This is a genomic window from Paenibacillus dakarensis (assembly GCF_001373415.1).
In the GTDB taxonomy this organism is placed as follows: Bacteria; Bacillota; Bacilli; order Paenibacillales; family Paenibacillaceae; genus Paenibacillus_AQ; species Paenibacillus_AQ dakarensis.
In genome coordinates, this window is the sequence record NZ_CDSE01000098.1 from 1 (window position 1) to 57,671 (window position 57,671).

General features: G+C 46.8%; 52 protein-coding genes and 1 riboswitch (1 of these 53 running past the window's edge). Of the genes, 15 read left to right on the forward strand and 37 right to left on the reverse strand.

Features of this window, described 5'->3' with window-relative positions; translation table 11 throughout:
• Positions 1-267 precede the first annotated feature (267 nt).
• The 11 genes from BN1234_RS20995 to bcp form a co-directional block, all read right to left on the reverse strand.
• Positions 268-1,635 (reverse strand): NCS2 family permease, encoded by a 1,368-nt coding sequence (locus tag BN1234_RS20995; protein WP_054958589.1) that lies wholly within the window; start codon positions 1,633-1,635, stop codon positions 268-270.
• Positions 1,636-1,820: 185 nt separating this feature from the next.
• Positions 1,821-1,920: riboswitch (purine riboswitch) on the reverse strand.
• 260 nt (positions 1,921-2,180) lie between these two features.
• Positions 2,181-2,393 (reverse strand): DUF3006 domain-containing protein, encoded by a 213-nt coding sequence (locus BN1234_RS21000; protein WP_054958590.1) that lies wholly within the window; start codon positions 2,391-2,393, stop codon positions 2,181-2,183.
• A 17-nt stretch (positions 2,394-2,410) separates the two neighbouring features.
• Complete coding sequence (locus tag BN1234_RS21005; RefSeq protein ID WP_054958591.1) at positions 2,411-3,883, reverse strand: MBL fold metallo-hydrolase; 1,473 nt, start codon at positions 3,881-3,883, stop codon at positions 2,411-2,413.
• Between the two features lie 400 nt (positions 3,884-4,283).
• Positions 4,284-5,822 (reverse strand): glutamine-hydrolyzing GMP synthase, encoded by a 1,539-nt coding sequence (gene guaA / locus BN1234_RS21010; RefSeq protein ID WP_054958592.1) that lies wholly within the window; start codon positions 5,820-5,822, stop codon positions 4,284-4,286.
• Positions 5,823-5,899: 77 nt separating this feature from the next.
• The gene (locus BN1234_RS21015; protein ID WP_054958593.1) at positions 5,900-8,197 is read right to left on the reverse strand and encodes a transglutaminase TgpA family protein; all 2,298 of its coding nucleotides are present in this window, start codon (positions 8,195-8,197) and stop codon (positions 5,900-5,902) included.
• Entirely contained in the window at positions 8,169-9,473 is a 1,305-nt protein-coding gene (locus BN1234_RS21020; protein WP_054958594.1) for a DUF58 domain-containing protein, read from the reverse strand. Before BN1234_RS21020 ends, BN1234_RS21015 begins: the two co-directional genes overlap by 29 nt.
• Positions 9,470-10,471, reverse strand: a complete 1,002-nt coding sequence (locus BN1234_RS21025) for an AAA family ATPase (RefSeq protein ID WP_054958595.1) — start codon at positions 10,469-10,471, stop codon at positions 9,470-9,472. The genes BN1234_RS21020 and BN1234_RS21025 overlap by 4 nt, the downstream gene beginning before the upstream one ends.
• Before the next feature lie 190 nt (positions 10,472-10,661).
• Complete coding sequence (locus BN1234_RS21030) at positions 10,662-11,843, reverse strand: NAD(P)/FAD-dependent oxidoreductase (protein WP_054958596.1); 1,182 nt, start codon at positions 11,841-11,843, stop codon at positions 10,662-10,664.
• Between the two features lie 34 nt (positions 11,844-11,877).
• Positions 11,878-12,345, reverse strand: coding sequence for a DUF1641 domain-containing protein (locus BN1234_RS21035; protein ID WP_054958597.1), 468 nt, complete (start codon positions 12,343-12,345; stop codon positions 11,878-11,880).
• Between the two features lie 274 nt (positions 12,346-12,619).
• Entirely contained in the window at positions 12,620-13,915 is a 1,296-nt protein-coding gene (locus BN1234_RS21040; protein ID WP_054958598.1) for a polysaccharide deacetylase family protein, read from the reverse strand.
• A gap of 161 nt (positions 13,916-14,076) precedes the next feature.
• Positions 14,077-14,547 carry a thioredoxin-dependent thiol peroxidase gene (gene bcp / locus BN1234_RS21045; protein WP_156337293.1) on the reverse strand — a complete coding sequence of 157 codons (471 nt, stop codon included), beginning with the start codon at positions 14,545-14,547 and terminating at the stop codon, positions 14,077-14,079.
• 141 nt (positions 14,548-14,688) lie between these two features.
• Here bcp and BN1234_RS21050 point away from each other — a divergent pair, with 141 nt between their 5' ends.
• Both BN1234_RS21050 and BN1234_RS21055 read left to right on the forward strand, forming a co-directional pair.
• On the forward strand, positions 14,689-15,771 hold the full coding sequence (locus BN1234_RS21050) for an LCP family protein (RefSeq protein ID WP_054958600.1): 1,083 nt from the start codon (positions 14,689-14,691) through the stop codon (positions 15,769-15,771).
• A gap of 75 nt (positions 15,772-15,846) precedes the next feature.
• Positions 15,847-17,163: a glutamate-1-semialdehyde 2,1-aminomutase gene (locus BN1234_RS21055; RefSeq protein ID WP_054958601.1), complete on the forward strand. Its 1,317-nt coding sequence runs from the start codon at positions 15,847-15,849 to the stop codon at positions 17,161-17,163.
• A gap of 93 nt (positions 17,164-17,256) precedes the next feature.
• Here BN1234_RS21055 and BN1234_RS21060 read toward each other — a convergent pair whose 3' ends face one another.
• The 7 genes from BN1234_RS21060 to BN1234_RS21090 all read right to left on the reverse strand — a co-directional run bounded on the left by BN1234_RS21060 (position 17,257) and on the right by BN1234_RS21090 (position 23,562).
• Entirely contained in the window at positions 17,257-18,519 is a 1,263-nt protein-coding gene (locus tag BN1234_RS21060; RefSeq protein WP_054958602.1) for a stalk domain-containing protein, read from the reverse strand.
• Between the two features lie 151 nt (positions 18,520-18,670).
• Complete coding sequence (locus BN1234_RS21065) at positions 18,671-18,937, reverse strand: hypothetical protein (RefSeq protein WP_054958603.1); 267 nt, start codon at positions 18,935-18,937, stop codon at positions 18,671-18,673.
• Between the two features lie 59 nt (positions 18,938-18,996).
• The gene (locus tag BN1234_RS21070) at positions 18,997-19,857 is read right to left on the reverse strand and encodes an inositol monophosphatase family protein (protein ID WP_054958604.1); all 861 of its coding nucleotides are present in this window, start codon (positions 19,855-19,857) and stop codon (positions 18,997-18,999) included.
• A gap of 119 nt (positions 19,858-19,976) precedes the next feature.
• Positions 19,977-20,978: a UV DNA damage repair endonuclease UvsE gene (gene uvsE / locus BN1234_RS21075; RefSeq protein ID WP_054958605.1), complete on the reverse strand. Its 1,002-nt coding sequence runs from the start codon at positions 20,976-20,978 to the stop codon at positions 19,977-19,979.
• Complete coding sequence (locus tag BN1234_RS21080; protein ID WP_054958606.1) at positions 20,975-21,292, reverse strand: hypothetical protein; 318 nt, start codon at positions 21,290-21,292, stop codon at positions 20,975-20,977. Before BN1234_RS21080 ends, uvsE begins: the two co-directional genes overlap by 4 nt.
• Before the next feature lie 104 nt (positions 21,293-21,396).
• Positions 21,397-22,491, reverse strand: a complete 1,095-nt coding sequence (locus BN1234_RS21085) for a D-alanine--D-alanine ligase (protein WP_054958649.1) — start codon at positions 22,489-22,491, stop codon at positions 21,397-21,399.
• Between the two features lie 48 nt (positions 22,492-22,539).
• Positions 22,540-23,562 carry an amidase domain-containing protein gene (locus tag BN1234_RS21090; protein WP_054958607.1) on the reverse strand — a complete coding sequence of 341 codons (1,023 nt, stop codon included), beginning with the start codon at positions 23,560-23,562 and terminating at the stop codon, positions 22,540-22,542.
• 284 nt (positions 23,563-23,846) lie between these two features.
• On the opposite strand from BN1234_RS21090, the gene acnA reads away from it, so the two are divergent.
• The 4 genes from acnA (at position 23,847) to BN1234_RS21105 (ending at position 28,567) form a co-directional block, all read left to right on the forward strand.
• Positions 23,847-26,573: an aconitate hydratase AcnA gene (gene acnA / locus BN1234_RS21095; RefSeq protein ID WP_054958608.1), complete on the forward strand. Its 2,727-nt coding sequence runs from the start codon at positions 23,847-23,849 to the stop codon at positions 26,571-26,573.
• 178 nt (positions 26,574-26,751) lie between these two features.
• Positions 26,752-26,913 carry a hypothetical protein gene (locus tag BN1234_RS22570; protein WP_170308099.1) on the forward strand — a complete coding sequence of 54 codons (162 nt, stop codon included), beginning with the start codon at positions 26,752-26,754 and terminating at the stop codon, positions 26,911-26,913.
• Between the two features lie 155 nt (positions 26,914-27,068).
• Positions 27,069-27,464, forward strand: a complete 396-nt coding sequence (locus tag BN1234_RS21100) for a GntR family transcriptional regulator (RefSeq protein WP_054958609.1) — start codon at positions 27,069-27,071, stop codon at positions 27,462-27,464.
• 2 nt (positions 27,465-27,466) lie between these two features.
• Positions 27,467-28,567 (forward strand): DUF1648 domain-containing protein, encoded by a 1,101-nt coding sequence (locus BN1234_RS21105; RefSeq protein ID WP_054958610.1) that lies wholly within the window; start codon positions 27,467-27,469, stop codon positions 28,565-28,567.
• 376 nt (positions 28,568-28,943) lie between these two features.
• On the opposite strand, the gene BN1234_RS21110 is transcribed toward BN1234_RS21105, so the two are convergent.
• The gene (locus tag BN1234_RS21110) at positions 28,944-29,687 is read right to left on the reverse strand and encodes an IclR family transcriptional regulator (RefSeq protein WP_054958611.1); all 744 of its coding nucleotides are present in this window, start codon (positions 29,685-29,687) and stop codon (positions 28,944-28,946) included.
• Positions 29,688-29,895: 208 nt separating this feature from the next.
• On the opposite strand from BN1234_RS21110, the gene BN1234_RS21115 reads away from it, so the two are divergent.
• On the forward strand, positions 29,896-30,897 hold the full coding sequence (locus BN1234_RS21115; RefSeq protein ID WP_054958612.1) for an alpha/beta hydrolase: 1,002 nt from the start codon (positions 29,896-29,898) through the stop codon (positions 30,895-30,897).
• Positions 30,898-31,457: 560 nt separating this feature from the next.
• Positions 31,458-32,645, forward strand: a complete 1,188-nt coding sequence (locus BN1234_RS21125) for a Fe-Mn family superoxide dismutase (RefSeq protein WP_054958614.1) — start codon at positions 31,458-31,460, stop codon at positions 32,643-32,645.
• Between the two features lie 84 nt (positions 32,646-32,729).
• Here BN1234_RS21125 and folE read toward each other — a convergent pair whose 3' ends face one another.
• The 5 genes from folE to BN1234_RS21150 all read right to left on the reverse strand — a co-directional run bounded on the left by folE (position 32,730) and on the right by BN1234_RS21150 (position 36,827).
• On the reverse strand, positions 32,730-33,323 hold the full coding sequence (gene folE / locus BN1234_RS21130; RefSeq protein ID WP_054958615.1) for a GTP cyclohydrolase I FolE: 594 nt from the start codon (positions 33,321-33,323) through the stop codon (positions 32,730-32,732).
• Between the two features lie 50 nt (positions 33,324-33,373).
• The gene (locus BN1234_RS21135) at positions 33,374-33,607 is read right to left on the reverse strand and encodes a YneF family protein (RefSeq protein ID WP_054958616.1); all 234 of its coding nucleotides are present in this window, start codon (positions 33,605-33,607) and stop codon (positions 33,374-33,376) included.
• 130 nt (positions 33,608-33,737) lie between these two features.
• Positions 33,738-35,567 (reverse strand): tRNA epoxyqueuosine(34) reductase QueG, encoded by a 1,830-nt coding sequence (queG, locus tag BN1234_RS22970; protein WP_054958617.1) that lies wholly within the window; start codon positions 35,565-35,567, stop codon positions 33,738-33,740.
• A 38-nt stretch (positions 35,568-35,605) separates the two neighbouring features.
• Positions 35,606-36,208, reverse strand: coding sequence for a signal peptidase I (lepB, locus tag BN1234_RS21145; protein WP_054958618.1), 603 nt, complete (start codon positions 36,206-36,208; stop codon positions 35,606-35,608).
• Positions 36,209-36,401: 193 nt separating this feature from the next.
• The gene (locus BN1234_RS21150; protein WP_054958650.1) at positions 36,402-36,827 is read right to left on the reverse strand and encodes a GNAT family N-acetyltransferase; all 426 of its coding nucleotides are present in this window, start codon (positions 36,825-36,827) and stop codon (positions 36,402-36,404) included.
• A gap of 479 nt (positions 36,828-37,306) precedes the next feature.
• Between BN1234_RS21150 and BN1234_RS21155 the strand changes: the two genes are divergently transcribed.
• The gene (locus BN1234_RS21155) at positions 37,307-37,915 is read left to right on the forward strand and encodes a superoxide dismutase (protein ID WP_054958619.1); all 609 of its coding nucleotides are present in this window, start codon (positions 37,307-37,309) and stop codon (positions 37,913-37,915) included.
• Between the two features lie 63 nt (positions 37,916-37,978).
• Here the strand turns inward: BN1234_RS21155 and mutY are convergent, their stop codons facing one another.
• The 5 genes from mutY to BN1234_RS21180 all read right to left on the reverse strand — a co-directional run bounded on the left by mutY (position 37,979) and on the right by BN1234_RS21180 (position 43,119).
• A complete protein-coding gene (gene mutY / locus BN1234_RS21160) occupies positions 37,979-39,187 on the reverse strand; it encodes an A/G-specific adenine glycosylase (protein ID WP_054958620.1) in 1,209 nt (402 codons plus the stop codon).
• Between the two features lie 45 nt (positions 39,188-39,232).
• A complete protein-coding gene (gene acpS, locus BN1234_RS21165; RefSeq protein ID WP_054958621.1) occupies positions 39,233-39,625 on the reverse strand; it encodes a holo-ACP synthase in 393 nt (130 codons plus the stop codon).
• A gap of 169 nt (positions 39,626-39,794) precedes the next feature.
• Positions 39,795-40,604 carry an NAD(+) synthase gene (gene nadE / locus BN1234_RS21170; protein WP_054958622.1) on the reverse strand — a complete coding sequence of 270 codons (810 nt, stop codon included), beginning with the start codon at positions 40,602-40,604 and terminating at the stop codon, positions 39,795-39,797.
• A 100-nt stretch (positions 40,605-40,704) separates the two neighbouring features.
• On the reverse strand, positions 40,705-41,139 hold the full coding sequence (locus BN1234_RS21175; protein WP_054958623.1) for a BrxA/BrxB family bacilliredoxin: 435 nt from the start codon (positions 41,137-41,139) through the stop codon (positions 40,705-40,707).
• Between the two features lie 297 nt (positions 41,140-41,436).
• Entirely contained in the window at positions 41,437-43,119 is a 1,683-nt protein-coding gene (locus BN1234_RS21180; protein ID WP_054958624.1) for a two-component system sensor histidine kinase NtrB, read from the reverse strand.
• A 201-nt stretch (positions 43,120-43,320) separates the two neighbouring features.
• Here BN1234_RS21180 and BN1234_RS21185 point away from each other — a divergent pair, with 201 nt between their 5' ends.
• Positions 43,321-44,598, forward strand: coding sequence for a BaiN/RdsA family NAD(P)/FAD-dependent oxidoreductase (locus BN1234_RS21185; RefSeq protein WP_054958625.1), 1,278 nt, complete (start codon positions 43,321-43,323; stop codon positions 44,596-44,598).
• Positions 44,599-44,680: 82 nt separating this feature from the next.
• On the opposite strand, the gene BN1234_RS21190 is transcribed toward BN1234_RS21185, so the two are convergent.
• Entirely contained in the window at positions 44,681-45,925 is a 1,245-nt protein-coding gene (locus tag BN1234_RS21190) for an ABC transporter permease (protein ID WP_054958626.1), read from the reverse strand.
• A complete protein-coding gene (locus BN1234_RS21195) occupies positions 45,922-46,644 on the reverse strand; it encodes an ABC transporter ATP-binding protein (RefSeq protein ID WP_054958627.1) in 723 nt (240 codons plus the stop codon). The genes BN1234_RS21190 and BN1234_RS21195 overlap by 4 nt, the downstream gene beginning before the upstream one ends.
• A 244-nt stretch (positions 46,645-46,888) precedes the next feature.
• Here BN1234_RS21195 and BN1234_RS21200 point away from each other — a divergent pair, with 244 nt between their 5' ends.
• Positions 46,889-47,356 (forward strand): MarR family winged helix-turn-helix transcriptional regulator, encoded by a 468-nt coding sequence (locus BN1234_RS21200; RefSeq protein ID WP_054958628.1) that lies wholly within the window; start codon positions 46,889-46,891, stop codon positions 47,354-47,356.
• A 149-nt stretch (positions 47,357-47,505) separates the two neighbouring features.
• On the opposite strand, the gene BN1234_RS21205 is transcribed toward BN1234_RS21200, so the two are convergent.
• Positions 47,506-49,029 (reverse strand): MDR family MFS transporter, encoded by a 1,524-nt coding sequence (locus BN1234_RS21205; protein ID WP_054958629.1) that lies wholly within the window; start codon positions 49,027-49,029, stop codon positions 47,506-47,508.
• A 237-nt stretch (positions 49,030-49,266) separates the two neighbouring features.
• Between BN1234_RS21205 and BN1234_RS21210 the strand changes: the two genes are divergently transcribed.
• Positions 49,267-50,250 carry an alpha/beta hydrolase gene (locus BN1234_RS21210; protein WP_054958630.1) on the forward strand — a complete coding sequence of 328 codons (984 nt, stop codon included), beginning with the start codon at positions 49,267-49,269 and terminating at the stop codon, positions 50,248-50,250.
• A 92-nt stretch (positions 50,251-50,342) separates the two neighbouring features.
• Here BN1234_RS21210 and BN1234_RS21215 read toward each other — a convergent pair whose 3' ends face one another.
• On the reverse strand, positions 50,343-50,648 hold the full coding sequence (locus BN1234_RS21215) for a hypothetical protein (protein WP_054958631.1): 306 nt from the start codon (positions 50,646-50,648) through the stop codon (positions 50,343-50,345).
• A 188-nt stretch (positions 50,649-50,836) separates the two neighbouring features.
• On the opposite strand from BN1234_RS21215, the gene msrC reads away from it, so the two are divergent.
• Positions 50,837-51,316: a free L-methionine (R)-S-oxide reductase MsrC gene (msrC, locus tag BN1234_RS21220; protein WP_054958632.1), complete on the forward strand. Its 480-nt coding sequence runs from the start codon at positions 50,837-50,839 to the stop codon at positions 51,314-51,316.
• Between the two features lie 13 nt (positions 51,317-51,329).
• On the opposite strand, the gene BN1234_RS21225 is transcribed toward msrC, so the two are convergent.
• The 3 genes from BN1234_RS21225 to BN1234_RS21235 all read right to left on the reverse strand — a co-directional run bounded on the left by BN1234_RS21225 (position 51,330) and on the right by BN1234_RS21235 (position 53,549).
• Complete coding sequence (locus BN1234_RS21225) at positions 51,330-52,055, reverse strand: MerR family transcriptional regulator (protein ID WP_054958633.1); 726 nt, start codon at positions 52,053-52,055, stop codon at positions 51,330-51,332.
• 339 nt (positions 52,056-52,394) lie between these two features.
• A complete protein-coding gene (locus tag BN1234_RS21230) occupies positions 52,395-52,592 on the reverse strand; it encodes a YwbE family protein (RefSeq protein ID WP_054958634.1) in 198 nt (65 codons plus the stop codon).
• Between the two features lie 147 nt (positions 52,593-52,739).
• A complete protein-coding gene (locus tag BN1234_RS21235; RefSeq protein ID WP_054958635.1) occupies positions 52,740-53,549 on the reverse strand; it encodes a C40 family peptidase in 810 nt (269 codons plus the stop codon).
• 381 nt (positions 53,550-53,930) lie between these two features.
• Here BN1234_RS21235 and BN1234_RS21240 point away from each other — a divergent pair, with 381 nt between their 5' ends.
• Both BN1234_RS21240 and BN1234_RS21245 read left to right on the forward strand, forming a co-directional pair.
• On the forward strand, positions 53,931-54,614 hold the full coding sequence (locus tag BN1234_RS21240) for a response regulator transcription factor (RefSeq protein WP_054958636.1): 684 nt from the start codon (positions 53,931-53,933) through the stop codon (positions 54,612-54,614).
• Positions 54,614-56,116: a HAMP domain-containing sensor histidine kinase gene (locus tag BN1234_RS21245; RefSeq protein WP_054958637.1), complete on the forward strand. Its 1,503-nt coding sequence runs from the start codon at positions 54,614-54,616 to the stop codon at positions 56,114-56,116. Before BN1234_RS21240 ends, BN1234_RS21245 begins: the two co-directional genes overlap by 1 nt.
• A 132-nt stretch (positions 56,117-56,248) precedes the next feature.
• On the opposite strand, the gene BN1234_RS21250 is transcribed toward BN1234_RS21245, so the two are convergent.
• On the reverse strand, positions 56,249-57,671 hold the 3' portion of the coding sequence (locus tag BN1234_RS21250) for an ABC transporter permease (RefSeq protein WP_054958638.1). The gene runs 1,385 nt beyond the window's last position; the window shows 1,423 of its 2,808 coding nt (coding positions 1,386-2,808); its start codon lies off the right edge, out of view; its stop codon occupies positions 56,249-56,251.

Genomic DNA, 57,671 nt, shown 5'->3' on the forward strand with positions numbered 1-57,671 from the left:
CTCTATCGAAGTTAGCAAGCACTTTTTTCGAATATTTTTTCGAATTCATTTCGCTTGTTCTCTCTCAAGTCGTGTGCCGTCCGTATCTCTCGGGCGGATTTATAATATAGCATGCCTTCGACATATTTTGCAACACTTTTTTTAAAAAAATTCATATAGAAGAATGTGGTTTCGAACTTCACATACATTTGCAACGAAAAAGGAGCCCTCCCTCAAGACCTAAGATCTTCAGGGAAAGCTCCTTTGTTTACAACTAATTACTCGTAATTACTCGATACCCAAAAATGCATATCGAAGGACAATGATAACGAACAGTATCCACATCAGACCATGGATCTTAATATCACGGCGTCCTGTCATTTTTGCAAATACAGCCAGAATCACGTAAGAAATAATACCTGCGGAGATACCATTAGCGATACCGCCTGTGAATGGCATCAAGATGATGGTCAAGAACGCCGGGAAAGCAACGAAGAAATCATCCCAATCAATCTTGCCGATCTGGCTCATCATCAGAACACCAACAATAATCAGAGCCGGGGCTGTAGCTGCTGAAGGAACAACCAGCGCAAGCGGAGCAAGGAACAACGATAGAACGAACAACACACCTGTCGTTACTGCTGTCAAGCCCGTACGTCCGCCTGCAGCAACACCTGAAGCACTCTCTACAAATGATGTTATAGTACTTGTTCCAAGGACAGCACCTGCGCTGACACCAGCCGCATCAACCAGCATCGCTTTACCGAGCTTCTTCTCGCCTTCTTTATCTTTCAGAAGTCCGGCACGACCTGCCGTACCCACGAGTGTACCGAAAGTGTCAAACAGCTCTACGAATGTAAAGATAAAGATAACTTCCACGAGGCCGATGCCTATAGCACCTTTAATGTCCAACTGTCCAACAGCAAGATTATCAAACGAAGGAAGCCAGCTTGCACCGCTAAGTCCTGATAAATCCGTAACTCCCATCGGAATACCGATCAGCGTTGTGCCTACGATCCCGATCAACAAAGCACCTTTAACCTTTAGAACCATCAATATAGCGATCAAGAACAGTCCAATCAAAGCGAGCAATGTATCTTTTTGCTCTACAAAGTTACCCAACGCCAAGTTAAAAGCTCCGCCAGCTACCGGATGACTAATATCCGTCCCTGGATTAACACTAACCATAACCAGGTTAGCCAGTTTCAATCCGACGATCGTAATAAATAAACCAATACCAATGGTGATTGCAATTTTCAAATTGTTAGGTACGGCAGTTAATAGCATCTGACGCACTTTCGTAACCGTAAGAATAATGAAAATAATACCGGAGAGGAAAACCGCTCCCAGGGCAGCCTGCCATGTAATAGCGCCATTTGAGCTCAATACGACAGTCATAAAATAAGCGTTCAGCCCCATACCCGGAGCAAGCGCGATCGGAATGTTGACGAACAATCCCATTACAATCGTTACGAGACCCGCACCTATGGCTGTGGCAAAAAACACACCTTCTTGTGGAATGCCCGCACCATCAGGACCAAGAAACAGGTTGTTGACAAAAAGAATGTATGCCATTGTCATAAAAGTCGTCAAACCTGCGATAATCTCGGTTCTGACATTTGTTCCATGTTCCTTTAGTTTAAAGAAACGCTCCATTATTGAGATATCCCCCTTAAAATTAGTGACTAACGACGAAAAAAAGCCCCGGGATCAAATTCTCCCAGGGCACCCGCTTTAAAAAAGAGATGCAAACAACCGTACACTGCTTGGCACACTTCCATCTGGAATCTGAACAAACCTGTTCATTCACACTCCGGATGCAGCATGTTACGTATCTGTACACTTGCCGCTCTTCTTTTCGTAGCCAGATCATTACGGTGACCTTGTAGAGACTCCCAGGCCCATTCCCGGGATTATACGAAAAAGCACTTATCGTTGTTGTCATTTCCTACACTTATTCTAGGACCAAGCACGAAAATTGTCAACAATAAAAACGAATATTAATCATTAATAATTATTATAATGTTCGTGATTCAGCTTTCATTTCAGATAATATATAGTTAACGAGTCCTATTCAAACTAAAAAAACCTCCAATTTGAGTTGCATCCTGCATCCTTTCTCCCCCTTTAAACTTCTGACTAAAGAAAGAAGGAGCATCCCGCAAGATCATCAATCTTCGAGAGCTCCTTCTATAATTCCACTAGTCTTCCCAAACTTTTTTCATCAGTTCTTCGATCTGTTTTTTACGCCGTTTTGTCTGGTCCTTGTCGGTTCTCCATACACCATCAACCAGAACAACAACGTCATTTGATTTAACCTCTCTGGATATTTCCTTTTTGTTGACGTCTATTGTTCTACCATCTACCTCAATAACCGCATAATCACCTTCAAAACGGTCAACAATCCCCTTCATCGTTCTTCACCCCTTCTCTACTCACAAGCGACTCCATCTCTATCTCTGTCCAGTTTCGTGCTGTAACCAGGGTCACCTTCATATAAGGGAGCCTTTCCTGCATTTCGTACTTCAGTGCAATTTTTGTAGGACACAGAACTGTTCTGGCTGTTGTCTTTTTTCGGTGATGTTTCAGTCTTTTCTGTGGATGTGGACGGCTGGATTTTCTTTGGCGGAGTAACAGATGTAGTCGTTTTATCCGCTGCCGCTGCTTTCCACTCATTCTGGGAGACGGTGATTTTCTCCCCATTCGATGTAAAAATAATATTGCCCTGTTTATCGTTCCTGTATATTTTAATCTTCTTATCCGAAAGGCGCTTAATAATACGGTCGGTCGGATGGCCGTAACTGTTGTTCCCCACTTGAATTACCGCATAGGTAGGGTTGACCGCATTTAAAAAGGACTGACTTGTCGATGAATTAGAACCGTGATGGCCAACGAGCAAGACATCCGCATTTAAATCAGTGCCACTGGAAAGCATGGCCTGCTCACTCTCTGCTTCGGCATCACCCGTAAATAAAAATGAGCTGCTTCCGTATGTGAGCTTGATGACAGCACTCATATTATTTTTGTCATCGGAAGTATGAACGGGAGCAATCACTTTTACGGTTAACTGTTCATCCAGCTTCAGGTTTATTCCTGCTTTAGCTGTCGAGACTTTCAAATTTTTATTTGCAATGGATGTAAGCAAAGATTCAAATGTTTTTGTGCTGGAGCTAACCTTGGGCATATATATACTTCCAATATCAAACGCATTCACAACAGCATCTAGTCCGCCAATGTGGTCTGCATCTGGATGTGTTCCAACCAAAATATCTACTTTCTTGACACCTTGCTTGTTCAGGTAATTGACCATGCGTTGTTCATCATCATTGTCACCACCGTCGATAAGCATGGTTTTGCCGCCGGGCGTTATAATCAACTGGCTTGCACCTTGCCCGACATCTATGTAATGCACTTGAAGCTTCCCGCCAGGTTTAGTGGAAGTCTTGTCTGAGGCTTTATTTGTTGTCTTATCGGTAGTTTTATCGGTAGTTTTATCGGTAGTTTTATCGGTAGTTTTATCAGTGGTTTTATCTGCGCTCTTATCTTCGGTTTTAGCTTCAGTTTTATCTTTTGTTGAGTCAGACGTTTTATCCTCACTCTTCGGCTCACTTGACGGTGTTTCACTCTCATCCGATGGCTTTGTGTCATCCGGAACTTCTTTTATATCCGGTTGAACAGTTGTGCCCTCCTGCTGTGTTGGATTGGTCTGAGTAACCCCACTCTCTTCAACAGGTGCTAACGCCCCTACAATAAGCAAAAAAACAAAAGATGCAATCAATAAATAGAAACTTTTTTTCCTTCCACTTATTCCTAGCGACTTAATATTACCCTTAATTAATCCAGCAATGGATAAAATAAATCCAATCGCCGCTAAAAAACACAAGACATTTGTCATAAATTCCATTATGCATAACCCCATTCATGTTCGTATTCTAGATGCACTTTAACTCTGATGATGAACATAGCAGAGCGTAAAAAATGATAACGGAAAACACCCCAATTTACCGCAATACACCGTAATACATCCTAATAGAGCCTCATTGCAGCCCCCCTTGGCACTTTATTCGGTTACGATATAAATATAGGCTGAACCCTATCATTCATAATATGAAGTATTTCATCCTCCTCGTGAATTGCCCTTGATTTGACCATAACAAAAAATCCCTTTTATTCGCCAGGATCGCAAATAAAAGGGATTGTTTATGAGCACGTATCGTGCAAATATTCATAAAAATTCGATGTCACCCAAGTCACATTCCTGTACGCTAAGGGACATGAGCATTGGATGATCGATAGTCTTTATCCTATTCCCACTCGATCGTTGCTGGCGGCTTCGACGTAACATCGTACACGATACGGTTTACGTTATCTACTTCATTGACGATACGAACGGAGATTTTCTCGAGCACATCCCAAGGAATACGTGCCCAGTCCGCAGTCATGCCGTCGATGGATGTAACCGCACGAATACCTACTGTGTAGGAGTAAGTACGGGCATCACCCATGACACCGACACTCTTCATATTCGGCAGCGCCGTGAAATACTGCCAGATCTCACGATCAAGGCCAGCCTTTGCAATTTCTTCACGCAAAATGTAATCAGAGTCACGAACGATGGTCAGCTTCTCTTCTGTCACTTCACCAAGTACGCGGATGGCAAGACCCGGACCCGGGAAAGGTTGACGCCATACAATGGCTTCTGGCAGACCAAGCTCTTCGCCCACTTTACGAACCTCATCCTTGAAGAGCGCCTTCAGCGGCTCAATCAGTGTGAATTTCATATCTTCAGGCAGACCGCCTACATTATGGTGAGATTTGATCGTATGCGCTGTATCTGTTCCACTTTCAACAATGTCCGTATACAGCGTGCCTTGAGCAAGGAATGCAAAGTCATCAAACTTGCTTGATTCCTCATCGAATACATAAATAAACTCGTTACCGATGATTTTACGTTTTTGCTCGGGATCGTCTACGCCTTTCAGCTTGGACATAAAACGCTCACGCGCATCGATTTTGACAACCTTCATATCAAACTTACCGACAAACGTATCCATTACACTCTCCGCTTCACCTTTACGAAGCAGGCCATGGTCAATAAACATACATGTCAACTGATCACCAATGGCTTTATGAATGAGCATAGCTACAACGGAAGAATCAACACCGCCGCTGAGTGCACACAGGACTTTTTTGTCGCCTACAACATCACGGATTTCACGAACCTGCTCCTCGATGAAGCTTTCCATCGACCAGTTGCCTTCGCATTTACATACTTCATAAAGGAAGTTGCGGATCATGTCGTTTCCGTGTACAGAGTGACGAACCTCTGGATGGAACTGTACAGCGTACAACTTCTTCTCTTCGTTGCTCATCGCAGCAATCGGAGCGGATTCTGTACCAGCATCCAATTTGAAGCCGGTTGGCAGTGAAACAACATGGTCACCGTGGCTCATCCATACCGATTGCTTCTGCTCGAGACCTTTAACCAGAGTAGAATCTGCATTAAACTCCAAATCGGCTTTACCATATTCACGCTTGGCCGCACGCTCAACTTTACCGTCAAGCTGCTGTGCCATCAGCTGCATACCATAACAAATTCCGAAAATCGGAAGTCCCAGATCATAAATAGCTGGATCTACATGTGGTGCATTTTCAGCATACACACTGGAAGGGCCACCAGAGAACACAATACCGCGTGGCGAGAGATCTTTAATTTTCTCAACTGGTGTATTGTAAGGCAACAACTCGCTGTAGACACCCAAATCGCGAATACGTCGTGCAATTAACTGATTATACTGTCCACCGAAGTCCAGGACGACGATGATTTCATTAGGCTTATTCATTAACGGGCCTCCCTTAATTACTGAGATCAATTATACGCAACCCCTATTCCTACCGTCAAGAAAAGGAAGATTAGTTTTCACACCCGTTTTTTAACAATTGTACGGCATTGGCGTAAAAAAAGATTTTTCTCCGTTCGTGAGAGGGGTTCTTTCCTGTAAGCAATCTGTTCCCACCGGCTCGCAAACCTTTCAATTTCTGCTCGAAAATCGTCATCGCTTATATATAAGGAATGTATGTACTTTTTGACGGTTATTCCAGGCTTCATTGCGCCATATCTCTTCTCGATCTGTTTCCACACACGCTCGGATGCCAAAGTCAATTGATCCCGCTCTGTAACAGTTTCGGACGTTTTGCGCCCACCAACAGGCCTTCTCCACCCTCGCAGCATGGCTCCAGCTCCAAGTAACAGCAAAGGCAGAAAAAACAGTGCAAAAGCGGTTAACCGCATAGGCTCTTGGTCTGCGAACCAGATCCCTATAGAGGCCCCCAGTGTCTTCAGCATCTCTATTAAACGATAGGAGCTGTTCTTCGAGGATTGGGCCGGTAACCCTTCCTGTTCAGAACGGCTGTCTGTCCCGATATTCAACCCTGGGGTAGGGTCGAAAGAAATCCATCCTTCACCGGGAAAATATACCTCAACCCACGCATGAGCTTCTTCCTGTGTAACACGATAAGTTTGCTCCGTTCCCTGGACCTTCTCTCCCGGTGCAAAGCCCATAACATAACGGGAAGGTATCCCCTGTGCACGTAATAATACGACCATCGATGTTGCAAAATGGGTGCAGTACCCTTCCCTGAAATCAAATAAAAAATGATCTGTAAAGTCTTCTCCAGCCGGGGGTATCTTGGTTTTAAGCGTATAGGTATACTCTCTCTGCAAATAGGATTTGACAGCCTCTGCTTTTTCATACCTTCCTGAGAACCCAGCTGTAATATTTTTTGCCATGTCACGAACTCTTTGCGGGAGTGAATCAGGCAGCTGCAGGTAGGTGTTCATAATGGCTTCAGGATCAGGACCCAAGGCATGCTGCTGCAGCTTTTCTGCAGACGCCTGAAGCTCAGTCTCAAGCCTATACTCCCCAATACCCGGTACTTCATCCTTAAAATACAGATTACCTGATCTCGGCTCAGTATAAATAACAGGCTTAAGCTTTCTACCGTCCAGACCGTTCACTTCAGTAATTTTGATAACACTACCTCCCGAAAAGAGAGGAATACCGGCAGTATAAGGGGCCTCCAGTATAATTTTTTGTTCTATTATAGGCTTTGCTTCGCGATCCGGAGCACGCATTATATCACTTAAGTCCTCACCTACTTCGGCAGACAGTCCTGCATGCCCGTTCGAAATCCAGCGTCTTCCGTCATAATACGCCAAAGATTCCCCTCGCCAATAAGTGGGGGCTGGTGTTTCTGCTGTGAAAAACAAATCCTTGCCAAGCGTCATCGGTCCTCCCATTTCAGCTCCGAGAGAATCATAACCTGACATGCTTGCACCCAGGTTCTTATTTATCCTGGACATTCCGGAAGTCCATTCTTGGAACTGATCAACTATAGCAAAAACTGAAATTTCAGAGCCTGTCTTGGCCGGAACATATTCTCCTGCTGTGCGCACGATACTTGTTAATGCGGCAGTAAGCATCAGAATGCTCGCAGCCCAGCCAAGTAAAACTCTCGGCCTAATATTATTGCTCCTGCCGTGAAGGTCCTGATCCTGATATTCTTCATTCTTCAGCTTGAGAAGCAGCATCAGTCCCTGTGATATAAGGATGCAGCAAATGCTCCTGAACATATGGATGGCAAGCGGGTCTTCGAGCACTACTTCCATTGCCGCCAAATAACTGATCGTTGTCCCTCCGAACAACCATATGGTTCTGCGGTGTAAAGCAAGCGTATGAACAGCAGACACCATCACACTCCAGCCAAACAGCAGAATAAGTGCCCTTGTCTCGTTACTCAGATCATTGAAGAGCCATCGCTCTGTGAGGGTGCCGGCATCGACCGGAAGAACCTCAGTGACATAGCTTAACAACCACATTAATGGATGCTCAGCATCGAACAGCCTTCCCCACAGCAATAAAATAGACAGAATATTTAAAGGGAGCCATACCCACCCCCGAATCGCAAAAAGTCCCTGAAGCAGCAAAATCACTGCCAGCACCAGCAAGGTATCCAGCATCATTGGACTTTGATCTCCACCTAATCCTTGCAGAGGAAGGAGCCACTCCATAAACAAGCCAAATATCGGCAGAGTAATCAGGAGCCTCGTAATTATCGAACCGAATGAAGATGGACTGAACTTACGAAATCGGCCCGGCACGCCGGCAGCAGGAGTATCAGAGCCAGCTTTATCTGATAAGCTGCTGAAATTCGCCATCCTCACCGCCTCCTCTGGACATGGTGATTTCATAAATATTTTCCTCAAATATGTACAGCAGTCTTCCCCCCGCTTCAAGAAAACGGTCACCCAATCCCCCTTCAACGTATCCAGGCTGTACAGGCTCTTCCGATCTTTCATTCAGCTGGGAGGATTGAAGTGCCATGACTGTCTGTGCAGGTGGACAAACACAATAAATGCTCACTCTTCTGCCTAAAGCTGTTATGCGGATCGCTGCCTCTATCAATGTGTAATGGATCTGACCGGTCACAAGGATCAGTTCGGTTTCCTTGCCCTCATCATCAGCCGCGCCCTGCAATATTCCGGCAGCCGTATCACCTCCGGGCTCATAAGGAACGTATGCTAACGGCAGCAAAATATCCTGTTCATCCTGCCTTTCCGTTCTCGCCGATCGAACGGAGGCTTTTCCTATTCCGCCAATCCAGAGTGATGTGGCCCCATAGGTTATAACAGAAGAATAGAGCAGTCCTGCTGCTGCAGAGACTGCCACTTCAAATGTTGGATCAAAAGCAGCAGATGATCCATTAAGCGGCGCATATCCGGCTTCTGATGTATCTAAAATAATGCACCGGTCTATACTCCGCCCCGGTTGAGGCAGAATCGTCTGGAGCCGCCCAATTTTAGCGGAATTTCGCCAATGAATCCGGTTTAACGGATCACCGGTAATATAATCACGAAGTCCTTGTCCCGGAAGCGCAGAATGTATCGCCTTCGGCACCTCCTCTGCTTCTCCCTCCGTACCTAAGGTTAAATCTCCCCATCCCCGCAGGCTTAATGGACGCGGCAAAACGACCAGTCCGGCAGGACTCAGTACCGTTCTGCTGGAACGGAACCAGCCGAACATGTCTCCCCATTCCACCTCGGAGTCCATAGAAGTCCAGTTTCCCCGTTTGGAGGGCTGAAACGTATATGAACAGCTTACCGAACGTCGAAATCCAGGAAACCACAGTTTGCGGATTGTATGCCCGCCTATCTTGTCAGTCAGCATAATCCAGGGCAGAGGCATCCACGATTTAAACTGAATCGTGACGGTCATCCCGGCATCCTCCCCTGTGTATAAACAAGATGGTGTAATCGTTCTCTTAATCTCTATACGAGAAGGACCAAACATGGAGATCAGCAAACCATTAACGATCATCACAGAGCAAACCCACCAGAGGAACTGCAGGGATTGACCGCCAAGCCAGATATACAGTCCTCCGCTCGCAAGCCAAATACCTATCGCTCTTCCCCATTCCAGAATACGATGCTTCATGCTCGTCCCCCTTTACGGCTGCGCTGCCGCGGGAGCTCAAACATTCTTAGAAGTGTCTCAATCACACCTTCTTGGCCCATTCCAGCGGCACGCGCATCGTAAGCTAACTGAATCCGGTGTGAAAGCACCGGCACCGCCACCCGTAAACAGTCATCCGGTATAACATACATTCGTCCTTCCATAAATGCTGCCGCCTGTGAAGCACGCATCCAGGCAAGCGTCCCCCGCGGGCTGATGCCAAGACGAACACCCTGATGCTTGCGTGAAGCATCGGCGACGGCAACTAAGTATTTTTTTATACTCTCGTCGACATAAACGCGTGCTGCCATTCGCTGCATAGATACAAGCTCTGACCCCAGCAAAAGGGGTTTTACATTTTCAATGGTATGTTGGCTGGATTCCCGCTCCAGCATCAGCATTTCATTATCGATTCCCGGATAGCCTAAAGACAACCGCATCAGAAACCGGTCCATCTGCGCTTCCGGAAGGCGGTTCGTCCCTTCGAACTCATACGGGTTCTGAGTGGCCAACAGGAAGAACGGAGACGGAAGCGGGTAGCTTGTACCGTCTACTGTAACTTTCCTTTCCTCCATAGCTTCGAGTAGAGCAGACTGGGCTCTGGGCGAAGCGCGGTTGATCTCATCCGCCAGGACGATGTTCGAGAGCACAGGTCCGGGTCTGAACTCAAATTCACCGATGTGTGGATAATAGACCGAGGTTCCTGTTATGTCCCCCGGCATTAAATCATAGGTAAACTGAATCCGTCCAAAATCGCAGCCAAGACAGGCTGCAACGGTACGAACCAGCATGGTTTTTCCTACGCCAGGCACATCTTCAAGCAGCACATGACCTCCTGCAAGCATTGCAATGAATGTCAGACGTACCTGTTCCTCGTGCCCGATGATCACACTGCCTACTTTCTTGATTACTCTCTCCAGCACTTCAGGTGCCCACTCTGGATTCGGGGTCTCCTCCTGATAAATAAATGAACCAAACAATGGCCTCTAACCTCCGTTTCTTGTTCATTCTGAATGAACCTAGAATGAATCTATTCTATGAATAGGTTTTCCAAGAAATCGGAAGGATAGACTCTCAGGAAGGAAGAATTCTACTAGCTGAATAATATTTTTAACGCAAAAAACCCGAGACTCGACTTCGAGGCTCGGGTTTTATTTACTGCTAACCGGCTTAGTAAGCCAGTGTGAACAGACCTTTGATGTGGGACAGATAACGAAGGTTACTTGCCTCTTTCATCATGGTTGCAGGCAGACCTTTAAGCTGGGTTTTATTCGCGCCGATTGTACCGATCGCGTCTTTACGGCCCAAGCTTCCCAGTGTACCGGAGAACACGGGAACGAATGGAGCGAGTGCTCCACCTTTGGCATACGCGAACATGTTGTAACCAACAAGTTCACCCATCTGCCAAGCAAGCTGTGCAGTCGGAGGATAAGGACGGCCTCCTTCAGAAGGAAAGACTACCGCACTGTCACCAGCCAGGAATACATCTGGATGGGAAGCAGATTGCAGGAACTCATTCACTACTGCACGGCCGCGATCTACTTGAATGCCGCAGTTAGCAACGACGGAATTGCCTTGAACGCCGCCAGTCCATACGAGTGTACTTGTTTCAAGCGTACTGCCGTCTTTCAATTCTACCGTTGTACCATCCATTTTCGTGATCGGAAGACCCGTCAGGAAAGTTACACCACGTTTTTGAAGGCTGGTTGTCGCACGGTCAACCAATTCAGCAGGGAAGCCTGGCAGAATCGAAGGAGCTGCTTCAACACAATACAGATTGATCTCATCAGGAGAGATACCGTATTTATGAGCAAGCTCGCTCTTCATATCAGCGTACTCACCGACAAGCTCAACACCAGTCAAGCCGCCGCCGCCAACCACGATGGTAGCATCTGCTTTGTTTTTGGTCTTGCTGTATTCTGCAATACGGCTCTCCACATGCGCACGCAGGCGGTTAGCATCATTAACAGATTTGAGGATAAAGCTGTTTTCCTGAAGTCCAGGAATGCCAAAAAATGCGGTCTCGCTGCCCAAGGCAACAACCAGCATATCATAAGTAAAATTGCTTCCGTCTTCCAGATGTACAGAATGCTCATCTGGTTTGATCTCTTTAACTGTACCGATGCGCAGATTTACGTCAGCATCACGGAGCAGTTTATCCAGCGGGAGAGCAACGGCCTTCTCCGAGATATTGCCTGCAGCCAGACGATGCAATTCAGTAATGATCTGATGAGTCGGGAAACGGTTAACAAGCGTAATCTTAGCATCATTCACGCCAAAGTGTTCCCGGGCAGAAAGAGCGCTCAGCAATCCGCCGTAGCCTCCGCCCAGGATTAATATGTGTTTAGACATGACCATCCTCCGTTCTTTGAATAATTTATATGTTTTATCGCTTGTTTTGTTGATCGCGTTCGTTCATAACGTCCAAGAATGCTTGGGCATAACGCAACCCTTTTTGAACTTGAGGATCTTTCAGCATCTTCAACAAACCAAATACACTGATTTGTCCTTGATCATTCTGATTGTGTACACGGTCCCCAGCTTCAATTGCTGCAGAAGAGACGCTCTTGAGCTTTTCCGTTACAGGTTTGGTAAAGCCTGAAAGAGAAGCCATCGTGTCTTCTGCAAGCACTGGATCGGTAGCTACCGATTTGCCAAAATCATAAGCCTTCGTGAAGAATGAAAGCATTTCAGTCAGTTTTGGGAGATTGTCCACAAGAGTAGTGAGCGATTCCTGAACTTCCGGCTTCATCAATTGGTCGAACACATCGAGGCGGTCCGTAGCCGGAGCTCCTAAATTTTCAGCAACGGACTCCGAAGCTTCGGATTGTTGCGGACGGGATGTTTCTGTCATAAGAATTGCCTCCTTTACTTTAAATAAGTTCCCATGAAGAACTTGGCTGCGATTGTACCGATCAAGAGAATCTCGCGGATAATCGGTGGTTATTATGCATCACTGTCAAAAGTGAGAACTTTCAGTTATTCTCTTTCGCGCCAAAATAAAGCAGGGGGAAGCATCCCCCCCCTTTATCATAAAACGTTCGCTTGGGTATGTGATAAATATCTCTAACATCTCTAAGTCTATAACTTGTTTGGAAAAATTACAAACACAAAATACAACTATTTGCCTACAATGTTACAATTCTGTATTTATTAGAGTCATAACTAATGCTCTTCATAGGATGACCGGATATTTCCAAAATGTCCCGGATTGGCATCCAAACGGTATTGCCAATAAACGTCACTTCCGATGCAATTGTTTTCCCACCGCTACCGTTAATTTGTATTACCCCTTTTTCAGGGTCCGCAACCCAATTCAACTTGGATAATGATACCTGTACAGCTCTGTTCTTGTTATCCCAAGTTACCTTTCCTCCCAGCCTTTCAACAGCGGTTCTTAGCGGAACCAAAAGCTTATCCTGGGCCACACGGTATTCTCCTGGAGCAAATTCTGTTGCGAACCCCCGCATATCTATTGTTAAAGTCTTGCCGGCCTTAAACAGGGATCCGTTCCCGCTTACATGATCAGCAATCCATTGTTTTCCCGGCTGAACAAGCTTGGGTACAACTTTGCTCTGAAGTTTAAATTGGACAGGCTCCATTTCCGGTGTCAAAACATCAAAGCGATACCCCTTCTTTTGATAGTAGGAAATAATGTCAGGCAGTGCTTTTACAGATTCACGATGCCCTGCCCCGTCATGGAGCAGAACAATCGCTTTATCCAGGTTCACCTGTGCTGTCGCTCCCTTCACAATTTCTGCTGCGGGAACACCCCTGCGTCTGGAGTCGCCGCTGTCGACATTCCAGTCAAACACACGGTATCCGCCCTCCTGCAGCAGCCTGAAGTATGTCTCGTCGAACTTGCCCGCTGTACCTCCCGGAGCTCTAACCAGCTGAGGCCTGTTGCCTGTGATCAGCCTGACGGTCTCCTCTGTCTGTTTAATCTGATCCCAAAACTCATGAAACCTCTCATAAAGCTTGCTGTAATCGTGATTATATGTATGATTGCCGATAACATGGCCTTCTTCATGTATTCTGCGGATCATCTCCGGCCGAACCTTAGCCTGGGCTCCAAGCACAAAAAATGTAGCTTTAATGTCCTTTTTCTTCAATATATCAAGTACCTCTTCAGTCAGCTCGGATGGACCATCATCAAAGGTAAGGTATACAGTCTTATCACTCTGTTTCTCCTGTTTATTCGGGGCTGCTGAGGCTAATACCGGCTGCTGCACTACAGTCTCCGAACCCTTGTAAATCGTCCGGATCGGTTTATTTTTCATTTCCATGACAGAAGGGTCTGCTTCCGCAACTTCTTTTTGCATGTATTCCGGTTGAAGGGAGATTCCAATTCCGGTCATTGTAAGGACAGCTGCTAGGATGAATAAGAGTGTAATTTTAGTAAATCCGGCGATTTTTTTGAACATATTAAATCTACCTCCACCATTTCTTTTCTATGAATTCCATTGGCATTCTGATAGATTATATGGAGGCTATATCAAAAATAGACTATATGATCTTTCAAAAGCAAAAAATCGGCCCTATCCCACATAATGGAATGATCAGGAGCCGATTTTTATATGATAAATTAGGAACGAACCGCTTCAAGCACCTCTTCAACATGACCCACTACCTTTACCTTGCGCCACTCCTTCACAAGCTTCCCCTCTTCATCGATCAGGAATGTAGAGCGGACAATTCCTTCATACTCCCTTCCGTACATCTTTTTCAGCTGCCATACACCAAACAATACACTAACTGTATGATCTTCATCGGATAACAACAGAAAGGGAAGGTCATACTTCTGAATAAACTTATCATGAGATTTCAGAGAATCCGGACTTATGCCAAGAACCACTGCTCCCTCCTGCTGAAGTGCGCCATAATTATCACGGAAAAAGCATGCTTCATTGGTACATGCGGGTGTCATGTTTTTCGGGTAAAAATAGATAACGATCTTCTTCCCCCGAAAATCGCTTAACGAAACAGGTTTCCCATTCGAGGACGGGAGAGTAAAGTCTGGAACTTCCTTTCCCATTTGTACTTGAGCTTCAGTCATTATGCCAAACATCTCCTTGTTGAACGGGGATTACCCCGTAAAATTGATTGTCTTTTCCAAAAAAATTATAATAGAGTGAATACAGATGAGCAAAATGCCGCACTTACTATTCACCAAGTGTACTCCGAAAGGAAGAACTCAATGGAAAAAAGAGCAAAGAGAACAAAAAAAACGAGCAGAACAAAGAAAACCATCATATGGTCTGTGAGTCTTATTGTCGCCGTCATTCTGGGCTATGGAACTTATTATGCTTCCTCAATCTACAGCGGTCTCGAAGGACTTAAGAAGAATGGCGAATCTTCTCCCTTCAAAGAATTAGAACAGGTTGATGCTAAGGCACCCGAACCCCCAAAATGGGAAGGCAAGGAACCTGTTAACATCTTGCTCATGGGAGTGGATGCCCGCGGGTTTAAAGAGGGTGAGATTCCCCGCTCAGACAGTATACTCGTCGCCTCCATCGATCCGGTCAAAAAGAATATGCATTTATTCTCCATTCTTAGAGATACATACACGGAAATTCCCGGCCATGGCCAGAACCGGATTAATACCGCCATCACACATGGCCCTAAAACAGCGATGAAGGCTGTTGGTGATCTGTTAGGCATTCCAATTCAGTATTACGTATACACGGACTTCCAGGGCTTCATGAAGCTTGTGGATGCTGTCGGTGGTGTGGATTTCTACGTTGAGAAAGATATGAAATATTCCAGTAAAGCTGACAAAAATGAATATGACATTGATCTTAAAAAAGGCATGCAGCATCTTGACGGTAACAAGGCTCTGCAATATGCGAGATTCCGTTTTGACAAAATGGGCGATTTCACACGTACGGAACGTCAGCGCGAGCTTATTAAAGCTGTGGCTAAAAAAATGCAGTCCACCACGTCCATTATGAAGCTGCCGGACATCTTGAAATCAGTCAGTCCGTATATCGACACCAACATGGATGTCGATGACATGTGGAAACTTGCGAATGTTGGATATCAGAGTAAAATGAAAGGCAGTGAGCAAGTCCCTCCAATGAAACTTTTAGTCGAAGCTAATGTCGGTGGTGCTGACGTTCTGACCGTTGGAAATCCGGATACTCTTAAACAGTATATCCAGGATATCTTGAATCCTCCGGCAGAAACTGAAAATGATGGTGAAGACAGTGAAGAAGGAAACCAAGAGGATAACTCCTCTGATTCCAGTTCCAGTTCAGATTCATCTTCCAACAATAATTAGTATTCTATTATAAAAGATCAGGGCAGGCCGCATCATCGTGGCCTGTCCTGATTCATGAAGAAAGGAAGTTCATCTATGTCCAAATCCAGAAACCGTTCAGAAGTATTGTATCAAGAAGCGCTTCAGCATATCGTCGGAGGCGTTAACAGTCCCTCACGATCCTTCAAGGCTGTAGGCGGCGGCGCACCTGTATTTATGAAACGGGCTAAAGGAGCCTACTTCTGGGATGAAGACGGGAACCAATACATTGATTATCTGGCAGCATACGGTCCAATCATAACAGGGCACGCGCACCCTCATATCACAAAAGCCATCACAGCAGCAGCCGAGAATGGAACTCTTTACGGCACGCCAACCGAGCTTGAAATTACACTGGCCAAAATGCTTAAAGAAGCAATCCCTTCTCTTGATAAGGTCCGCTTCGTCAATTCCGGCACCGAAGCCGTGATGACAACCATACGTGTTGCTCGCGCTTATACGAAACGAAACAAAATCATCAAGTTCGCCGGCTGCTACCATGGCCACTCTGATCTCGTACTCGTTGCAGCGGGGTCCGGCCCTTCCACGCTGGGCATTCCGGACAGTGCAGGCATTCCAACCAGCATTGCTCATGAAGTTATCACCGTGCCTTTCAACAGCCTGGACGGATTGCGCGAGGCGCTGGATAAGTGGGGCGATGATGTGGCTGCCGTTATGGTGGAGCCGATAGTAGGAAACTTCGGCATGGTTATGCCGGAACCCGGTTTCCTTGAGGGGCTGTGTCAGATGACACATGATAACGGATCACTTGTGATCTACGATGAAGTCATTACAGCTTTCCGCTTTCACTATGGCTCTGCCCAAACGTACGCCGGACTGGATAACCACGAAGCTATTCAGCCCGATTTGACCGCTCTGGGCAAAATCATCGGCGGCGGGCTTCCCATCGGCGCTTATGGCGGCCGCAAGCATATTATGGAGCAGGTTGCTCCTCTCGGTCCTGCTTACCAGGCAGGAACGATGGCTGGAAACCCAGCCTCCATCTCCGCAGGTATCGCCTGCCTGGAGGTGTTGAAGGCTGAAGGCGTATATGAAGAAATGGAACGCTTGACCGTGAAGCTTACCGAAGGCTTAAAGGCTTCAGCTGATGCACACGGTATTCCAGTGACCATTAACCGGATCCGCGGCTCCTTCTCCATGCACTTCTGCGACCATCCTGTAACCAACTATGAGGAAGCACAGGATACAGACGGCGAAGCGTTCGGTGCATTCTTCCGTCATATGCTGGACCGTGGCATCAATCTGGCACCGTCCAAGTATGAGGCATGGTTCCTGACCACTGCCCATACCGAGGCGGATATTGATGCAACGCTTGAAGCTGCCGAAGCTTCATTTAAGGCCATGAAAGGTTAATGAGATAAATGGATAAAGGCACAGGCTCAAGTCATCAAGACTTTTGGGCCTGTGCCTTTTTAATGTGGTGAAGATACCGAGAAAATCAATCGATTAAGGATTAATAAATACTGTTCTTAGCTTTGGATTATACTTCACATCAAACCCCAGTCCTGAAGCAAGCACTGCGAGCGGTACATATGTCTTCTGCTCTTTCCCTACCTTGTGCAAAAAGGCAGGTGTATCTATTTTGACAGCAGCTCCGTTTACGGTTACCGACTTCGAGCCAATCTTAATAATGACTTCTTTATCTCCATAGGTGATCGCAGCACTGGATGTTTTATTACTCCATACCGACTTCGCTCCGACGGCATTTACGATATCCTGAATCGCGACAAAGTTCTGATTGTTTACGATGACCGGTTTATAAGGTGTCTTCAGTTCTTTTCCACTAACGATAATTCCCATCGGCTGATTCGCTTCATGCATAACCGGCTTCGTATAATCTCCCCATATCGTTTCCGAAAAAATACGGGCCATCACTTCATAACCATACTGATTCGGATGTATGTCTTCTTTCAAAATATGAGTCATGGTCATTTCGGAGCCGATAAACTCCTTCGCCACATGAGCCACTTTGACATTAATACCGTTCGTGACAAAAGTATCCGCCACTCCGTCAATCACCTTCGTAAATTGTTCTGCCGCATTCATCAGCTTTGGATAAATAAGTTTATCCGCAATTTCCGGTACAGGCTGGTATTGGTCTGCGAGTATGATGATAGCATCCGGGTTTATACTGTGCAGATTGTTTACAACCGAAGTAACATTATCCGTATAGATTCCGAACAATTCCTGAACCCGGGAGGCAAGCTCATCCGGCTTTAACGTTCCTGCCTTGTGGATAATTTCGAACAGGTCATTGCCGCCAATCGTAATGGTAATAACGTCCGCTTCGGCAATCACCGATTTTGCTTTAGCCGCCTCAGCCCCTAACGCTGTGACACGCGGGTCCTTTAAACCCGCCTGGATATCCTCTGCTGAAACAGCCCGCTCATCCTGAATCGCCTGCACATAATGCTTCAGTCCGTCTGTTTTAAGACCGGCAATTCCCAGATTAGTGACCTCCATACGGCCATGGTACAGTCCCTGCTCCAGCAGTCGATCCACGAAGCCATAAGGCTTGGAGTTTACATCCATTCCCGGCTCGTAACCTACGGTAAGTGAATCCCCCAGCGAAACTATCCGGTATGCATCTCCTGTTGTTAACTGCTCTTTTGCTGAGACCGTTGTCCCTGCCCAAGGCCCTATTAAGAGCACAGCCATCAATATCAAGCTGGTGACAGGAGCCAGTCCCTTCCTCCAAAATTTCCGCATCATAACACTCCTTTTTTTGGTGATAATATCCAATTCGGTTTATCTATTCTATCACTCTCTTGCTGTCATAGATACATAAAACCAATAAAAAAAGCAGCTCCCCTGCAGGAACTGCTCCAGATGAATATTTCAAAAGTGTTGCTGCTTATCATTAAGAGTTACTATCCCCGGAACCTGCCGTACCATCCTCGCCCGCCCGCTTCATATATTTATCATAGCGGTCGTCAAGTTCCTTCGCCATGCTCCGGTATTTACGTGTCTCCTCCACAATAGGGTCCTGTGTCGTCTGAATACGAATCTCATATTTAGGCGGAATGAGACGGCGTCCTTCTTCTTTTTCATTCCTGGATTCCATCTCACCATCTACGAGCAGTTCACTGAGCTGATGCTCTAAATTGGGGTTCGGCTTATCATTCATTATAGACACTCCTTTATCAGTAATTGAAGAAGTTATTACAAATGATATTTCCAGCTATTTTAATAGCCTGTTGCTTCAGCCTCAGATAATGTATTTAGCAAACCCTCATGAATCTTCCCGTTTGTAGCAGCAATATTGCGAACAGACAGATCGTACGGACGCCCTTTCGTATCAGTAACCTTTCCGCCGGATTCCTGAATCAGCAGTGCTCCAGCAGCGATATCCCATGGATTCAATCCAAGCTCCCAGTAACCGCTCAGTCGTCCAGCTGCCACATATGCCATGTGCAGTGCAGCTGATCCTCCCCCGCGCAGGTTGCGCACCTTCGGCAGAAGGGCCTGGATTCCAGCCATATTGTTCGGAAGATTAAAGGAATGCTCCGTCGGGAACCCCGTAGCCAGCAGACTCTCAGATAAATCATTGTCTTTGGACACTGCTGTAGGGTTACCGTGTACATACGCCCCTTTCCCCTTCTCGGCAATAAACAGCTCATCACGGGATGGGTCATATATTACACCCAGGATGACTTCACCTTGATAGGCAAGTGCAATCGAGACCGAATAAAAAGGGAATCCGTGTACGTAATTGGTCGTTCCGTCAATCGGATCGATAATCCATACGTATGGTTCGTCCTTAACAGCCTCCAGTGCCTTGGTCAGGGCCTCAGGCCCCGGTTCAACACCTTCCTCGCCAAGAATGGCATGGTCCGGGAAATGGGTCAGAATCAGCTTTCGAATCATCTGCTCTGCCCCCTTGTCCACTTCGGTCACGAGATCCTGTGCAGAGGATTTGGTGCCAAGCTGCTTTACGGTTCCCAACTTGCTCTGAATCCATTCCCCTGCTTTTGCGGCACAATTGATCGCAACGGCAGTGTGACTCTTACTTGTAACCACGTAAGGTACCTTGTCTTTTTCATTCAATGCGCTCACTCTACTTTCCATATAAAACTTTGTTTAAGAGATTTCCAGATATCCTATTCACTTCATACGTTGAAAGCAAGGGCACGTTCCCTGCCGAAAAACCCCAGCCTGTCCAGATCTCATGGAGTGATTTCAATTGTGGCTCCATCGATGATCCGGACCCCTTCCTTCTCGTAACCTGACAGTTCCTCCATTAACGCAAACAGGGCGCCGTCCTTCTGCTTCGCTTCGATCATCACATCCAGATGCGGCGTATTCCGGGCAATTTTGCGTAAAAAGGAGAGCAGCGGTGCCACGTCCACTCCATCTGCATGACTTCGGATATCTGACGGGCTCTTCGGGCTTGAAGCATGAATTTTGGGAGGTAACGGACGCTCCGGATCAGAACCGGCCTGTGCCATGGGCGTGTTCCAGGTACTGAGTATTTCAGGCCATAGATCGCCAGGGTCTTCTCCTTCATTATTAACCCACTGGTGATGGATATCCAGCACCATAGGAACACAAAGTTTTCGGCTTACCTCAAGCGTCTCTAACGCATTGAATGTTTTATCGTCATTTTCCAGTGTTATACGCTCCTTGATGTCCGGATCAAGCTGCTGAAAATGTTCCACAAACCGTGCTGCAGCAGAAGGCTTGTCTCCGTATGCACCGCCGATGTGAATGTTATTCTTCGCCGCAGCGCTGAGTCCCAGCGCCTTCAGCATGTTCGTGTGATGTCTCAGGTCACGGATGGAACTCTCCAGCACCTCCGGTCTTGGAGTGCTCAGCACGGTAAAATGATCCGGATGAAAGGATACTCTCATCTCATGCTTGTTCACGAACCGGCCGACCTCAGCAAAGGCCTCCGTCAGTGCCGGATAAGGGTCCCACTCGCTTAAATCCGTATGTGTCGAAAGCGGAATGAGCTTGGAGGTCATTCGGTATACGCGGATATCATGAGCGATGCTATGCTTTAACAATCTCAGGGTATTATGCAGATTCTCAGCAGCCAAGCGTTCCAGCTTTCGAATCGCGGCCTCACGGTCATTCAGCTTAAGAAAGCTCTTCATCGTCATTGTTCTTGAAGGTGATGCGTTCTGAATGACCGTCGACATAGCCACATAACCAAAGCGAACAATCATGCAGGGTTCCCGAAAAACATCTCGTATGCAAGATCGGTTTGTACTCTGGATTCTTCATCCGTGAGCTTGCGGACAAGCTGCAGCTCAACAGAGGTGACCTCGCGTCCCTGGAAATTAATCTCGGCTACACTTGCAGTAATCAGAACGATCGCAACCGCTTTATTATCCGGAGTGTAGGCGATGACCTTTTGCCCTGTCGGAAACACACGAAGTCCTTCCTTCAGCATTTTTCCTCGGCCATATTCCAGAAGCTCATACAGCTCCTGATCGTTCTTAAACTTGCAAACGGAATTGAACTCGGTCTGAAATCCCATAAGCCAGCCTCCCTTTCCCGTATAAAAGATTAGAATCAAGGGGAGCCGTGTTATTCGCAGCCCCCCCTTGGTATTCATTTCCTATTTAGGTTTCATTATAACTCTTAAGCTTCATTTTCGTAAATTAATGCTTGTTTGCTGCGATAACGCTGAAGTCCCAGCTCAATCATACGATCAAGCAGTTCACGGTAGGAAACGCCAGTCTCTCTCCACAGCAGAGGATACATGCTGTAAGGCGTAAAGCCAGGCATCGTGTTTACTTCATTAATAAGAATAGCATTGTCCGAGCGGCGAATAAAGAAGTCAGCCCGCGTAATACCATTGCCCTCAATTGCTTTAAAAGCCATAATAGCAAGCTCCCGCAGCTGATCTGCCGTATCCGGCTCCACAGGAGCGGGGATCATCATCTCTGATCGTCCATCCGTATATTTTGCAGCATAATCATAGTATTCGCCAGAAGAGACAATCTCACCCGGTACGGAAGCCATTGGCTCGTCATTACCGAGCACGCTGACTTCAACCTCGCGCGCATCAATGAATTCCTCGACAATGATCTTGTTGTCAAAACGAAGTGCTGCTTCAATTGATTTTTTCAGTTCCTCGGCATTTTTAGCTTTTGAGATCCCGACACTGGACCCCAGATTCGCAGGCTTCACAAAGCAAGGATAACCCAGTTTGTCCTCCATACTTTGCAGCAGATCGTGGCTGTTCTTCTCCCACTGGGTTCTGTTGAAATAGCAGTATTTGCATTGCGGAATGTCTGCCTGTGCAAACAATTTCTTCATAACACCTTTATCCATGCCGGCAGCCGAAGCCAAGACGCCAGTTCCAACGTACGGGATATCCGCCATTTCGAAGAGCCCCTGGATCGTACCGTCCTCGCCAAAAGTACCGTGAAGAAGCGGGAACATAATATCAACTATGCTCTCCTCGCTGCCATACAGCCTGCTGAATACAGCATTCAGCGCAGCCTGTGTGCCATCCCCGTTCTCAAGCTTTAACTCCGCTGCATCCGCGAACGGAGCGGAAAGCTTGCTGCCTATTCTCCACGTTCCCTGCTTCGTGATATAGAAAGGAATAATATCATATTTATCAAAATCGAAAGCGTTCATGACGGCAAAGGCCGTTGAAAGCGATACTTCGTGCTCTCCCGATTTACCACCATAAACTAAGCCTATTTTTAATTTGTCCTGTCCCATTCGGAAACCTCTCTCTTTTATACGAATTGCAGCAATCATGCTGTCCTTCTAAAAATAATCAGGAATATGGTAAAAACGGTACACTGTATTCTCGTTCCAGGCATAAGAATCACGGTAATCCCAGTAACGGTGCCTGCTGCTGACCGTATGTGCATTCACCAGCGGCATACCTCCCGCGTCAAAAGCCGTCACAATGGTGCTGTGCTGAAATGCTCCGTCACCATCCCAATCATAGACGATGACATCTCCGAGCATGAGCTGTTCCGGCCGCTCTACCATGTCCGCTCTTAAACCTGAAGTGTTCGTGTTCAAATACCGGGCGAAGGCGTTGGAAACAGCCCAGCTGTAGCTCCACCACTCCCGGCTGTTCACATAACCTTTGTACCACCATCCCGCTTCTCTTTTACCAGTATAGTGGATTGGGGCTTTGCCTGCAAAGAGACATTGGGAGATGTAATTCGTGCAATCCACATCGAAAGTTGCGAACTCCGGGTTGCCTGACTCCCACCATTTATCCGCATAAGAAGCGGCAGCTTCTCTTTCATATCGTCCTGCCCGGGAATGGGTTCCTCCCGCATATACCCCATAATTAATCAAGGGTGCAGAGAGGATGGGCCTCGCGGAATCAGCTTCACCCTGCCCCATGTCCGCTTCATTTAAGGGATGGCGTTCATCCTCCAGCCTTTCTATGCCAACGATCACCCAGGAGTCACCATCGCGGACGACAGTTAAGCGTTCCCGGCTTATGATGTCCTCCTTGTGGGTCACGCCTCTTTTTTCATAAAAAAATACACTATGCAGACGAAGATCTGCTACAACATCATCCTCCGTCTCTCTAAGAATTCGCTGCAGCTTCGCTCTTGTTTCACTCTTCAGCGGGGTCACTTCTCTTTCTGCATACCAGGCATGAGTTCGAAACTGTCTCTCTGCCCGCTTCATGAGATAGTCGAGATCCGTAACAATTTGTTCTCTCAGACCGGGACCGTGCTCCACTTTACTCTGATTATATTGATCTACATAGGTATACAAAGCGTTCTTCCAAGGCCGCTGTTTTTCGGCTGCTTTAACCATCCTACTCGCCCCTTTCCGGACTTTATCGCCCGTCGTCATCCGGGAGGATATATATACCCTAATATATGAAGGAACGTGCTCCGCTATGAACCATGCTTTTCCGGCCAAAATCCCTTGTAAAATGACATGCAAATAAGCTCGCCGAAATGCGTCACTTTCCGCAAAAAATGCTTTACGTCAAGGCTTGTAAACGGTATACTTAAATTAGGTTAATTTTGAAATTCTGTTTCATCTAGTGAAACATTCTTTTTTGAAATCATTGAAATGATCAAGGAGGTTCACGTATGTCAGTAAAGGACCAATTCTCCATCTCCCGCACGCTTGAGGTGGGCGGCAAGAACTACCGTTATTACAGCTTACAAGCTCTCGAAGAGCAAGGACACGGTGATGTATCTAAGCTTCCATTCTCCATCCGGGTACTGCTCGAAGCAGCAGTTCGTCAGTTCGACGGTCGCGCTATTACGGAAGAGCATGTGAAGCAGCTTTCCAAATGGAATGAAGGCCTTGGAAACAATAAGGAAATTCCTTTCATACCGGCTCGTATCGTATTGCAGGACTTCACCGGTGTGCCTGTTGTTGTAGACCTTGCAGCTATGCGTGATACGGTTAAGAAATCCGGCGGAGATCCGAAGCAGATCAACCCGCTTGTACCTGTCGATCTCGTTATCGACCACTCCGTCATGGTTGATGCTTTCGGTACCGACCAGGCTCTTGAATATAATATGAAGGTTGAGTTCGAACGTAACGAAGAGCGCTACCGCTTCCTTCGCTGGGCTCAAACCGCATTTAATAACTTCCGCGCTGTACCTCCGGGAACAGGTATCGTTCACCAGGTTAACCTGGAATACCTCGCATCTGTAGCGGCAACAAAGACCGTAGACGGCGAAACGCTTGTCTTCCCTGACTCCCTCGTGGGTACGGACTCCCATACAACCATGATCAACGGTCTTGGCGTTGTGGGCTGGGGTGTCGGCGGTATTGAGGCAGAAGCCGGCATGCTGGGACAACCGCTTTATTTTGTAACACCTGAGGTTATCGGCTTTAAGCTGACAGGCAGTCTGGCAGAGGGCGCTACGGCGACTGACCTTGCACTGACCGTTACTCAAATGCTTCGTAAAAAAGGCGTTGTTGGTAAATTCGTAGAATTCTACGGTCCTGGTCTTGCGAATATCAGTCTGGCTGACCGTGCTACCGTTGCCAACATGGCTCCTGAATACGGCGCTACGATCGGTTTCTTCCCGGTTGACGATGAAACTCTGGCTTATCTCCGGAATACCGGACGTACTGATGAGCAGGTTGCACTCGTGGAATCCTACTATAAAGCACAAAATATGTTCCGTACGGCGGATACAGTCGATCCTGAATTTACTGACGTGATCGAGCTCGACCTCGCTTCGGTTGTACCAAGCTTGGCCGGACCTAAGCGTCCTCAGGACCGTATTGAGCTTACCGATATGAAAGAGAACTTTAACGGCATTGTCCGCACACCAATCGATAAAGGCGGATACGGTCTGAGCGATGAGAAAATCGCACAGACGGTTACCGTTGAACATAAAGACGGCACAACAAGCGAAATGGGAACCGGCGCTGTTGTTATTGCAGCGATCACCAGCTGTACGAACACCTCCAATCCAAGCGTTATGCTCGGAGCAGGTCTTCTTGCTAAAAAAGCGGTTGAGCGCGGTTTGAAAAAGCCAGGCTTTGTGAAGAGCAGCTTGACTCCAGGCTCCCTTGTGGTAACAGATTACCTTGAGAAAGCCGGACTTCTCCCTTATCTTGAAGCACTTGGCTTCTATGTAGCCGGATATGGCTGTGCGACTTGTATCGGTAACTCCGGTCCGCTTCCTGATGAAGTTAGCCAAGCTATCACAGATAACGATATGACTGTGGCAGCTGTGCTGTCCGGTAACCGTAACTTTGAAGGCCGCGTTCACGCACAGGTTAAAGCGAACTACCTGGCTTCTCCTCCGCTTGTCGTAGCTTATGCCCTGGCTGGAACGGTTAACATCGACCTTCAGAACGAGCCAATCGGTTATGATCAGAACAATGAGCCTGTTTATTTGAAGGATATTTGGCCAACGAGCGCTGAAATTCGCGAAGCGATTGGTCTGTCCGTCAGCCCTGAAGCGTTCCGCCAAAAGTACGAGAATGTATTTACAGCGAACGAACGCTGGAATCAGATTCCTGTACCGCAAGGCGAGCTGTATGAGTGGGATCCGGAGTCCACATACATTCAGAATCCTCCATTCTTCGAGAAGCTTGCAGACGGCATGAACGATATCCAGGACATTCGCCAAGCCCGTGTTCTTGCATTGCTGGGTGACTCCGTAACAACGGACCACATCTCACCAGCCGGTAACATTGCAACGAACAGCCCGGCAGGACTTTACTTGAATGATCACGGTGTTGCCCGCAAAGACTTCAACTCATACGGCTCCCGCCGTGGTAACCATGAAGTCATGATGCGCGGTACCTTCGCTAACATCCGGATCCGCAACCAGGTTGCTCCAGGAACAGAGGGCGGTGTAACCACTTATCTTCCAACAGATGAAGTGATGTCAATCTATGATGCCTCGATGAACTACCAGGCTGCCGGCCAGAATCTGATCGTTCTTGCCGGTAAGGAATACGGTACAGGAAGCTCCCGTGACTGGGCTGCTAAAGGTACTTACCTGCTTGGAGTCAAAGCTGTTCTCGCTGAAAGCTTTGAACGGATTCACCGCTCCAACCTTGTAGGTATGGGCGTTCTCCCGCTGCAGTTCCAGGAGGGTCAAGGATGGCAGAACCTTGGTCTGAACGGACGTGAAACGTTCGATATCATCGGACTCAGCAATGATGTGAAACCAGGCCAAGAGCTAACCGTTATTGCTACACGTGAAGACGGCACGAAGTTCGAGATTCCTGTTATTGCTCGGCTGGATAGTATGGTTGATGTAGACTACTATCATAACGGTGGTATCCTGCAAACTGTACTTCGCCAGATGATCGAAATGAATCAGACACAAGCATAAGTAAAGGCACTATAGCCTTAGGCAAAAGTCCCCATATCCTTGATCAGGATATGGGGACTTTTCATATTTTATAAGACCTTTCTCCTGAATTTGGAATATCCTGTTTCGACTGGCTTTATGAAGGTTAAAATTTAAAGAACTATTTAACCCGTTTATATGTCAGGAGGATATAAATCACATGCTAACCATCCATACGATGACACCGTTTCACCATCAATATCCTAAACCTCAGACGGTTAACACCACGAAGAAGGATAATAGCGCTGATAAGCCTGCATCATTTCATGATATTTTAGTGCAGAAAATGAATGAGAAGAACATACCTCGCGCTACACGTTAATACATATGGTTGCATAAAAAAGCGCCTGCATTTAGCAGGCGCTTTTTTATGTCTCATGAATTTATATCAAAATCCTCCCTTTCACCGCTTCCATTTTATTGTATTAACTGTTATAGTATAAATATAACAGTTATAACGAATGGAGGTTGTGCACGATGATCATTCAACTTGATATGCAATCAGATGTGCCTATCTATTCTCAACTAATCAATCAGATCATTGAAGGTATCGCCAGCGGCGAGCTTAAGCCCGGTGAGCCCCTCCCCTCAGTCAGAAACCTTGCATCCGATATCGGAATTAACCTTCACACCGTTAACAAGGCTTACACGTTACTCAAGCAAGAAGGATTCATTCAGATTCATCGTCAGAGAGGGGTTGTTGTAAACCCTGATGGACTTCCGGAGATTACGCCGGAGTATGAAGACAAGCGCAGCAGTCAGCTTAAACCCATCATCGCAGAAGCTATTTGCCGAGGTATGAGTCAGGAACAGCTGCAACAGATCGTGGCGGATATCCATCACGAAATAACGCACAAGAAGAAAGGAGAATAAGTATGTATGTTATTTCCGCTTTAATCATTGGGTTGATGATTCTCCCATTGCTCGCATCGCTAGCGTTCATGCCTTATTTTACACGGGAGACTTTAAGCTTTGGTATTACAGTAAGTGAGGAGACATTCCACAGCGAGCCACTGCGCAAGCTGCGCAGACAGTATGCCGGCATTAACAGTCTCGTATCTATCCTTCTCATTGTGTGCTGCCTGCTCGTCGTGTCTTTATGGCCTGAAGAGGTTTCTAAAGAAATTGCATTTACCTTCACCATTCTCGGGATCGTCCTTTTCTCCCTTATGATGAATGTTATATTCCATTTGAAAATGAAAAGAATCAAATCTAATCTTCCGACTTCTCATGACAAGCGTCAAACGCTTTCTATTGATACCCGGTTCCGGCAGCAGAAACTCGTGTTCTCTAACATCTGGTTTATTCTTCATGGAATCATTGCAGCCATTAGTGCAACCTGGACACTATCTTATTATGATCGCATCCCTGGGCAGCTTCCCATGAAGTTCGATTTCGAAGGTCATGTGACTCGATTTGCCGACAAATCGGTGCTGACCGTGCTCTTTCCAAATATCATGCAGGTCGTTATGATTGTCATATTTGCCTTCGTCAATTGGTCCATTCTAAACAGCAAGCAGCAAATCGGGCCTGGTGACCCTGCAGAATCTGCAGCCCGTAACGCAATTTTCCGCCGGAGATGGTCCTTCTTCAACATGACGGCCAGCTTCATTATCATCCTGCTCTTTTCATTTATTCAGTTCAACATGATCCTCAGCTTCAATACGGATATGTTAATCCTCGTCAGCATGCTTACGCCCGTTCTCATCATTATTGGCGTACTGGTATTAACCTTGACTACTGGACAGGGAGGAAGCCGGATCGGCCCAAAGCGAGCCCCTTCTTCTGCTCAGCCTTATGACGACGATGCCTATTGGAAGCTTGGAGGAATATACTTCAATCCGCATGATCCAGCCATTTTTGTGGAGAAGCGGTTTGGTGTTGGCTGGACTATTAATTACGCGAATAAAAAAGCATGGGCGGTTATGATTGGGCTGATTTCACTTATTCTTGCTGCGTCACTTTTATCTGCTTAAAGGTACAGCTTCGTGCCTGATTAGCTATGAAACATGCAGTTGTTTCGGCATCACTACGAATGCGGATCATTCTTCCAATCGTTGTTGCGATCCAATTTCCTAAACTGGTTTTATTAATGTTGAAATTGAATCACAAAGGCGAACGCTTCGCTTCTCCAGCATGATTCCGCCTTCTCCGTTGTAGAAAAAGTAAAAAAATCCCCCTCGTGAATACATCCGATATACCCAGATGATTTCCAATGTCTATTCTAAGGAATGCTCGTCACTACGCATAGCGCCGAACTAAAAGAAAAAAGAGACCGTCCCACAAGAGCCTAGCTCTTGTGGGACGGTCTGCTTGTTTGTGATGACGAAGCAAAGAAACGTAAATTAACACCTAGGAGATCATCAGTCCCATCTCTCTTGCCGCTTCCTTCAATACGGGTGCATATTCCGTTAGCTTATCCGCCGAGAGGCGGCTGACAGGCCCTGACATCGAGAGCGCGGCTGCAATCCTTCCGCTGCGATCCATAATCGGCACAGAGACGGCCGCTGCCCCCGGTTCACGCTCTTCGATACTAATTGCATATCCTGTCTCTACGATCTCCCTGAGCTGCTTACGGTAAAGATTTCGGTCTACGAAATCAGGCCACTCCGGAGAATTCAACAGCTCCTCCTGATCTGACGGAGAGGAATAAGCCACCAGCACCTTGCTGGAGGCTCCGACTGACAGCGGCAAACGTGCTCCCACCTGGGCAACACGGCGAATCGCTTGATTGCTCTGTACGGCCTGAATACGAATACGTTCCATTCCGTCACGAAGGTATAGACTAACCGTTTCTCCGAGCCGATCACGAAGCGACTCCATTGCCGGGAGCAGCAGGACTGCCGGATCATCACTATGAGACAGATGCGTGGAAAGCTCCCAGATTTTCATCCCTAATTGATACTTATCCGTTCGGCTATCCCGAACGACAAATCCTCTATCCTCTAGTGTGGTCATCAATCGATGTACCGTACTTTTATGCAATCCAATAAGAGAGGAAATCTCTGTTAATGCCAGTTCATGGCTCTTTGTAAAACACATCAATATATCGAGTGCGCGTTCAACTGCACGTACAGTTAATTTACGGTCTTCCATACCCGCTTGCTCCTCTCATGTTTCATTACATGAAACCCGGTTACAAGAATTATAAGAAAAAAGTGGCGGGAAGTAAACTGGAATTCTCTTTACAATTATCTTACAATCTATTAATTCACATTGACTTTACCCCATTGCAGCATTACGATAATTATAATTTTAGCGTTTACATTTTAATGAATTTCTCAATGGTAAGGAGGGGCCACTTATGAGTATAACCACTGGTAACAATGCCCCACTCGCCCAGTCACCTGAGACGACAACCGGGCTTTCCGCCCGCATGATCCGCTTCAAACATATTGTGCTTTCTCTAATCCTGTCCGTTGTATTTTTCCTTGTCTTTTGTTTTATAGCTTTGCACGCTTATATCGCTTGGGTATTGTCGAATCCAACGGTCGCACCGCTGTACTCCAATCCAAAACTGGCGAAGGAGATGGAGTATGAGAATGCTCTGTTCCATTCTATTGACGGCAAGCAATCGTTGAACGGTTGGTATATTCCTGCTGGAGAATCGACACGAACGATAATTCTAAGCCACGGGTACGGAGCTAATCGTGAAGAAACATGGATTCCTATGTATGACTTAGCACATTATGCCCATAATTTAAATTTCAATGTCCTGATGTTCGATTACGGATTTGCCTCCCAGACCAGCAAAGAAGTGGCTACCGGAGGCAAAGAGGAAAAGCGTCAGCTGCTTGGTGCTATTCAGTTGGCCAAGCAGAAGGGCGCTAAGCAAATTGTCGTCTGGGGTTTTTCGATGGGAGCAGGCACTGCCTTGCAGGCAGGCCTCGATACGAAGGATGTTGATGCCATGATACTGGACAGCACATTTTTACTGGAGCCTGACACCTTGTACCATAACATCAAGAACCAGATTGATCTGCCTCGTCATCCCTCGCTCGAAATACTGGAGCTGTTGTTCCCTGTACTTAACGGTACAAGTCTGGATCAGATTCCATATACGGAAGTAAAATCGCATGATTATCCGTTTCCGACCCTATTCATCCATGGAACGAATGATGATAAAGCCCCCTATCCAATCGCTGAAAAAATTGCTTCCAATCAGACTCATCCCGATTCCGATTCGTGGATTGTAGAGGGTTCTCGACATGAACTCATATTCCGGGAACATCCGCGTGAATATTTACGCAGGGTGTCTACGTTTCTCGGGAAATTAGAATCCCCGGACAACCCGTCAGCTCAATAATTAATGAATATTAAAGCCTGCGGAAACTTATCTGAAGTGCACTCCTTAAAATAGACATTGGAAAACCTCTTGGTATATCCAGTGTGATTCTAGGGAGTGCATTTTTTATGCTAGCGAAAAAGGTCAGCAGTTTAAGCACTATCCAAAGCCCCTTAAGTCAGAGGCTGTATAGTTACATGTTGATAAGGGCTAGAGCTCTGCGAAAGCTAAACAAGTTGAACGCTGTAGAGTACAGGAAACATCTTGTAGGTTAAGAGAACTTAGAGAATCATTCTACAACGGAGAAGGCGGAATCATGCTGGAGAAGCGAAGCGTTCGCCTTTGTGATCCAATTTCAACATTATTAAAATCAGTTCAGGAAATTGGATCGCAACAGCGATCGGAAGAATGATCCGCATTCGTAGTGATGCACGAACTTGCATAGGTGTTTTTAATGTCTTCAAATTGGGGGCTTGAGCAATCACAATCGCTGCAGGCTTTTTTCTGCTCAGCATTTCATAAACAGACCGGGGGTTGAATATAGTTCCATAATGATGAATGAGATGGGAGGAACAGAAAGCATGTTGTATATTTACGGAGCTATGCTCCCGGCAAGAATATTAGAAGAAATCAGATTCTGGAAGCTTCAAGAAATGGAGCATACCGAAGTAATCCAGGCTATCATACCTACCCTTGAAGCTCCTTATGTGAAACTCCTCAATGAGTGGAAGGTCGTATTTGGCGAAACGGAAAAAGCAGCAGACCAACTGCTCCAGCAGGTGCTAACCACTTCTGGCCCTCTCTCCCCACAGCTTATCGCCCACATTGAAATCCTGCTGCGCGTCTCGCTGGAACAATCTAAGGAGTTCATACGTCAGCTGTACATTATCAAAGACAACAGCCCCGCTGCTAAACAAACTCCCCTTGCTGATACCGTTCTGCTGCACATTATCCGGGAATCCGAATACTTTATCGAGGTTCTCGAGCATCTTGGCCATTCAGGAGAAATTCAGCGGCTGATGACTCAACCCAGCCACATGACTGCTGCTCTACAAGCATCCGATTCTACTCCGTTAACTCAACAAGAAGAAGGTGACGCGGTCATACTACACAGTGTGTCTTCATCTTACCCGAATCCTCAGCCTGTCCCGATCGGCGGACATCGTCTCCCTCCTCTTCCATACCCCTATAATGCACTTGAACCATACATTGATGAGAAAACGATGCGGATCCATCATGACAAACATCATCAAAGCTATGTCGACGGACTCAACAAGGCAGAGAAAAAGCTGGAGGAAGCACGAAAGACCGGAGATTTCGATCTGGTTAAACACTGGGAGCGCGAGCTTGCTTTCAATGGCGCGGGACACTACCTGCACACTATATTCTGGAACACCATGAATCCGAAGGGCGGCGGCACTCCTGGAGGTGAACTAGCGAAGCAGATTCACAAGGATTTCGGCAGCTTCGAACGGTTCAAGAAACATTTTTCAGAAGCAGCTGACAAGGTAGAAGGCGGCGGCTGGGCCATACTGGTCTGGAGCCCCCGCAGTCATCGCTTGGAAATTCTACAGGCAGAGAAGCACCAGAACCTGTCCCAGTGGGATGTCGTTCCTATTCTGCCTCTGGATGTATGGGAGCATGCTTATTATTTAAAACATCAAAATAATCGCAAGGATTACATCAAAGACTGGTGGAATGTCGTCTACTGGCCTGAAGCTGAGAAGCGTTTCGAGCAAGCAAGAAAGCTGATGTGGGAGCCTTATTAACCTATGCTTGCTGCCCGCGCAAAAAAGGCTCCGCCAATTGCTGGCGGAGCCTTTTCTATAAACAGTCAATTCAAAATGCTGTGCCTAATCTTTAATCAAGGACAAGAACTCAGCACGCTGAGCCGAATCCGTCTGGAATGTACCGCGAACCGCAGAGGTAACCGTCTTGCTGCCCGGTTTCTTCACCCCGCGTGCACACATGCACAAATGTTCTCCTTCCACCACAACCATAACGCCGTGTGGCTGAAGCACTTCAACCATAATATCCGCGATTTGGGATGTAATGCGCTCCTGCACCTGTAAACGGCGAGTGACCGCCTCTACCAAGCGTGCGAGCTTGCTTAAACCTGCAATTTTGCCGCTAGGAACATAACCGATGTGTACTTTACCGAAAAACGGTGCCATATGATGCTCACACTGACTGTAGTACACGATGTCCTTCACAATAACCAATTCCTCATGCTGTTCGTCAAAGGTGACGCCTAGCACTTCACGAGGATCAACTTCATATCCGGCAAAAATCTCCTCATACATCCGTGTCACGCGGGCAGGTGTTTCAAGCAATCCCTCACGTTCGGTATCTTCACCGATGAGCTTGAGAATCTGTTCAACGTGATATTCAATTTGCTCACGATGTTCCCCAACTTTATTATTCACATAATCTTTTACGCCCGCCACGGTATATCCCCCTTCCCGTTCAGAAAAAACGGTTTTACTGTATAGTGCCTTTATTTACGCTTGCGCGACTGGCCTTTGCCCTGCATTGGCTGATTTTTCATCATCTGTTGTGCACGCTGCATCTGTTTTCCGTTCAGATTGTACCCCATCTGTTTAGCCATCTTTTGCAGCATTTGTGGGTCATTCTGCATCTTCTCCATCTGTTTGCGTAGATAGAACACACCGATAAAGAATCCACCGACCAAGCCCACAATTAATGTAATAATCGGAATGACAATATTCATCACTTGACCACCTTTATTTAATTCTAATATTTACCATTTAATGGCGCATATACGAACCTATCATAGCATGTACTTTTCAGGACAGCAAATGAAATAACAGGACTTTTCCGGTCATTCAGCCTCCGGATGATTAAAGCCCTTTTCGATCGGGCAAAGCCCCTTCCAGCGCTAACAAGGTACGCTTGTTTTCCAAGCCTCCGCCATAACCTATAAGTGTTCCATCCATTCCGAGCACACGATGGCAAGGAACGATAATCGGAACCGGGTTTTTATTATTGGCGCCTCCGACAGCCCTAACAGCCTTCGGCCGTCCAATGGCTTCAGCTATATCTTTATATGAACGGATCACACCATAAGGAATTTTCTTCAGTGCTTCCCATACCTGCAATTGAAACGGAGTCCCCCGCAGATCAATCGGCAGGTCAAACTCCTTGAGTGTTCCTTCAAAATACTGCTGGAGTTGGGATGCGGCATCCGCAAGGCGCTGTTCGTTATGCTCATACCCAGCTCCACCTGCATAGGTGCGAGACCATTGCTGGAGGACAGCCTCTTTCACTGTAAAAGCTCCGAACTCGATTAAGCATATGCCTAAATCCGTTGCCACAACCGTTAACGTTCCAATCGGTGTCTGTATCTCATCAAAATATAGAACATCTGTTATTGTTTCAGCTTCCTTACGGGTATCACTTATCGGCGTAGTTAGCTCCGCTTCAGGCTCTGTCTGTTCTACGGCAACAGCATCCGGAGTAACCTTTGCTGCTTCCGCCTGATTACTGTCTTGCTCTTTACTTTCCGGTTTCCACTTATCCAAAACCTGTTTAAGCATACGGCGTGCCGTCTCATCTCGTTCTGTTTTCATACCTTTTTCTAAGCTGCTCAAAGCTTCTTCGCCTCCAATGCGACCCAAAGCCCATGCGGCAGTTCCCCGCAGCTCGGGACGCGGATCTTTCAGCAGCACCTCGCTAAGCTTCGGTACCGCCGAAGCGTCTTTAAAGTTACCAAGGGCAATCACGGCATTCCGCTGGATCGGTTTTCTTCCCCGCCATGCTGCCGCTGTATCACCAAATGTCTCCTTAAATTCACGGTTGCTCATATCAAGAATCGGTAGAAGAAGTGGCTTCGCCTTCTCTGGGTCCGGTTGTAGCTCTTCATGATGTGTCCAGTTCAGGCCTTTATTTTTCGGACAAACGATTTGACAAGTATCACAGCCATACAGCCGGTTGCCAATTTTACGCATCAGTTCTTCGTCTAATAAACCCTTCGTTTGGGTTAGATAGGATACGCAGCGCTGCGCGTTAAGCTGCCCGGGGCCCACAAGAGCATCCGTAGGACAAGCATCAATACATTTTGTACATTCTCCGCAATCCTCCGTTACCGGAGAATCCGGTGGAAAAGGAATATTGGTAACCATCTCACCAAGGTAAATCCAAGAGCCGTATTTCGGTGAAATAATCGAACAGTTCTTACCGCTGAATCCGATTCCTGCCCGCTGTGAGACAGCTCTGTCCACCAAAGCTCCGGTATCCACCATACTGTCCAGAACCGCATCTGGAACACGCTCCCGGATGAATGCCTCCAGTCTAGACATGGCATCTCTCAGGGCATGGTGGTAATCCTGTCCCCAAGCCGATCTTGCCATAATTCCCCGGTATTTACCCGGCACGGATTTAGGCGGATTGCTCATCTTGGACGGATAAGCAACGGCAATCGCAATGATGGAAGCCGGGTTAGCTCCGGGTAGCGCAGGGGTCACCCTTTTATCCAGATCAGACTCCTCGAAACCCGATTCATAACCCAAATCGCGATGCTGCTGCAAAATGGACTTCAAAGAAACAAAAGGATCTGCTGAAGCAAATCCAATGTCGTCAATTCCCAGGCTGGGGGCAGCCTGCTTCAATTCCGCCTTCAGCTCTTCCCAAACAGAGGGCGAAGGAGCATAAGCTCCATGTTGTGAAGTCATCTCCAGCGCCTCCTTTCTTCGCTTCGGGCTTAATGACCCTATAACCCCTTAATTTTAGATAACGGCCACAGAATAAACTCTGCTCGACCTACAATATCCGATTCCTGAACACTGCCAAACTCCCGGCTATCCTTACTCTTCCGAATATGACGATTATCTCCCATGACAAAATAATGGCCTTCCTCTATTGAAACCGGCGCAAAATCAGGATCTTCTATTGGAACATCTGTATATGGCTCATTCTGTACCTTGCCATTTACATACAGCAGGTGACCCTTTACCTCAACGGTATCACCTGGCAAACCTATAATTCTTTTCACAAGAAACCCCTTCTTGTCCGGTCCATTGCTCGGGTCCTTGAGTACCACTACATCGCCTCGGTCCGGGTCAGCAAACCGGTATACCAATTTATTAATAAATAGCCTCTCGGACTCCTCCAGAGTCGGCTCCATCGATTCCCCTTTAACCATAGACAGATTAAAGACAAACATATTAAGAAGAACCATGATACAAAATGCGATCGCAATCGTCTTCACCCAATCCCATAGCTCCGTTGCCCAACTGCTCTTCACGGCTGCTGTCTCTTGGGGATTCGCTGCATCTCCGTTCTCGCTCGGATCCGGAGAAGTGAATTTTCCCATGCTACACCTTCTTTACTCCCAGGTTAGCCTCCGGAAGAGGCCCGCTATCTAAATGGTACATTAATAGAAAAGCATATCTTTCTCCCATTTGCAACGGTCGAAAGATATGCCTCATATAAGAATAAATGTCGTTTCCCGGTTCAAAGCGCATATATGGAATATGTCCTGAACCAAGTTTAATCTGTTCTAAACACTACGGCTGTGCGACAATACTCAGCTTCTGGAATGATGTAAGGATTCTGTTAGCACCATATCCCATCGCTTCATAAAGCGGCATCGCAGCAGCATTATGTTCATCTCCGGCAACAAGAATCCGACTGACCTTGCGGGATTGAAACCGCTGCTCCATCGCTCCGATCAATGCCTTTCCAATACCTTGTCTGCGGTAATCCGGATGGATTGCAATACGGTAATAGCATCCGTGATTCCGTTCAATAGTCCCAATTAAGGCACCGACAATTTGACCATCCTCTTCTGCCACCATAATCAAGTCAGAGTCCCAGGCCAGCTGTCTTGAGAAAGGTTCAATCGTGTTTTCGTAGCATTCTTCCGACAAAGCAATCTGTAATAGCTCAGTTACTTGGTTACAGTCACTCAACTGAAAGGAACGAACATGCATCTCAAAATCTCCCTTTTCGTTAGCATGATGCGGTTTACGCGGCTTACAATATTCGTATTCCGTTGATGCAAACCTAACAATTATAATTACTACAAAAATAGCGAAAATCCTGCTTTCTTGTCCATTAAACCACATTTTCCTCCGGAATTCACGAGTTTTCTTATGTAAGCGCTTTATATAAAACGATTACATTTTGGGCTATGGTTACTCTTCCAACTATTTGTTAAAAACAAGTGTTGAGACTGTTAACTTCGGGTAGAAAAGAACTTCACAAGTGCCAATTAACAACATCCAATCATTATAACTGGAATAGCTTTACAAAGGATAAAGACTTTTCAAACATAAAAGTTGATTTAATCCCTAGGAAAGGTTTAATATATGAAGAGTAAGTGGTTTACATATTATCTTTACAGATGATAAAGGCTTCCATCAGGCAGCCCTTATTCATAAAATAAAAATTTACAGGAGGTACTATCATTATGGCATTTCAATTACCACCGCTTCCATACGCAAACAACGCACTCGAGCCTCACATCGACGCAATGACGATGGAGATTCACCATGACCGTCACCATAACACTTATGTTACCAATTTGAATGCAGCGCTTGAAAACGCTCCTGAACTGCAAAACAAATCCCTGGAAGAGCTGATCGGCAACCTTGACGCTGTTCCAGAAAGCATCCGTACTGCTGTTCGCAACAACGGCGGCGGACACGCTAACCACTCCCTCTTCTGGGAAGTTATCGGACCAAATGGCGGCGGTGCTCCTACTGGCGCTCTGGCAGAAGCGATTGACAGCGAGCTTGGCGGCTTCGACAAGTTCAAAGAAGATTTCACTAAAGCAGCTACTACCCGCTTCGGCAGCGGCTGGGCATGGCTCGTGCTGAAAGACGGCAAACTCGCTATAACCAGCACGCCTAACCAAGACAGCCCGATCATGGAAGGTCAAACTCCTCTCCTCGGTCTGGACGTTTGGGAGCATGCTTACTACCTGAAATATCAAAACAAACGCCCTGATTACATCGCAGCTTTCTGGAATGTTGTAAACTGGGAAGAAGTTGGCAAGCGTTACGAAAACGCGAAATAATTTCGCTCATATATTAAAGAAGAGCCCTCAGGATATCCCATCCCGAGGGCTTCTTTTTGTCTTCTATTCGGATGTAAAATATTGATTCAGTATTCGAAGGAATACATTCGGAAATGCATAAAAAGCCATATCGCTCTGGCTGATCCAGCGATACTGAGGCTCTGAGCTGTTCGCAGTCCCGGCTTCAACGTCAATGTTTCCCTCTACGGTATCCTTGTAAACCGCAGCGTAGGCAGCGGCACTTTCAGCCGCCTGAAGGCTGCCTGCGCTAATATCCCGCCACTGACAGCGAAATACCCGCATATTCCAGTGAATATGGCTGAATGTATGTTCAGCATCCATCAAATGACCAACCGGCCTGATTGGGATGCCTTCCGTCTTCAATTCTCCGGCAAGCCTGTCCATTGCAGCTTCATCAGGCAGGGAAATCGGGGCTGTCTCTTTACCTTGAGAGAGTGATATGTGGGGCAGCTCCCACATGCCTGCTAGTAAGCCTGTTGAAGGCCGCTTCCGGATAAGCACCTTGCCGTTATATTCGCCTGTCCCTTCCACCAGAGCAGCCACCCGGTATTCGGGACGGGGGGGCTTAGCCTTAGTTTTAATTGGAAGGGATTCTTCTTTTCCTTCCAGACGCGCTGCACAATGCTCCATTACCGGGCAAGTAAGACACTTCGGTGATTTAGGCGTACATACAAGTGCGCCCAGCTCCATAAGCCCTTGATTGAAATCAGAAGCCCTTCCTTCCGGGATTAACCGGACAACCAGATCCTCCATATGAGCCCGGGTACTGCCCTTCATAATATCCTCTTCAATCAAGAAGTAACGGGACAGCACGCGCATAACATTCCCATCCACTGCCGGAGCAGGGATATTAAAGGCAATGCTGCGGATCGCTCCGGCTGTATAGGGACCTACGCCCTTCAGCCCGAATACTTCCTCCTTGCCGCTCGGCATGATTCCGCCGTACTGCTCTTTTACCTGCCGGGCAGCATGCTGGAGATTACGGGCCCGTGAATAATAACCAAGCCCTTCCCAGCATTTAAGCACTTCATCCTCCGGTGCATCAGCCAGCGCCTCTACTGTAGGGAACTTCTCAATAAAACGGTTAAAATAGGGAATCACCGTATCCACCCGTGTCTGCTGCAGCATGATTTCTGATATCCAGATATAATACGGATTACGATGGCGTCTCCATGGCAAATCCCGCTTGCTGCGCCCATACCAATCCAGCAGCTCCCGGCTGAAATAACGCTGCTGCTCTATATTGTTCATAATGATATAATCTCCTTTTTAATGCCCCTTACTCCAGACTTATACCTATAGCTTCTCAACTACCGAAAAAGCCGAAGCCAGCTCTGTCTGATGAGAAATCGTCAGATGCACGACATATTGTTCTGGTTCGTTGATCCCTAAACGGCTCCACGCTGATTGCGATAATGTAACTACCGGCTTCCCCCGGTTGTCCGGAAGGATTTCAATGTCCCAGAAACCGATCATGCCTCCGATCCCGCAGCCAAAGGCTTTGCTTACAGCCTCTTTGGCGGCAAAGCGCCCGGCAACGAACTCAAGCCGTCTTGCGCCCTTGTTTCCAGCTAAAACAAGCTCTGCTCTGGTGAGCACACGATCCATGAACTTCTGCCCATGTGGCCCTTCTAATAACAAAGCAACGCGCTTGATTTCAAGCACGTCATGTCCGATCCCGTAAATCACTCTCAGCGCTCCCTTCTGCTATCAACCAATCCGCTCAATACGCATGCATACTTACTTATTGTATCAGCCGATGAAAGTATGTGCGAGAGCCAACCTATATTTATCTTATCAGCTTGCACAAAAAAAAGCCCCGGAACAATTAATTCCGGAGCGAACATGATGAAATCAATCAGATTCCAGGGATCATGTTACGTTTATGCGCTGATCTACGGTAATAGTTCTCCAGCTTCTCGCGAACCTGAGGGTCAATTTCTTTTCCTTCCAGGTAATCACTGTTATCTTCATAGCTGATACCGAGTTCCTTCTCGTCCGTCTGTCCTTCCCAAAGGCCTGCTGTAGGAGCCTTATCCAGAATGGACTGCGGTACACCCAGGTAGGAGCCAAGCTGACGAACCTGGCGTTTGTTCAGTGTGCTAAGCGGCGTAATGTCCACTGCTCCATCACCCCATTTGGTATAGAAGCCTGTAATTGCTTCTGAAGCATGGTCCGTACCTACAACAAGCAGCTTCTGTTCAAACGCCAAAGCATACTGAATGACCATCCGTGTTCTGGCCTTTACATTCCCTTTACCGGGGATGCTAATGTGCTGGTGTACACCGATATTTTTTAATCCGTGCTCTACCTCCAGCGCAATCTCATTAACTGCATCTTCAATATTTGTTTCCACTGTATATTTCAGATCGAACGCCTTCGCTGTTTCATAGCTGTGCTCGATATCCGATTGTGTTCCGTAAGGCTGAAACACTCCAAGCGTCTTGTACTCTTTCCCAAGCTCCTCAGTCAACTCGTCGGTAGCCCGTTTGCACAAGCCAGCCGCTACAGCACTGTCCAGTCCACCGCTGATAGCAATTAACAAGCCGGAAGTACCGGAATCCTTCACGTACGATTTCAAAAAGTCGACCCGTTTCCTTACTTCCTGTTCTACATTTATGGACGGTTTCACACCCAATTCGGCAATGATTTGTTCTTGTAAGCTCATGTTTCAGGACTCCTTTCATAATGAACAGTAGGATGCAGCAAAGGCCCCGAGGCTTCGGAAAATGCCGAATGCTCCGGGGCCTAATGGATTACGAGCGAACTTAACGGCAGTAACGGTCAAATGCCTCAGTAAGATCCGTGGCAATTTCTTCAGCAGACCGATTCTCTACTTGATGCCGTTCGATAAAATGAACCAGTTCTCCATCCTTCATCAGGGCGATTGAAGGGGATGACGGCGGATATGGCGCAAAATACTCACGAGCTTTCGCTGTGGCTTCCTTATCCTGTCCGGCAAATACCGTAAACAAATGATCCGGTGTTACTTCATGCTGCAGCGCATGGGCTACTCCAGGACGAGCTTGACCAGCTGCACATCCACAGACCGAATTAATAACAACAAGTGCTGTTCCCTTCGCTGTCGGCAGATGTTCCTCTACCTCTTCTGGTGTTTTCAATTCCTGAATTCTCAGACTTGTCAGTTCATCCCTCATCGGTTGAACCATATCACGCATATATCGATCAAAAGACATACCCACTTCTGCTCTCACTCCTTATATAAACAGCTTGTTAAATATAATAACAGCTTTTGCTATTTTATATTATACAATCCCTTAGAATGAAAGCAAGACAAAGGAGGGCGGATTCCTTAAGGAATTCCGCCCTGCTGAATATCTGATAATTCGTTTCTAAGTGGAAGGATGGTTGATACCATCGAGCTTTTTGTCATGAATCGGTTCATTCTGTCGCTGCTTGTTCCCCTGCTTTTGCTGATCCTGCTGTTTGGAATCATTCTTGCTCATACTATCGCCTCCTTTACCAGAATTCTCACCTTATTATGGCTTCGGTAAAGGATCTTTATCCCTGCGTAACCCCGGAAATGAAATGGTAAACGTAGTGCCGACTCCCTCTTCTGATTGGACTGAAATCTCCCCCTGATGTCGCTGTACAATGCTCATACATAGGGCAAGCCCAAGGCCTGTTCCCTTGCTCTTCGTCGTAAAAAAAGGCTCAAACAAACGATCCAGCTTCTCTTTTGGAATCCCGGGCCCTGTATCACTTACGCAAAGCTCCACCACATCATCAACCCTGCGGGTTTCTATGGTCAGAACTCCCTTATCATCCATTGCCTCCATCGCGTTACGGCACAAGTTCAGAATAAGCTGCTTAATTTCATTAGAGTTCAAGTCCATGCGCGGAACATAGCTGTCGAGTCTCAAGTCAATGCTTTGACCCCGGAGATTGGCATCTGCCCATAGAAGCGGCCCTAGCTCATGGATGATGTCATGGATATGACATCGCTCTTTTTCCACAATCCTGTTCTGCGCTAAAGACAAGAAATCACTAATTATTCCGTTAGCCCGGTCTAATTCATCCATTACAATCCGGTAATAATGATCCAGCGTATCCGGACTCTTCTCTTTCATGAGTTGAAGAAAACCACGGATTACAGCCATAGGATTGCGGATCTCATGCGTAATGCTGGCAGCCATCTGTCCGACCATACTTAAGCGATCAAAGTTAATAAGCTCACTCTTAAGATTCTCTTTCTCCGTAATATCCTGGACGATGGTCACAACACCATCAATATGCTGAGTTCGCGGATTAACTAAGGGAAAGGTTCCAGCCAGAAAGGTCATTGTTCCTTCCCGAATCACTTCAAAGCCGGATTGGGTACCTCTAAGCGCCTGAGTGATAAGCTGGTTCAAAACTTCCGGAATTCCTGTTCCTTTAAAAGCCTCATAAAACGTTCGACCAATCAGATGCCCACTGGCAAAGTGAGGATAGGATTGCTTATAATATGAGGCCAAATGCTCATTCATCATAATAATGGTTCCCCTGCGATCTATTACAGACATTCCTAGAGGGATTACTTCCAAAAGCTGCTTCAATACGTTGTTTTCAGAACTGTTATCCTGAAAAAGTTCAGGGAACAATCGCCGATGCGTCTTTTCAATAAAATAAATAAGAAGCACTCCATTAAAAATGTACAGAAGAACATACAGCAGCGTTATCACGATCATCTCGGTATGACTCACAGAATCGATGACCTTACCCTCGAACAAGGATGAGGCTAGGATAATAATTAATGCTGGAATAAGTCCTAACCATAGGCATCCGATTTTCTCCATCACGCTGCTGTGTTTAAATCGATGAGATAGAAAGAACATAAGCGGATACAATGGGAGTCCTGTCTGAAGAAAGATTCCTGATAAGGAAAATTCATTAATAAATACATGACAACCTATGTAAAGAAGTGACAACAGTAAACCTGACGCTCTTGTACCATATAAAATTCCTGCAAACAACGGCAGTATCCCCATGTCAATTGGAATCACTTCAAATAATGAGGTCGATAAGCCGAAGCACAGCAGAATACTGACCGCACTCGTCATGATAACAAGGCTTTGATGATCTTCCCTATCACTATGCGGCTTACTAAAGAGCAGCGGAATCTGAAAGGTGAATATTCCGGACAGCATAATCTGCAGAAATACGTCTTTAAATGCATTTAACACAGCGTTATACCACCTCTTAGACCACTATTTATTGATAATTTTGATTAAATCACAGGCGACATTTGATTACAATACTTGGAAGCAGACAGATCGAATTGATTCCTTGCAGCTTTCGTTCTTCCGGATAAGTTGGGATATGACCAAAATGTGTTTATAATAGAAGTCGAATGCGTGAATTCCCCAAAGGAGCTATGAGTAAACATGTCACATTATGATGTTATTGTTATAGGTGGAGGACCTTCCGGACTTATGGCTTGTGTAGCCGCCGGCGAGCGGGGTGCTTCTGTTCTGCTGATTGATAAGGGAGACAAGCTTGGACGCAAGCTGGGGATTTCCGGCGGCGGCCGGTGCAATGTAACCAATGCCAAAGATACCGATGCACTCATTGAACATATACCGGGAAACGGCCGTTTTTTATATAGTGCATTTCAGCACTGGAATAATCGGGATATTATGACCTTTTTCGAAGGGCTCGGAATCCCTTTGAAAGAAGAAGACAACGGACGAATGTTCCCGGTCTCTGATAAAGCATCAAGCGTAGTCAACGCTCTTGTAAGCAAGGTTAAAGAGCTGGGCACAGATATTAAGACGAATAGTCCGGTAGAGCGTATTCTTTATCAGGACGGACAAGCTGCCGGTGTAGAACTGAAATCCGGAAAAACATATAAATCCCATTGTGTTATTATCGCAACAGGCGGTCAATCCGTTCCACAGACCGGATCAACGGGAGATGGATACCCTTGGGCAGTAGCAGCAGGCCATACGATAACCGAGCTGTACCCAACAGAGGTGCCTATTGTATCTACTGAACCCTGGATTGCCTCCAAAGAGCTGCAGGGATTATCTCTTAGAGATGTCGAGTTATCGGTCTGGAATCCGAAAGGCAAAAGAGTTATTGCTCACAGGGGAGATATGCTCTTTACTCACTTCGGTGTTTCCGGTCCAATCGCTCTGCGGTGCAGCCAGTTTATCAGGCAGGTTCAGCGCAAGTTTGATACGGTGAATGTGGACATGGCCATCGACCTGTTTCCTGATCTCTCCCTTGGCCAAGTGGAGTCCGCCTTTAAAGAACGACTGGAGCAGGAGCCTAAAAAAGCCGTTAAGAATGCAATTAAAGGATGGATTCCCGAAAGGATGATCCCTCTTCTGCTCTCCACAGCTGATCTTGATGGTGATACGGTCTGCAGCGGCATATCCAAAACGTCCGTTAATGCATTTGCCTCAACCTTAAAGAAATTCCTCTTCCGTGCCTGCGGAACACGTTCTTTAAAAGAAGCTTTCGTAACCGGGGGCGGAGTGAACCTGAAAGAAATTCAGCCTAAAACGATGGAATCCAAATTGATGCAGGGACTTTTCTTTTGCGGTGAAGTTCTGGATATCCACGGTTATACAGGAGGCTACAATATTACAGCTGCTTTCTCAACCGGATACACGGCCGGCAAGCATGCAGCCGAAGCTGCCTCCTTGTTTCGGAACTGATGTCCCTGTCGATCCGTAAATAAAAAACGCGCCTGACTTCCTATTATGGATGGGAAGCAGGCGCGTTTCGTTTGTTTTACCGTTAATTTTTCCGTTGAGTCGGCCATGAGAAAAACACCGGAACCAATCTGACACTCGCGAATGTCAGCACGAGCGCAGCCGCTGCACCCATCCAGCCTGACCATAATGACAAGCTTACAGCAAGTGAGAGGATAAACGCCGGAGGTATCATTAAGGTTCGAACGGCCAGGATTCCGGCATTTTTTTGCTGCACTTCCGTAAATGGAAGCACGAAGGCGAACTCGTCTTCTGCAAAACTGTTCCAGCGCAGGTACAGCAGATAAGCCAGCAGAAACATGAGAGCAGTGAACGCAATCAGCTTAATGATCAGGGGCGGAAGCAGTACGGCCAGAACAGCAGCGCCAGAAAACTGTATATAGAGCATTATTTGTTCAGGGTCCCGAAGAAAGGATTTAACCCCTGCTCCGGCAAATCGCTTCTCCGGGCTGCTTGAACGATAGATCCGCCGGGACTTTCGGAATATCCATATCCTGCTCCTTGTACGGGGCGGCTTACCGACTGCTTGAACAAGCAGCTTATCTGTAAGCCACATCTTTATCTGCGCATCTTCCCTCACATCGGCCATAAAGCTGCCCTTCATGGAAAGTCGAACCCGAATAAGTACAAAAAGGACAACGAACATAGTCAACCATACGGCAGCCACAGCCGCCGGTTTATTGGTGAGTACCTGAATCATGAGCAGATACAAGAACAGTGACGCAGCTCGAATGATTAAGGCAAATATCCATCTGCGGAATCCTGAGCGTGTAACCCGTATGTGATGCAGCAGAAGATTGGTGCACCATGCAGTTCCGGAGGCGAACAGCATCCAAGCCGTTATGGTCCAGGCATTAAGTTGAAATCCCCTGTACATAAAGGGAAGGGCGAGCAGCAAAAACAGAATTCCCCTTAGGGATGTACCGATTATGCTGTAAGCGATCCCTCTCCCCATCACACCTCTCATCCAGCGGGGGTGCTGTCTAAGAAAAAGAACATCTCCTTCTTCTATAAATAACAGGATCCTGCCCGAGAACATCATTAATAAAAGAACAGCGGCAGCTTGAGGCGGCAGCCAATCGACCCACGCCGGAAGGGCTCTGGTCCACATATCCCTGTACATTCCCCCGCCAATCAGGAGAAATGGGATAATAATATACAGCATAACCGTCCAATCAGCCACCGATTTCAAGACCGAAAATTGATGTTTCCAGTAGCTAAACAGCCGCCGTCTAAAAAGCTGACCCGGATTATGTATTCGGCCTCTCATGTCAGAGCATCAAAGCAATCGAAGAGTGATGCATCCGGCAGCCCGGCGGAGCTGCGGATATCTGCTAAACTTCCTTGGGCAGCTACACGGCCGCCGGAAATGAGCACGAAGGAATCACAGATTTTCTCAGCGGTGTCCAACACATGCGTAGACATTAATATTCCGGCCCCCCGCTGCCGCTCCTGATCCAGGAGTGTCAGGAAATCCTTCGTTGCCCGCGGGTCTAAACCGATAAACGGCTCGTCCACAATATATACATCCGGCTCGGATAAGAACCCGATCATAAGCATCATCTTTTGCTTCATTCCCTTCGAGAAGCCGCCGGGCAGATGATCACGTACCTGCTCCATGCCGAACTTCTGAAGCAGGAGATCTGCCTGTTCCTTGAAACGCTTATCCTCCATACCAAACGCTGCCGCCGCCAGATCGAGATGCTCCCAAAGTGTAAGATGATCATAAAACATCGGCTGCTCCGGTACGTAAGCATATCTTGGCGGATCACCCGCGATTTTCACAGTGGACTTAGCGTCCTTAAGCAGCCCCATGACGGTTTTGATGGTTGTGCTTTTGCCGGCTCCGTTCGGACCAATGAGACCGAGAAGCTCCCCTTCAGCAACGTGAAAATGAACATCGTGAATACGCGGCTTGCCCGGTTCATAACCGGCTTCTTTAATAGCTACCTCCAGTACTAACGAACGAGGAGTTGTGCTGTATTCCATCACCGAATTTCCTCCTGTCATTTTTATATAATCTACTCATTATCATGAAAACATTTCTATTCAATACGCAGAGAAGGGAGGTTCGTTACGTTACTGGAAAAAAATAAAGCAAGTCCTTTTTATTTTTAAATACTAAAAAAGAGTCTAATTGTGATAAATCACATGTTTCTACTATCAAAATTAGAGTAACCTATACTCAAGTAGTCTGAAAATCTATGGCATGACCAAAAAGGCGGGAAGAAGCATGATTTTGTCACATGAACGCGATACACAGTTGTCATTGCACCTATATCGGGTTTTTGCCAAATCATTTAAGAGCGTAAGTGAACATGCTATAGCTGGAAGCAAGATCGAAGGATTTAATCCTACAGCTTTTGCAGTTATGGAAGTTCTATATTACAAAGGGCCTCAACCCATTCAACAAATTGGTGCCAAACTGCTGCTGCAGAGCGGTAATGTTACGTATGTTATCGACAAACTTGAAAGCAAGGGATACCTCCTACGCAGACCGTGTCCAAAGGACCGGAGAGTGATTTATGCTGAGCTTACTCCTGAAGGAGAAGCACTGATGAATGAGCATTACCCGCAATATGCGGAACGGATTCACTTTGCCCTCAGCGGATTGTCGGAGGAGGAGAAAGATCAGATGATCCATCTTCTGAAAAGACTTGGCAAGCAGGCTGAAAAGCTTTCGCCGTTAATGCGAAAGTGAAAAAATGCACAATTCACATCGAGGAAATTGACTCTTGCCGGATTCTGTCCTGCGGACTCCAAGACCCTCGGTTGCAGTATGAAGCAAAGCAGATATAAATAGGCCGATCCGTACCCTCTTGGCAGAAGTGGTATGGACCGGCCTATTCTCTATGCTTCTGAAATTGAATTACGTACTTTCAAGGCCTCATCTTCAGGCATCGGCGGGCGATTGTTAAACCTTGCAACAATCACAAAGCATATCAGCGCTATGACTGCCATCAATATAAACAAGGAATTGAGGCTGCTCTCCAGCACCTGCTTCAGCAGTCCGCCGGACTCTGCTGGCAGATTTACTTCACCATGCGGTGAAAGCAGCTTGTTAATATCATCGCTGCTGATTTCCGATCCGGCAGGCTCAGCTGCGATTCGTCTTGCTATCCCGCTGTTAAGCCAGGTTCCGAACACCGCTACACCCACGGTCTGCCCCAGGCTGCGAATGAATGTATTCAGTGCTGTGGAAGCTCCGCGCAATTCATAATTGACTGAGGACTGGGCGATGATGGAGAATAAAGTCGATATATAACCAAAGCCCAGGCCGTACACAAAAGTATAGACCAGAAGCAGCACAAGCGGAGTCCCTTCATGTGTGAAGGCAAGCCCTGCAGCACCGGCTGCCAGCCCTATAACACCGAGCAGCGCCGTCTTGCGCGAGCCTGTCTTCATAATCAACCTTCCGCTCGCAACCGACCCAAACAACCAGCCGATGGACATCGGTGCGAGTGTCAAGCCGGATAGTGTTGCGTTCCCGCCTCTTACACCTTGAATCCAAAGCGGCAGATACGTAGTCAGTCCAATCAGCAGTGCGCTGACCAACAGATTCGCAATCGTGGACACCGATATATCCCGGATGCGGAAAAGCTTGAGGGGCACCATCGGTTCCTTCGCCTTCGCTTCCGCAAAAATGAAGGCAGCTAACAGAATGATAGACGCGGTAAGAATGCTTACCATCAGTGGTGAAGTCCAAGAATAAGCTTGTCCTCCGGCTGCTAATGCAAACAGCAGCAGTGTCATACCGACCGTAAATAATCCGGCCCCGGCGAAATCGATGCTCACGCGGCGCGGCTCTCTCTTCTCATGGAGGTAACGGTAGATCAGCCAGATGGAAACAAGGCCAAACGGCACATTAAATCCAAAGATCCAGCGCCAGGATAATTGATCTACGAAATATCCGCCGAGCAGCGGCCCTACCAATGAAGATATTCCCCACACGGAACTAAGCATACCCTGAACCTTGCCGCGTTCCTCCAATTTATAAATATCTCCAATAATCGTAAAGGTTACTGGAATTACTGCACCTGCACCAATCCCCTGTATTGCCCTGAATACAATGAGCTGAGTCATATTTTGAGAAAATCCGCACATCATTGACCCAAGAAGAAACAGTATGGAACCATACAAGAATACAGGCTTCCGCCCATATAAATCACTGATTTTGCCAAAAATCGGAGTAGTCACGGCCATCGTGAGCAAATAGGAGGTGAAAATCCAGCTCATCAGGCTGACACTCCCAAAGCTGCCGATGATCGCAGGACCTGCCGGCCCAACGACCGTGCCTTCAATCGCGGCTAAAAAAGTCGACAGCAATATGCCGGCTAAAATAAAATTTCGTTTCGTTTGATTTAAACTGGTCACCCGTAAATCCCCTCTTCTTAAAGCATTCTGATTCGATCTGATCCCTGCGTGTTTAAAAATGGTTGACTTGTCCTGAACCTTTTAGGTGATACTACAATGGCAAATAAAACGGATATACAAATTACTGATAAGTCAACGGGGCAGTTGCTTCTATATTGAGCCACGCGGCATGTTCCCGTCAATATGGGACCCCTCCACCCCGCTGACTGAACACAAGGAAAAGGAGGAGCATTCTTGATGTATATTGTGTTCATTTCGGTGTTAGTGTTGGCCATTCTCGCAGCGGGTATTACCCAGTTCGGATACCTGCAGATCACACAAATGAGGGTCAAGAATGACCTCAGTCTGTTTTCCATATTGGAAGGCCTCGGGTTATACAGTCACGAGCGGTATGAAGCATTGTCCAAAAAGGAAATTGAGCTCACAAGCATGGATGGACTAAAGCTGAGTGGCGCTGCAGTTGAAACTTATCCTGATTCCAAACGATGGATCATCATTGTCCACGGCTATACAGGCTCCAGAGCTGTCTCCACTCAGTTCATCGATATGTTTACAGAAGAAGGATATAATATTCTGCTTATCGATCAACGTCGCCATGGTCGCAGCGAAGGACGCTATACAACGTATGGCTATTATGAGAAATACGATATTCAGACATGGGTGAATTGGATTGTAGAACATTACGGGGATGATACCGAAATCGGTCTTCACGGCCAATCCCTCGGCGGTGGAACTGTTCTGGAGTACCTCTCCATTGCTGCTCCGCAAGTCAAGCTTGTTATTGCCGACTGCCCTTATTCTGATCTGGCGGATTTGATGAAACATCAAATAACGAAGCTGAACAAAATTCCTTCGGTCCCTTTTTTCGGCTGGGTCAATAACCGTATACGTAAAAAGTGCGGATTCAGCTTCGAACAGGTAAGCCCCATTCGTGCCGTAAGGGAAAGTCATCTGCCGGTCATGTTCATCCACGGAACGAACGACACCTATGTCCCAACCCGAATGAGCAAAGAAATGTATGAGGCTAAGCCGGGCCCCAAAAAACTTGTGCTCATCGAAGGAGCTATTCACGCCAACGCTTATCATGTCGGTACCGAACAATACCGTGAAGCGACCCGCTCATTTCTGCATGAATACATTGGCGCGCCGATCAAGATGAATGCCTTCATTGAACCAACCCGAATTGAATTTTTCCAGGATAACTCCCTTGAAACCATATAGCGCATAAGAAATAGCCCTCAAAGAGAGATGAAAGACTCTTCGGGGCTATTATTGGTTTTGGACTCTTGTCCATAGTCATTTTACATATTTCTTCAGGCTGACGTGTCCACTTTCCTACGAGGCACGGGCTTCAGTACTTCTTTACTAAGCGCCTTGAGCTTTTTTTGAATTTCTTTAAATTCTTCAATGCCTGCACCTGTAATACTATATCCATCACCATGTGACGTTAAAAAATTCTCCTCCGTTAACCGCTCCAGCTCTTGCTTGACCTCACGGTCAGCAACCTTATACCCATGACGTTCCAGCTCAGCCTGCATTTCGCTGATTTTCAGATCCCGCTCATGGGCGTGATAGAGCATATGGATGCCAATAAACAAGTTTTGTATGTCTGCGCGCATTCCGATCTCTCCCCTCTTCAGGCAGCGGCCTGGTATCAATATCTATTTACCCAAGCAGCTAGCTTTGGAATCATTGTTCCAGTTAGTCGGAGTGGGAAAGAAAGGCCCCGGAGGCTTGACGTCTCCCAGGGCATGTACTATCTTTAATAAATTAACAAACATATTTACATTAAAGAGGTGAAGCGCAGATGTTTCATAATATCACTTATGAGGGAACCCGCAGCGAGCAATTCTCCCAGGTACTTAATCAACTAAAAGCGCTTATCCATGATGAGCCAAATGCCATAGCCAATCTTGCAAATGCATCTTCTCTGCTCAATCATTTTATGAAGGATATCAATTGGGTCGGCTTCTACCTTTATGACGGAAATGAGCTTGTGCTCGGCCCGTTTCAAGGCCTCCCGGCTTGTATCCGCATTCCATTGAATCGGGGTGTATGCGGAACTTCCGCAGCTGAGCTTCAGACTCTGGTTGTTAAAGATGTACATGAGTTCCCTGGCCATATTGCCTGTGATGCCGCCTCAAATAGCGAAATTGTTGTGCCCTTATTGAAGGACGGACAGCTGTATGGTGTACTGGATATCGACAGTCCGTTAAAGAACCGTTTTGATCAGGAAGAGCGTCAATTTCTTGAGCAATTTGTTCATATATTAGAAGGACAATTATAATTTTCAAAGAGAGTCAAATCTGCTCTTCCGCATAGATTTTCATGCCTTCACGTAAATATTCTGCCAATTGCGGATGGTACCCGGCATAGAGCTGTCTAAAATCTTCATGCTCCACATAAATATCCCCCAGACCGGCGTAAATTTCTTTGGTAGGGGTATAAAAGCGGCTGACCCATTCATAATGCCGATGAATCGTTTTTTGCACAGAAGGACTGCCGGGATCCTTACCGCTCTCCAATGCATTACACAAATCCAGATAGATTTGATCCGCTTCCCTTTGGGTGTCTAAATAGTCCTCTTTTGTCCATTGCTGCTGTGTGGCATCCTTTACGCCTGCATATTCATCCTGCAGAGCCAGATCAAAGCCTTCATATAGACGCTGAGCTGCTACCGGCGTTTCATGCTGCTCTACATAATTAATAGTGTTGTCGATTGTATTCACAAGCGACTGGATGCGGCGCTGCTTCTCGATCAGCCGCTCCTTATGAAGCAAAAGAGCTTCTGTATGATTTTGCTTCTTCTCATCCATCATGACCTTGATTTCACTCAAGGGCACCAGCTGTTCACGTAATAGCATAATTTGCTGCAAATCCAGCAGCTGGCGTTGCCCGTAAAGGAAAATGCCATGATCGTCCTTATCACTCGGACTGAGAAGACCGGACTGATTGTAGTATTGCAGCATCTCCACGCTGAGACCGGACATCCGGGATAACTCCTCTATTGTATAGGTATAAGACATCAATCTTTCACCCCCCTCCCCTTTAAACATACTTCGTTACATTCATAATTACATTCATCAGAAGAAACACTATCTAGTATTGTTATATTAGGTTCAACCATTTTAAGGAATGGTTAAACATCGAATCAGATTCCTTCCTCCTGCAGCATCACTACGAATGCGGCATTCCGCCTTCTCCGTTGTAGAATAGTCCTCTAAGTTCCCTTAGCCTGGCATAAAAAATGCACCCCCTAGAATTACATCGGATATACCCAGGGTTTCCAATGTTTATTCTAAGAGGTGCATTTCACGGAGGCAGGACGTTCGATTCTTAATTTTGATCCATGATATCCGAACTTCCTAAGTGCTGTGAATAATTTTGACACGTCCTACCTGACCGTCTTGAAGACGAACTTTAATGCCATGCGGATGATGCGGAGAATTCGTTAATATGTCCTTCACAATTCCCCTTGTCAGCTTTCCGGTCCGCTGGTCCTGCTTCAGCACAATCTCTACTTCAAGCCCCGGTTTGATATCGGAGCGGTTCTGCCCGTTCATAGCTGTCACTCCTGTTCATTCTCTCATTCTTGTGTCCATCCGATTATGTTACACGATACGGAAATTCACTCTTAAATGCAAATATGAAAACGCGGATGCAAGGTTCTTCAACCTGTACATCCGCAAGTTATGAATCCGATTATTCTTTTATAGTACACTTCCGCCAAAGAGGAAGCGGTTCTTCCAGGAGCTGCTGAAATCGCCGACTAATACACCGCCGGATTTTTGCGAGTACGTATGCAGAAGCTTATTGTCTCCAAGGTAGATCGCTACATGTGTAATACGTTCCTTGGACTTGTCCACTCCGGCATAGTCGGAGGACGAAGATCCCTTGTAACTCATGAAGAAGACCAAATCGCCGCGCTTCAGTTCGCTAAGCTTGCTGACATCTGTGCCCTTCTCTTTAATCCATGCTCCTTGTGTACGGGAATTGCTTGGCAGCTTAATGCCTGCGCCCTCCAGGTATGCTTGACGGACAAAGTCGGAGCAGTCAAATGTTGTTGTCGTGTTGCGGTCCGAGCCATATTCATAAGGTGTGCCCAAATATTTCATTCCGGTCTGGATTACCTTTTCAATCACTGCAGAGCTGCTCGTATTCGAGTTCTCATTGCCGTTAGAAGAACTTCCGCCGCTGCCTTGGTTGGAGCTGCTAAGAACCTTGATATATTTCGAAGAAGCGTACCCCTGCTTCCCAGCGCTTGTCTTCACTTGGTACCACTTGCTACTGCTCTTAGCAATGATCTGAACCTTTTCTCCCTTTTTGATCTTAGCCACAATTTTACCTGAAGTTGAAGGTAAACTTCTCATGTTTACATTTCCTGTAGCTTGTCCTTGTTGGACAGTTGCCTGTGTGGTGGATGCGGCAGCTGCATGTGTTACTGGCCCTAATGTATATGAACCTATGATCGCGCCAGACAACAGTGCTCCCGCCATGATCTTCTTCCAATTCTTATGCATATTAAAGTTCCCCCTTGATGTCGTATAACTCAGGAATACCGAAGACCAAGCCCCGTTTTCCTGTCCCCCATTATAGACAGGCCAAAACCGGGACGGCATGCACCTATTTTCACAAATCCCCCTCCAATTTCCTCCATTATCTAGGACTTTAGTCGCTAATTTAATATAATATTGGAATTAAATGATAATAATTGTAAATACACTTTTGAACATATTTCTAATTAATTGGATGAAATAAACAAGGAATAACCGATATAAAAACGGGTCAGCAGCATTCAAATTTTTCATCCATATCGTGTTCAGGAGAATTTCAGCATTTCGTTGTATTATTAAAATTAGCAGATAAAAGATGCTGGGATATAGCCTTATGGAGGAAGAGCGATGAATCATATGGAAGGCATAAAAATATTACTTGTAGATGATGAACCGAATATTTTGCAATTTTTAGAGCTGGGTCTTCGTAGTGAAGGTTTTACGGTTAAAACGGCTATGGATGGAACAAGTGCAATTCAAATCGCTGAGCAATTCAAGCCGCATGTCATCATACTCGACATTATGATGCCGGGGATGGATGGAATTGAGGTATGCCGGCAGTTAAAACAGAATGGTAATGAAGCGGCGATTATTATGCTTACAGCTAAAGATGAGGTGACTGATCGCGTACGGGGTCTGACAACCGGAGCTGACGATTATATGATCAAGCCGTTCAGTTTCGAGGAACTGCTCGCCCGGATTCAAGCACGGCTGCGCAATCAGTTCTCATATCTTTTCGGCGAGGTTACCTTGGGACCGTTTCGAATAGATGACCGCAAGAAAGAGATTTCGTACATGGGACATGCCCTTGTGCTATCCCCCACTGAGTATGAGCTGCTGAAGCTGCTGGTTACCAAACATGGCACTGTCTTGAGCAAAAGCAAGATTTTGAACATCGTCTGGGATTATGATTTTGGCGGGGAGGATAATATCGTGGAGGTATATATCCGCTCTTTGCGCGAGAAGCTGGGAGATAAGGATCATGTCATTATTCGTACCCTGCGGGGCGCGGGCTATCGGGTTGACTTGTGATGAACAATGCTAAAACAGCCTGGTTTCGCAGGCCCGGATCATTACGTGTCCAGCTGTTATCAAGATCTCTTCTCGTTCTTGCGATCCTTCTCGTTCTTATCGGACTCCTGCAGTATGTATGGATGAAAAATGTAATGTACCGCAGCCAGGCAGATGCCATGATTACGGAGCTGCGTTCGGTACCAAGAGAGCTCTGGGATGATTCAGGAAAGCTGCCGGATCAGAATCGCCCTGGGCATATTAACAGCGGTAAGCAGGAGAATGCAGGGCAAACCGGACGAAGACCGGTATTCTTCATGCCGGATACTTCGCTGGCCTTTATCGAAGCCGACGGAAGCTTTAACGATCTGCAGATGAATGGAGGTTACAGTTCACCCCAGCTGTCGGCAGATCAGTATCAATCTATTCTTAAGAGCATGAAGGAACGGAGGCCGCCTGAATACCAAGTTGTAAAAGGCCAAGAAGGTTCGAAGCAATTGCTCGTATTCCTTCCGGCCGGCAGTCCAAATCATTCGTCCGGCCTCCTGCAGATGGGAAAGAACATCCAGCCGCTTCAGCATGTGATAACTGGCCAGCTTGTAACTTTCACTATACTCGCTTTACTTGCTATGGCTGGAGGACTTCTGCTCTATTTGCCGATCCTAAGAAGGACACTGCAGCCGCTCAATCAAATGGTGGAGGCGGTAAAGCGCACGGATGCCGGTAATCTCACCTGCCATTTCCCGGTTAATCAAGGGCAGCAGGAAATCGACCGTCTGGCGGAGTCGTTTAACGGTATGCTCGAACGCCTGGACCATTCATTCCAGGCTGAACGGGAATCGAAGGAGCAGATGCGCCGCTTTATCGCAGATGCATCCCATGAGCTGCGAACCCCTCTGACCTCTATTCACGGATTTCTGGAAGTACTGCTCCGGGGAGCGGCGAATCAGCCGGAACAGCTGGAAGCAGCTTTACGCAGTATGCACGGAGAGTCAAACCGAATGAAGAAGCTGATTGAAGATCTGCTGCTTCTCGCCAAGCTGGACCGCGCGCCTGAGCTCCAGCTTCAGGATACTCAAATGGAACTGCTTATAAAGGAAATGCAGCCTCATCTGGAAATGATGGCAGGAGAGCGTCAGGTCAGCTTTCATCTGGAGAAGGGCATTCACTGCGTATGTGATCCGGACAAATTCAAGCAAGTGGTACTGAACCTGTTCCATAATGCCGTTCAGCACACGGATGCTCGAAAAGGTAACATTGAAATTAGTTTAAGCTTAAGTACCAGCAGCCAGCATGTTGTCCTTACAGTAAGTGATAACGGATCCGGCATACCGGAAGAGCATCTGCCTCATCTGTTCGAGCGGTTTTACCGAAGCGATACCTCTCGCAGCCGTAAATATGGAGGCTCCGGGCTTGGTCTTGCGATCACCCAGTCGATTGTAGCGGCTCATGGAGGTACGATTGAGGTAGAGAGCAAGCCTGGAGAAGGCTCTGCCTTTCGCGTTTTGATTCCTTTCACATAAATGATAAAGGACTGTCCTAATTAGTGGGCATGCTCTCCATGGATATGGTGTCTAACCAACCATGGGGTGCACTCCCGCTCTGGGACAGTCCTTTTTATGATACATGTAAGTTCAAGTACTGCGGCACATTGTTTATTCCATATAACGAAATGCCTCTGCCGGTGACAATTGTTGGGCTTTCCGGGCAGGCATCGACGTGCTGAACAGCGTCAACAGTGTGGCTCCTACATAATAGAGCAGGAACTTATTCCAAGGAAGCTCCACAGTTCCCCTCTTCAACTCCTCAATTCCATCCTGTAAGAACGCCTGACTCATCAAATAACCGCTATAGGCACCCATTATAGCTCCAATCGTAATACCCAGAACTGCAATAACCATACCTTCTAATGTGAATCCATGACGAATCTGGGCTCCTGTCATCCCAATCGCGCGCAGCATACCGAACTGCTGTCTCCGCTCGGCAAAAGAACGCAGCATGATAATCAGAAGTCCTGTAGTCCCGATAAACACAGCTAGTGCATTAAAGCCTTCGAACAATCCGAAGAATACACGCAGATAACCACTCCCCTGCTCGCCGAGCTCTTGAGGATCAATCAGCGGATATATATTCATAGCGCTCAATTCACTCTTGAGCGGTTCCCAGTCAGCCTTCGTTCCCCCGCTCTCCGCTTCCTTAAAAAGAAGCAAACTTGAAACGGATTGATCTGCATACTCCTCAGCAAAAGCCTCAGAAGACATCCAGATCCCTTGGGCAGTAAGATTGTTTACCGCGTTTGGATGCACTTCGGTTATAGCTGCAATCCTTTTACGTATTTCAAATGGTTTACTGTTCTCCTCGCCTGGACTATAACGCAATCTCTCCGCATCTGGTATGAGCATATCCCCCGCTGAAAGATGGCTCAGACCGATCGTTCTGAGGAAACTGTCACTAACAATAATCCATTCCGGGTCTGAAACGACCGTATTCCATGCCTCCAGATCATTTTCAATTCCCAGCGCCCTCTGTTTCAACGTCATATTCTGCATTTTTCCATAATCTTCCGAAATCCCGTAGACACTTTGTTTATACCCAAACGGCAGCTCCTTCGTCGGTACGATGACATACTGCATCCCTTCCAAGATATCTTTAGCAGACGATTCCCGTTTCTCACTTAACATTTCATGAGTAATGACCTCGGAAGTCACTGCATATCGATCAAAACCTCCAGTCGCTTCTCTTGGGTTCACTAGTCCGAATCGGTTGTCCACCATTAAGCCGAATACTGCAGAAAAACAAGTCAGAAATAAAACACAGGAAAACATCAGCAGGTGCAAAACGGTTCTTCGCTTATAATACAGCGGATAACGTAAAGATATTTTCAGTACGCCTCTCCATTTGCCGAGCGGCGCAAGGATGGCATACAGCGTATTCAGAATTAGCGGGAGCAGCAGTACGGCTGAGACCGCGGCAAGGCCCAGGATGAAAAAACATACCATTATGATGCCAAACGGGTCGACGGCCGGAAAGCTGATGCTTTTCAAAAAATCGTCCGTTGCTGTATAAATTATCGTTCCG

Bases quoted from the DNA above. Each gene is read 5' to 3' on its own strand.
- BN1234_RS21105 (WP_054958610.1), top strand. From the start codon at position 27,467: ATGTATGTTATTTCCGCTTTAATCATTGGGTTGATGATTCTCCCATTG.
- BN1234_RS21080 (WP_054958606.1), bottom strand. From the start codon at position 21,292: ATGGGATTTCAGACCGAGTTCAATTCCGTTTGCAAGTTTAAGAACGAT.
- BN1234_RS21050 (WP_054958600.1), top strand. From the start codon at position 14,689: ATGGAAAAAAGAGCAAAGAGAACAAAAAAAACGAGCAGAACAAAGAAA.
- nadE (WP_054958622.1), bottom strand. From the start codon at position 40,604: ATGAGCTTACAAGAACAAATCATTGCCGAATTGGGTGTGAAACCGTCC.
- msrC (WP_054958632.1), top strand. From the start codon at position 50,837: ATGTTTCATAATATCACTTATGAGGGAACCCGCAGCGAGCAATTCTCC.
- BN1234_RS21060 (WP_054958602.1), bottom strand. From the start codon at position 18,519: ATGCGGAAATTTTGGAGGAAGGGACTGGCTCCTGTCACCAGCTTGATA.
- BN1234_RS21190 (WP_054958626.1), bottom strand. From the start codon at position 45,925: ATGAGAGGCCGAATACATAATCCGGGTCAGCTTTTTAGACGGCGGCTG.
- BN1234_RS21245 (WP_054958637.1), top strand. From the start codon at position 54,614: ATGAACAATGCTAAAACAGCCTGGTTTCGCAGGCCCGGATCATTACGT.
- BN1234_RS21235 (WP_054958635.1), bottom strand. From the start codon at position 53,549: ATGCATAAGAATTGGAAGAAGATCATGGCGGGAGCACTGTTGTCTGGC.
- BN1234_RS21035 (WP_054958597.1), bottom strand. From the start codon at position 12,345: ATGACAGAAACATCCCGTCCGCAACAATCCGAAGCTTCGGAGTCCGTT.
- BN1234_RS22570 (WP_170308099.1), top strand. From the start codon at position 26,752: ATGCTAACCATCCATACGATGACACCGTTTCACCATCAATATCCTAAA.
- BN1234_RS21020 (WP_054958594.1), bottom strand. From the start codon at position 9,473: ATGAAGCATCGTATTCTGGAATGGGGAAGAGCGATAGGTATTTGGCTT.
- BN1234_RS21085 (WP_054958649.1), bottom strand. From the start codon at position 22,491: ATGGGACAGGACAAATTAAAAATAGGCTTAGTTTATGGTGGTAAATCG.
- uvsE (WP_054958605.1), bottom strand. From the start codon at position 20,978: ATGATTGTTCGCTTTGGTTATGTGGCTATGTCGACGGTCATTCAGAAC.
- BN1234_RS21150 (WP_054958650.1), bottom strand. From the start codon at position 36,827: ATGCATGTTCGTTCCTTTCAGTTGAGTGACTGTAACCAAGTAACTGAG.
- queG (WP_054958617.1), bottom strand. From the start codon at position 35,567: ATGACTTCACAACATGGAGCTTATGCTCCTTCGCCCTCTGTTTGGGAA.
- BN1234_RS21005 (WP_054958591.1), bottom strand. From the start codon at position 3,883: ATGGAATTTATGACAAATGTCTTGTGTTTTTTAGCGGCGATTGGATTT.
- BN1234_RS21065 (WP_054958603.1), bottom strand. From the start codon at position 18,937: ATGAATGATAAGCCGAACCCCAATTTAGAGCATCAGCTCAGTGAACTG.
- BN1234_RS21240 (WP_054958636.1), top strand. From the start codon at position 53,931: ATGAATCATATGGAAGGCATAAAAATATTACTTGTAGATGATGAACCG.
- BN1234_RS21100 (WP_054958609.1), top strand. From the start codon at position 27,069: ATGATCATTCAACTTGATATGCAATCAGATGTGCCTATCTATTCTCAA.
- BN1234_RS21155 (WP_054958619.1), top strand. From the start codon at position 37,307: ATGGCATTTCAATTACCACCGCTTCCATACGCAAACAACGCACTCGAG.
- guaA (WP_054958592.1), bottom strand. From the start codon at position 5,822: ATGAATAAGCCTAATGAAATCATCGTCGTCCTGGACTTCGGTGGACAG.
- BN1234_RS21185 (WP_054958625.1), top strand. From the start codon at position 43,321: ATGTCACATTATGATGTTATTGTTATAGGTGGAGGACCTTCCGGACTT.
- BN1234_RS21200 (WP_054958628.1), top strand. From the start codon at position 46,889: ATGATTTTGTCACATGAACGCGATACACAGTTGTCATTGCACCTATAT.
- BN1234_RS21210 (WP_054958630.1), top strand. From the start codon at position 49,267: ATGTATATTGTGTTCATTTCGGTGTTAGTGTTGGCCATTCTCGCAGCG.
- BN1234_RS21115 (WP_054958612.1), top strand. From the start codon at position 29,896: ATGAGTATAACCACTGGTAACAATGCCCCACTCGCCCAGTCACCTGAG.
- BN1234_RS21055 (WP_054958601.1), top strand. From the start codon at position 15,847: ATGTCCAAATCCAGAAACCGTTCAGAAGTATTGTATCAAGAAGCGCTT.
- BN1234_RS21110 (WP_054958611.1), bottom strand. From the start codon at position 29,687: ATGGAAGACCGTAAATTAACTGTACGTGCAGTTGAACGCGCACTCGAT.
- BN1234_RS21000 (WP_054958590.1), bottom strand. From the start codon at position 2,393: ATGAAGGGGATTGTTGACCGTTTTGAAGGTGATTATGCGGTTATTGAG.
- mutY (WP_054958620.1), bottom strand. From the start codon at position 39,187: ATGAACAATATAGAGCAGCAGCGTTATTTCAGCCGGGAGCTGCTGGAT.
- BN1234_RS21015 (WP_054958593.1), bottom strand. From the start codon at position 8,197: ATGGCGAATTTCAGCAGCTTATCAGATAAAGCTGGCTCTGATACTCCT.
- BN1234_RS21135 (WP_054958616.1), bottom strand. From the start codon at position 33,607: ATGAATATTGTCATTCCGATTATTACATTAATTGTGGGCTTGGTCGGT.
- BN1234_RS21125 (WP_054958614.1), top strand. From the start codon at position 31,458: ATGTTGTATATTTACGGAGCTATGCTCCCGGCAAGAATATTAGAAGAA.
- BN1234_RS21030 (WP_054958596.1), bottom strand. From the start codon at position 11,843: ATGTCTAAACACATATTAATCCTGGGCGGAGGCTACGGCGGATTGCTG.
- BN1234_RS21090 (WP_054958607.1), bottom strand. From the start codon at position 23,562: ATGGTTAAAGCAGCCGAAAAACAGCGGCCTTGGAAGAACGCTTTGTAT.
- lepB (WP_054958618.1), bottom strand. From the start codon at position 36,208: ATGGGAAAATTCACTTCTCCGGATCCGAGCGAGAACGGAGATGCAGCG.
- bcp (WP_156337293.1), bottom strand. From the start codon at position 14,547: ATGACTGAAGCTCAAGTACAAATGGGAAAGGAAGTTCCAGACTTTACT.
- BN1234_RS21040 (WP_054958598.1), bottom strand. From the start codon at position 13,915: ATGTTCAAAAAAATCGCCGGATTTACTAAAATTACACTCTTATTCATC.
- BN1234_RS21195 (WP_054958627.1), bottom strand. From the start codon at position 46,644: ATGGAATACAGCACAACTCCTCGTTCGTTAGTACTGGAGGTAGCTATT.
- acnA (WP_054958608.1), top strand. From the start codon at position 23,847: ATGTCAGTAAAGGACCAATTCTCCATCTCCCGCACGCTTGAGGTGGGC.
- BN1234_RS21215 (WP_054958631.1), bottom strand. From the start codon at position 50,648: ATGCGCGCAGACATACAAAACTTGTTTATTGGCATCCATATGCTCTAT.
- BN1234_RS21230 (WP_054958634.1), bottom strand. From the start codon at position 52,592: ATGAACGGGCAGAACCGCTCCGATATCAAACCGGGGCTTGAAGTAGAG.
- BN1234_RS21225 (WP_054958633.1), bottom strand. From the start codon at position 52,055: ATGTCTTATACCTATACAATAGAGGAGTTATCCCGGATGTCCGGTCTC.
- BN1234_RS20995 (WP_054958589.1), bottom strand. From the start codon at position 1,635: ATGGAGCGTTTCTTTAAACTAAAGGAACATGGAACAAATGTCAGAACC.